General features: G+C 33.3%; 51 protein-coding genes and 1 tRNA gene (1 of these 52 cut by a window edge). 43 read left to right on the top strand and 9 right to left on the bottom strand.

Annotated elements, in window-relative coordinates:
• Positions 1 to 588 carry the 3' portion of a DNA polymerase III subunit alpha gene (gene dnaE, locus B0A58_RS05070; RefSeq protein WP_089080128.1) on the top strand. 3,957 nt of this gene lie to the left of the window's left edge, so only the last 588 of its 4,545 coding nucleotides appear in the window; its start codon lies off the left edge, out of view; its stop codon occupies positions 586 to 588.
• A 57-nt stretch (positions 589 to 645) separates the two neighbouring features.
• Here the strand turns inward: dnaE and B0A58_RS05065 are convergent, their stop codons facing one another.
• Positions 646 to 1,410 carry an alpha/beta fold hydrolase gene (locus tag B0A58_RS05065; protein WP_014083291.1) on the bottom strand — a complete coding sequence of 255 codons (765 nt, stop codon included), beginning with the start codon at positions 1,408 to 1,410 and terminating at the stop codon, positions 646 to 648.
• A gap of 345 nt (positions 1,411 to 1,755) precedes the next feature.
• On the opposite strand from B0A58_RS05065, the gene mraZ reads away from it, so the two are divergent.
• From mraZ to B0A58_RS04990, 15 genes are all read left to right on the top strand, one after another.
• The gene (mraZ, locus tag B0A58_RS05060; RefSeq protein ID WP_014083292.1) at positions 1,756 to 2,211 is read left to right on the top strand and encodes a division/cell wall cluster transcriptional repressor MraZ; all 456 of its coding nucleotides are present in this window, start codon (positions 1,756 to 1,758) and stop codon (positions 2,209 to 2,211) included.
• Positions 2,212 to 2,214: 3 nt separating this feature from the next.
• Positions 2,215 to 3,114: a 16S rRNA (cytosine(1402)-N(4))-methyltransferase RsmH gene (gene rsmH, locus B0A58_RS05055; RefSeq protein WP_089080127.1), complete on the top strand. Its 900-nt coding sequence runs from the start codon at positions 2,215 to 2,217 to the stop codon at positions 3,112 to 3,114.
• 6 nt (positions 3,115 to 3,120) lie between these two features.
• Complete coding sequence (locus B0A58_RS05050) at positions 3,121 to 3,474, top strand: FtsL-like putative cell division protein (protein ID WP_089080126.1); 354 nt, start codon at positions 3,121 to 3,123, stop codon at positions 3,472 to 3,474.
• The gene (locus B0A58_RS05045; protein ID WP_089080125.1) at positions 3,465 to 5,468 is read left to right on the top strand and encodes a penicillin-binding protein; all 2,004 of its coding nucleotides are present in this window, start codon (positions 3,465 to 3,467) and stop codon (positions 5,466 to 5,468) included. The genes B0A58_RS05050 and B0A58_RS05045 overlap by 10 nt, the downstream gene beginning before the upstream one ends.
• Positions 5,465 to 6,916 carry a UDP-N-acetylmuramoyl-L-alanyl-D-glutamate--2,6-diaminopimelate ligase gene (locus tag B0A58_RS05040; protein ID WP_089080124.1) on the top strand — a complete coding sequence of 484 codons (1,452 nt, stop codon included), beginning with the start codon at positions 5,465 to 5,467 and terminating at the stop codon, positions 6,914 to 6,916. The genes B0A58_RS05045 and B0A58_RS05040 overlap by 4 nt, the downstream gene beginning before the upstream one ends.
• 40 nt (positions 6,917 to 6,956) lie before the next feature.
• Complete coding sequence (gene mraY / locus B0A58_RS05035; RefSeq protein WP_089080123.1) at positions 6,957 to 8,186, top strand: phospho-N-acetylmuramoyl-pentapeptide-transferase; 1,230 nt, start codon at positions 6,957 to 6,959, stop codon at positions 8,184 to 8,186.
• A 23-nt stretch (positions 8,187 to 8,209) separates the two neighbouring features.
• Positions 8,210 to 9,544, top strand: coding sequence for a UDP-N-acetylmuramoyl-L-alanine--D-glutamate ligase (murD, locus tag B0A58_RS05030; protein ID WP_089080122.1), 1,335 nt, complete (start codon positions 8,210 to 8,212; stop codon positions 9,542 to 9,544).
• Between the two features lie 101 nt (positions 9,545 to 9,645).
• Complete coding sequence (locus B0A58_RS05025) at positions 9,646 to 10,944, top strand: FtsW/RodA/SpoVE family cell cycle protein (RefSeq protein WP_089080121.1); 1,299 nt, start codon at positions 9,646 to 9,648, stop codon at positions 10,942 to 10,944.
• A gap of 39 nt (positions 10,945 to 10,983) precedes the next feature.
• Positions 10,984 to 12,078, top strand: coding sequence for an undecaprenyldiphospho-muramoylpentapeptide beta-N-acetylglucosaminyltransferase (murG, locus tag B0A58_RS05020; protein ID WP_089080136.1), 1,095 nt, complete (start codon positions 10,984 to 10,986; stop codon positions 12,076 to 12,078).
• A 19-nt stretch (positions 12,079 to 12,097) separates the two neighbouring features.
• A complete protein-coding gene (murC, locus tag B0A58_RS05015; RefSeq protein ID WP_089080120.1) occupies positions 12,098 to 13,483 on the top strand; it encodes a UDP-N-acetylmuramate--L-alanine ligase in 1,386 nt (461 codons plus the stop codon).
• Positions 13,467 to 14,189 (top strand): cell division protein FtsQ/DivIB, encoded by a 723-nt coding sequence (locus B0A58_RS05010; protein ID WP_089080119.1) that lies wholly within the window; start codon positions 13,467 to 13,469, stop codon positions 14,187 to 14,189. The genes murC and B0A58_RS05010 overlap by 17 nt, the downstream gene beginning before the upstream one ends.
• Before the next feature lie 10 nt (positions 14,190 to 14,199).
• Complete coding sequence (ftsA, locus tag B0A58_RS05005; protein ID WP_165766294.1) at positions 14,200 to 15,579, top strand: cell division protein FtsA; 1,380 nt, start codon at positions 14,200 to 14,202, stop codon at positions 15,577 to 15,579.
• A gap of 37 nt (positions 15,580 to 15,616) precedes the next feature.
• A complete protein-coding gene (gene ftsZ, locus B0A58_RS05000) occupies positions 15,617 to 17,527 on the top strand; it encodes a cell division protein FtsZ (RefSeq protein ID WP_089080118.1) in 1,911 nt (636 codons plus the stop codon).
• A 16-nt stretch (positions 17,528 to 17,543) separates the two neighbouring features.
• Complete coding sequence (locus B0A58_RS04995) at positions 17,544 to 17,993, top strand: GatB/YqeY domain-containing protein (RefSeq protein ID WP_089080117.1); 450 nt, start codon at positions 17,544 to 17,546, stop codon at positions 17,991 to 17,993.
• Between the two features lie 32 nt (positions 17,994 to 18,025).
• Positions 18,026 to 18,099, top strand: a tRNA-Arg gene (locus tag B0A58_RS04990).
• Between the two features lie 184 nt (positions 18,100 to 18,283).
• On the opposite strand, the gene rpe is transcribed toward B0A58_RS04990, so the two are convergent.
• From rpe to B0A58_RS04970, 4 genes are all read right to left on the bottom strand, one after another.
• Positions 18,284 to 18,946, bottom strand: coding sequence for a ribulose-phosphate 3-epimerase (gene rpe, locus B0A58_RS04985; protein WP_014083306.1), 663 nt, complete (start codon positions 18,944 to 18,946; stop codon positions 18,284 to 18,286).
• Between the two features lie 365 nt (positions 18,947 to 19,311).
• A complete protein-coding gene (locus B0A58_RS04980; protein ID WP_089080116.1) occupies positions 19,312 to 19,809 on the bottom strand; it encodes a hypothetical protein in 498 nt (165 codons plus the stop codon).
• A gap of 11 nt (positions 19,810 to 19,820) precedes the next feature.
• Positions 19,821 to 20,036, bottom strand: coding sequence for a C10 family peptidase (locus tag B0A58_RS04975; protein WP_089080115.1), 216 nt, complete (start codon positions 20,034 to 20,036; stop codon positions 19,821 to 19,823).
• Complete coding sequence (locus B0A58_RS04970) at positions 19,946 to 20,242, bottom strand: hypothetical protein (RefSeq protein ID WP_089080114.1); 297 nt, start codon at positions 20,240 to 20,242, stop codon at positions 19,946 to 19,948. The genes B0A58_RS04975 and B0A58_RS04970 overlap by 91 nt, the downstream gene beginning before the upstream one ends.
• Positions 20,243 to 20,510: 268 nt before the next feature.
• Here B0A58_RS04970 and B0A58_RS04965 point away from each other — a divergent pair, with 268 nt between their 5' ends.
• Positions 20,511 to 24,173 carry a DEAD/DEAH box helicase gene (locus B0A58_RS04965; protein ID WP_089080113.1) on the top strand — a complete coding sequence of 1,221 codons (3,663 nt, stop codon included), beginning with the start codon at positions 20,511 to 20,513 and terminating at the stop codon, positions 24,171 to 24,173.
• Positions 24,174 to 24,427: 254 nt separating this feature from the next.
• Here the strand turns inward: B0A58_RS04965 and B0A58_RS04960 are convergent, their stop codons facing one another.
• From B0A58_RS04960 to B0A58_RS04945, 4 genes are read right to left on the bottom strand one after another with little or no spacing between them, the layout of a single operon-like run.
• A complete protein-coding gene (locus B0A58_RS04960; RefSeq protein ID WP_089080112.1) occupies positions 24,428 to 25,816 on the bottom strand; it encodes a TolC family protein in 1,389 nt (462 codons plus the stop codon).
• Positions 25,816 to 27,162, bottom strand: a complete 1,347-nt coding sequence (locus tag B0A58_RS04955) for an HlyD family secretion protein (protein ID WP_089080111.1) — start codon at positions 27,160 to 27,162, stop codon at positions 25,816 to 25,818. The genes B0A58_RS04960 and B0A58_RS04955 overlap by 1 nt, the downstream gene beginning before the upstream one ends.
• A gap of 9 nt (positions 27,163 to 27,171) precedes the next feature.
• Positions 27,172 to 28,818 carry a peptidase domain-containing ABC transporter gene (locus tag B0A58_RS04950; protein ID WP_089080110.1) on the bottom strand — a complete coding sequence of 549 codons (1,647 nt, stop codon included), beginning with the start codon at positions 28,816 to 28,818 and terminating at the stop codon, positions 27,172 to 27,174.
• Complete coding sequence (locus B0A58_RS04945) at positions 28,815 to 29,486, bottom strand: TetR/AcrR family transcriptional regulator (RefSeq protein ID WP_089080109.1); 672 nt, start codon at positions 29,484 to 29,486, stop codon at positions 28,815 to 28,817. The genes B0A58_RS04950 and B0A58_RS04945 overlap by 4 nt, the downstream gene beginning before the upstream one ends.
• A 327-nt stretch (positions 29,487 to 29,813) precedes the next feature.
• Between B0A58_RS04945 and B0A58_RS04940 the strand changes: the two genes are divergently transcribed.
• From B0A58_RS04940 to B0A58_RS04815, 26 genes are all read left to right on the top strand, one after another.
• Positions 29,814 to 30,731, top strand: a complete 918-nt coding sequence (locus tag B0A58_RS04940) for a dimethylarginine dimethylaminohydrolase family protein (protein WP_089080108.1) — start codon at positions 29,814 to 29,816, stop codon at positions 30,729 to 30,731.
• 85 nt (positions 30,732 to 30,816) lie between these two features.
• The gene (gene ctlX, locus B0A58_RS04935) at positions 30,817 to 31,752 is read left to right on the top strand and encodes a citrulline utilization hydrolase CtlX (RefSeq protein ID WP_089080107.1); all 936 of its coding nucleotides are present in this window, start codon (positions 30,817 to 30,819) and stop codon (positions 31,750 to 31,752) included.
• Between the two features lie 129 nt (positions 31,753 to 31,881).
• Complete coding sequence (locus B0A58_RS04930; protein WP_089080106.1) at positions 31,882 to 32,247, top strand: CoA-binding protein; 366 nt, start codon at positions 31,882 to 31,884, stop codon at positions 32,245 to 32,247.
• Positions 32,248 to 32,257: 10 nt separating this feature from the next.
• Positions 32,258 to 32,878, top strand: coding sequence for a recombination mediator RecR (recR, locus tag B0A58_RS04925; protein ID WP_089080134.1), 621 nt, complete (start codon positions 32,258 to 32,260; stop codon positions 32,876 to 32,878).
• A gap of 77 nt (positions 32,879 to 32,955) precedes the next feature.
• Positions 32,956 to 33,744 carry a polysaccharide biosynthesis/export family protein gene (locus B0A58_RS04920; RefSeq protein ID WP_089080105.1) on the top strand — a complete coding sequence of 263 codons (789 nt, stop codon included), beginning with the start codon at positions 32,956 to 32,958 and terminating at the stop codon, positions 33,742 to 33,744.
• A 10-nt stretch (positions 33,745 to 33,754) separates the two neighbouring features.
• Complete coding sequence (locus B0A58_RS04915) at positions 33,755 to 36,229, top strand: exopolysaccharide transport family protein (protein ID WP_089080104.1); 2,475 nt, start codon at positions 33,755 to 33,757, stop codon at positions 36,227 to 36,229.
• Positions 36,230 to 36,310: 81 nt separating this feature from the next.
• A complete protein-coding gene (locus B0A58_RS04910; protein WP_089080103.1) occupies positions 36,311 to 37,702 on the top strand; it encodes a UDP-glucose 6-dehydrogenase in 1,392 nt (463 codons plus the stop codon).
• A 99-nt stretch (positions 37,703 to 37,801) separates the two neighbouring features.
• Entirely contained in the window at positions 37,802 to 39,238 is a 1,437-nt protein-coding gene (locus tag B0A58_RS04905) for an MBOAT family O-acyltransferase (protein ID WP_089080102.1), read from the top strand.
• Between the two features lie 12 nt (positions 39,239 to 39,250).
• Complete coding sequence (locus B0A58_RS04900; protein ID WP_089080101.1) at positions 39,251 to 40,189, top strand: hypothetical protein; 939 nt, start codon at positions 39,251 to 39,253, stop codon at positions 40,187 to 40,189.
• Between the two features lie 89 nt (positions 40,190 to 40,278).
• Entirely contained in the window at positions 40,279 to 41,559 is a 1,281-nt protein-coding gene (locus B0A58_RS04895) for a nucleotide sugar dehydrogenase (RefSeq protein WP_165766293.1), read from the top strand.
• A gap of 120 nt (positions 41,560 to 41,679) precedes the next feature.
• A complete protein-coding gene (rfbB, locus tag B0A58_RS04890; RefSeq protein WP_089080100.1) occupies positions 41,680 to 42,729 on the top strand; it encodes a dTDP-glucose 4,6-dehydratase in 1,050 nt (349 codons plus the stop codon).
• A gap of 22 nt (positions 42,730 to 42,751) precedes the next feature.
• Positions 42,752 to 43,516, top strand: coding sequence for a class I SAM-dependent methyltransferase (locus B0A58_RS04885; protein WP_089080099.1), 765 nt, complete (start codon positions 42,752 to 42,754; stop codon positions 43,514 to 43,516).
• 32 nt (positions 43,517 to 43,548) lie between these two features.
• Complete coding sequence (locus tag B0A58_RS04880; protein WP_089080098.1) at positions 43,549 to 44,400, top strand: ABC transporter permease; 852 nt, start codon at positions 43,549 to 43,551, stop codon at positions 44,398 to 44,400.
• 14 nt (positions 44,401 to 44,414) lie between these two features.
• Positions 44,415 to 45,473: a hypothetical protein gene (locus B0A58_RS04875; protein WP_089080097.1), complete on the top strand. Its 1,059-nt coding sequence runs from the start codon at positions 44,415 to 44,417 to the stop codon at positions 45,471 to 45,473.
• 3 nt (positions 45,474 to 45,476) lie between these two features.
• The gene (locus B0A58_RS04870) at positions 45,477 to 46,409 is read left to right on the top strand and encodes a hypothetical protein (RefSeq protein ID WP_089080096.1); all 933 of its coding nucleotides are present in this window, start codon (positions 45,477 to 45,479) and stop codon (positions 46,407 to 46,409) included.
• Between the two features lie 32 nt (positions 46,410 to 46,441).
• Positions 46,442 to 47,743, top strand: a complete 1,302-nt coding sequence (locus B0A58_RS04865) for an ABC transporter ATP-binding protein (RefSeq protein WP_089080095.1) — start codon at positions 46,442 to 46,444, stop codon at positions 47,741 to 47,743.
• A 64-nt stretch (positions 47,744 to 47,807) separates the two neighbouring features.
• Positions 47,808 to 48,584, top strand: coding sequence for a glucose-1-phosphate cytidylyltransferase (gene rfbF / locus B0A58_RS04860; protein ID WP_089080094.1), 777 nt, complete (start codon positions 47,808 to 47,810; stop codon positions 48,582 to 48,584).
• A gap of 11 nt (positions 48,585 to 48,595) precedes the next feature.
• Positions 48,596 to 49,690 (top strand): CDP-glucose 4,6-dehydratase, encoded by a 1,095-nt coding sequence (gene rfbG / locus B0A58_RS04855; protein WP_089080132.1) that lies wholly within the window; start codon positions 48,596 to 48,598, stop codon positions 49,688 to 49,690.
• Between the two features lie 6 nt (positions 49,691 to 49,696).
• Entirely contained in the window at positions 49,697 to 51,001 is a 1,305-nt protein-coding gene (rfbH, locus tag B0A58_RS04850) for a lipopolysaccharide biosynthesis protein RfbH (RefSeq protein ID WP_089080093.1), read from the top strand.
• A complete protein-coding gene (locus B0A58_RS04845; RefSeq protein WP_089080092.1) occupies positions 50,998 to 51,900 on the top strand; it encodes an NAD-dependent epimerase/dehydratase family protein in 903 nt (300 codons plus the stop codon). The genes rfbH and B0A58_RS04845 overlap by 4 nt, the downstream gene beginning before the upstream one ends.
• Before the next feature lie 2 nt (positions 51,901 to 51,902).
• Complete coding sequence (locus tag B0A58_RS04840; RefSeq protein WP_089080091.1) at positions 51,903 to 53,612, top strand: thiamine pyrophosphate-binding protein; 1,710 nt, start codon at positions 51,903 to 51,905, stop codon at positions 53,610 to 53,612.
• Between the two features lie 3 nt (positions 53,613 to 53,615).
• Positions 53,616 to 54,587, top strand: coding sequence for a glycosyltransferase family 2 protein (locus tag B0A58_RS04835; RefSeq protein WP_089080090.1), 972 nt, complete (start codon positions 53,616 to 53,618; stop codon positions 54,585 to 54,587).
• Positions 54,588 to 54,720: 133 nt separating this feature from the next.
• Positions 54,721 to 54,942 carry a glycosyltransferase gene (locus B0A58_RS04830; RefSeq protein ID WP_089080089.1) on the top strand — a complete coding sequence of 74 codons (222 nt, stop codon included), beginning with the start codon at positions 54,721 to 54,723 and terminating at the stop codon, positions 54,940 to 54,942.
• 13 nt (positions 54,943 to 54,955) lie between these two features.
• Entirely contained in the window at positions 54,956 to 55,837 is an 882-nt protein-coding gene (locus B0A58_RS04825) for a glycosyltransferase family 2 protein (protein ID WP_089080088.1), read from the top strand.
• A gap of 117 nt (positions 55,838 to 55,954) precedes the next feature.
• Positions 55,955 to 56,491: a hypothetical protein gene (locus tag B0A58_RS04820; protein ID WP_089080087.1), complete on the top strand. Its 537-nt coding sequence runs from the start codon at positions 55,955 to 55,957 to the stop codon at positions 56,489 to 56,491.
• Between the two features lie 441 nt (positions 56,492 to 56,932).
• A partial coding sequence (locus B0A58_RS04815; protein WP_089080086.1) for an Rpn family recombination-promoting nuclease/putative transposase occupies positions 56,933 to 57,671 on the top strand: 739 nt, incomplete at its 3' end.

The following is a 57,671-nucleotide window of genomic DNA, read 5'->3' as shown; positions in this document are numbered from 1 at the left end:
TCGTTAGAAGGGTATGACGACAGTTACGAGTTTAAAATTTTTGGCGAAGAATATCTAAAATTCAGACATTTTTTTATTCCAAACAATTTTACATTTATCAAAATTTCAGTAAAAGAAGGTTGGACCAACAAAGAAACAGGTGCAAAAGCCGAACCTCGAATCCAGTTTTTGGCCGTTCAATACCTTCAAGATGTATTGTCGAGTTTTGCAAAAAAAATCATTATATATTTGAATATCAAAGAATTAAACGAAAAAATTATTCAAAGTTTGTGGCAAATCATTCAAAATAATCAAGGCGACAATACGATTGCTTTTGAAGTATTAGAAATGGAAACCGTCAAAACTATAGTAGAAGTAGCTTCAGATAATTTAGATACCACAGATGATGACGAGGTGGTTGTAGAAGACGAAGCAGCAGATGACGATGATGTTATATTGATTCCTACAAAAACTACTACAACCAAAGAAGTAGAAGAGGTTAAAGTAATAACAAAATTAGACATGAATAGCCGCAAAATAAAAATCAATATTTCGAGCAACTTATTGAGTGAGTTAGAAAAACTACAAGTCAATTTCAAACTAAATTAATAAAAAATCCCTTTCTGATATTGAAAGGGATTTTTTATATTGATATGTTGATATTTTTTACAAATGATTTTCAATCAACCATTTTTCTACAATTTCGTTAAACTCTTGTGGGTGTTCCATCATGGCTGCATGTCCACATTTGTCTATCCAATACAAAGAGGCGTTTGGCATTAGTTTATGAAACTCTTCGGCTACACTTGGTGGTGTAACGGCATCATTTTTGCCCCAAATCAAGCAGGTTTTTACGTGCATTTTTGGCAAGTCTTTTGCCATATTGTGTCTGATGGCACTTTTGGCAATCGTAAGGGTTTTGATCACTTTGATACGATCGTTTACAACGGCAAATACTTCATCTACAATTTCTTTGGTGGCTATTTTTGGGTCATAAAAAACAGCTTCGGCCTTTTTTTGAATATACTCATAGTCGCCACGTTTTGGATAACTATCGCCCATAGCACTTTCATAAAGTCCTGAACTTCCTGTAATGACAAGCCCAGCCACTTTTTCGGGATACATTTTTGTATGATACAAAGCAATATGCCCTCCTAAAGAATTTCCTAATAAAATTACCCGATCTAATTTTTTGAAAGTGATAAAGTCTTTCACATATTTTGCAAACGCTTTTACATTTGTTTTCAACAAATTTTGAGTATATAAAGGCAATTCTGGAATAATGACACGATAGCCTTTGGCTGAAAAATGCTGGGCTACTTGATCAAAATTACTCAAACCGCCCATCAAACCATGCAAAATAACAATTGGTGCTCCTTCACCCGCTTCATAAAAACGGTACCTTCCTTCTTTTTTAAAGTGTTCTTCCATTCAAAAGTGCTTTATTTTCAATTTTCACAAATATAAGACTTTATTAAGAAATAAAAATTTTCAAATTATTTTTTTTCTATTTTTTATTCACAATTTCAAAATGCAAAGCACTGTTTTAAGTATAATTTTATAATATTTTAATATGTAAAGTTTTGATTTATGTTTTTTAATGGTGTTTAAAAAGAGCCAGCCTCAATTCAAACCCACGTAATGCAATGTTAAAATACCATATTTTGTTGCAAAAGTGGCGTTACGGGTCAAAACTTATTAACAAAGTGTATTTATGTGGTGGTTTGTGGATTTTATTTTATTAATTTTGCTGAATATCTTTAATTTGCAAAAAAAGTGGAGTCCATTATCGGAACGTATGAGTGTAAAATCGACAACAAAGGTCGTATTATTTTGCCCAATGCCCTAAAAAAGCAATTGGCAAGCACTCTTGCAGATGGATTTGTACTCAAACGGTCGGTATTTCAAACGTGTTTAGAGTTGTATCCTATGGCAGAATTTAACAAAATGATGCAAAAAATCAACAAATTAAACAAGTTTAGTGCCGATAACAATAACTTTATTCGCCGTTTTTCGGCAGGTGTCAAAATGATTGACATCGATGGATTGGGCAGGTTGCTTATTCCAAAGGATTTATTGGTTTTTGGTCAATTTTCAAAAGAGATTGTACTGTCTTCTGCTGTAAATATTATAGAGATATGGGATAAAGATTTGTACGAAAAAGCAATAGACGATTCGGTGTCTGATTTTGCAAAACTAGCACAAGAAGTAATGAGCAATTTAAACGAATAATCAATGGAATATCATAACCCTGTTTTACTTCATCCATCAATAGACGGACTCAACATAAAGCCCAACGGCATTTATGTGGACATCACTTTTGGCGGTGGCGGTCATTCCAAAGAAATTTTAAATAGGCTAGGCCCAAACGGGAAATTGTTTGCTTTTGATCAAGATCAAGATGCGTTGGCCAATGCCATTGATGATGAACGTTTGACATTGATACCCGAAAATTTTAAATTTATAAAAAGATTTTTACGCTTTTATGGTGTCAAGGAAGTAGATGGGATTTTAGGCGATTTAGGGGTTTCGTCTCATCAATTTGATGTGCCAGAAAGAGGGTTTTCTACTCGTTTTGATGCCACTTTGGACATGAGAATGAATCAAAAAAGCGACTTAACTGCATATACAATTGTAAATGAATATACCGAAAATGCTTTGAAACAGCTTTTTGCTACTTATGGAGAGCTAACGAATGCGGGTATATTAGCCAAAACGATTGTAGAAGCTCGAGCCATTGAACCCATAAAAAACACAGAGCAATTGAAAAAGGTATTAAGTAAATTTTTGCCAAGTCATAAAAGTCATAAGATTTTGGCACAAATATACCAAGCCATTCGAATTGAAGTCAATCAAGAAATTGAAGTTTTAAAAGAATTTTTAGAACAATCACTTGAAATCTTAAAACCCCAAACGGGTCGATTGAGCATCATTTCGTATCATTCGTTGGAAGACAGACTGGTTAAACGATTTATGAAAAATGGCATATTTGAGGGCGAACCCGAAAAAGATTTTTTTGGAAATAGCAGTATGCCGTTTAAAAGTATTGGCAAATTAATTGTTCCAGATTATTTGGAAATCAAACAAAATAATAGGGCCAGAAGTGCCAAATTGAGAATAGCAGAAAAAAAATAAAACAACATGAACGAAGGAATTTATAGCATATTAAAAGCACGATTTTTAATTAATGAAGATGCCAATGCTACAAAAAATTGGCGTTTTATTGCATTTTTAATTGTATTGGCCTTAATTATGATTGCCAATACACAACGATTTGAACAAAAAGTTTTTAAAATTATTGATTTGTCAAACGAGGTAAAAGAGTTGCGTTCGGAGTTTGTAGATAGACGTTCGGAGTTGATGAAACTCAAAATGGAATCGACCATTTCTAAAAAAATGGAGCAGAAACAAATTTTTCCAGCAACGGTGCCACCCGTAAAAATTCAAGTAGAAGAGCAAGAAGATAAAGGTTTTTTTTCTAAATTATGGAATTAGAAGGTAAAAATATTAGAAATAGAATGTACATAGTTGCTTTATTGGTCGTGATGATATCAATAGGCATTGTGTACAAAATTTTCTATATCCAATGGATCAAAGGCAGCTACTATAGAGAATTGGCCAAGGAAAGAACCGTAAAATTGTTTGTAATTCCTGCCAATAAAGGCAATATTTACTCGGCAGATGGCAGTTTGTTAGCCACGTCTATCCCTAATTATACCATTCGTTTTGATGCATTGGCTCCAAAAGCTACTGTTTTTGAGGCCAATGTCAAAGGACTTGCAGATGCTTTGGCTCGATTGCTCAACAAAAATGGCAACGATGTAGAAACCATGCTTCGCAATGCTCGAACAGATAAAAACAGGTATTTGTTGGTGGCTTCAAATTTGAGTTTTTCTGATTATATGAAGGTTAAAAAATTTCCATTATTTGAATTGGGAGCTTATAAAGGAGGTATCATTGTAGAACAAAAAACAGTAAGAGAACACCCCATTGGCGAAATTGCAGAACGAACCATTGGATACCAACGATTTGACCATGATGGTGAACTGTTGAAAGTGGGTATTGAAGGGGCTTTTGGGAATTATTTGAACGGGAAAGACGGTAAAATTTTAAAACAAAAAATAGCAAAAGGTCAATGGAAACCTATTAGAGATGTCAATGAAATAGACCCTGTAGATGGCTATGATGTCATTTCGACTATAGATGTTTATATTCAGGATATTGCCCACCATGCCTTGCTCAAGCAATTGGAATTATATGAAGCAGACCACGGGTGTGTAGTGGTTATGGAAACCCAAACGGGACATGTAAAAGCCATTTCAAATTTAGGTAGAGCCTCGGACGGCAGTTATTTTGAAAGCATCAATTATGCTATTGCCGAATCGCACGAGCCAGGTTCTACATATAAATTAGCTGATATGATGACGCTTTTGGAAGATAAAAAAGTAGATACGAGTAAAATTTTTGACACACATGGAGGCGAAATTAGTTTTAGAGGAAAAAAAGTAAGAGATTCTCATGAGGGCGGGTACGGTAAAATTAGTCTGGCAGAGGGTTTTGAATTGTCGTCCAATACGGTAATGGTACAAGCGGTTTATAGTAATTATAAGAACAATCCTTGGCAATATATAGACCATTTGTTGGCCTACGGATTGAACAAAAAATTGAACTTACCTTTTCAAGGCGAAGGCAAACCCTATTTGCCACAACCCAACGAAAAAAGTTGGTCACATTTGTCTTTGCCTTGGATGGCTTTTGGATATGGCGTGTCTATTACACCTTTGCAAACCTTAACTTATTATAATGCAGTGGCAAACAATGGTGTAATGATCAAGCCAATGTTTGTGTCAGAAATTAAAGAATGGGATAACTCAATTAAAAAATTTGATACGGAAATTATCAATCCTAAAATATGTTCAGACGAAACATTAAAAATTTTAAAAGTATTATTGCAAAACGTTGTAAAAAAAGGGACTGCTGCTGCCTTATATTCCAAGGATTTTTCGATGGCTGGCAAAACAGGAACGGCTCAAGTTAATTATTCTAAAAACGGTGGTCAAAATAAATATTATGCTTCGTCGTTTGTGGGCTATTTTCCTGCCGAAAACCCAAAGTATTCTTGTATAGTGGTTATTCATAAACCCAATACAAAAGGCAATAATTATTATGGAGCTGATGTAGCGGGGCCTGTTTTTAAAAGAATTGCTCAAAAAATATTTACAGATGCACCAATAACCAATACTGTAAAAACAATTGACAAACCTATTGAAAAACAAAACAATAGCTACGAAAAATATTTTAAAAAATTAGAAAATAAACCTAAAAAAATCCCAAATTTAGCAGGAATGCCTGGTATGGATGCCGTTGCATTGTTGGGCAATTTGGGGCTTAAAGTTCGAATAGTAGGAGTAGGAAAAGTCAAACATCAATCGATAGCACCAGGAGCAGCAATTGTAAAAAATACCACAATAACACTTGAATTGTCATGAAATTGTTAAATAAAATATTAGAAAATGTAAAAATCGACAGTTTAATTGGTGTTGATGAGGTGTCAATTGAACAAATAGAATTTGATTCAAGAAAAATAGCCGCAAACGATTTGTTTGTAGCCATAAGAGGGAGTTTGTCAAACGGGCATTCGTTTATTGACAAAGCCATTCAAATGGGGGCTATTGCTATTGTATGCGATGTTTTTCCTGATCAATTAGTTTCAAATATTACTTATATCAAAGTGCCTGATACTAATGAGGCCATGGCCATAATGGCGGCTAATTATTATGAAAAACCTTCAGAAAAATTAAAATTAGTTGGTATTACGGGCACAAATGGCAAAACCACTATCGCAACTTTATTATACCAATTGTTTCAAAAGGCTGGTTATAAGGTAGGTTTGCTTTCAACAGTAAAAATTATGGTCGATCAGCAGGAGTACAAAGCCACACACACCACGCCAGATTCTATTACGATCAATAAGTATTTACATGAAATGGTTTCTCGGGGTGTTACCCACTGTTTTATGGAGGTAAGTTCGCACGGTATCCATCAAAAACGTACAGAGGGCCTGTGCTTTGAAGGGGGTGTTTTTACCAATTTGACCCATGATCATTTGGATTACCATCAAACATTTGCAGAATATAGAGATGTTAAGAAAGCCTTTTTTGACCATTTGCCTCAAAAAGCATTTGCATTAACGAATATCGATGACAAAAATGGTGCTGTAATGTTGCAAAACACCAAAGCCCAAAAACGCAGTTATTCTCTTAAAACTTTGGCTGATTATAAAGCTCAAATACTTGAAAATCAATTAGCTGGATTGTTACTTACTATTAATGATAATGAAGTATGGGTACGCTTGATAGGTACTTTTAATGCTTATAATGTGTTAGCCATTTTTGGTACTGCTAGCGCTTTGGGCTTAGACAAAATGGAAACATTAAGAATCCTGTCTGAATTAGAAAGTGTTTCGGGACGATTTCAATATATGATTTCGGCAAATCAAATAACGGCCATTGTAGATTATGCTCACACGCCCGATGCCTTGGAAAATGTATTGAAAACCATTAACGATATTCGTACAAAAAACGAAAAATTATTTACAATTGTAGGTTGTGGAGGCGACAGGGATACTACCAAACGCCCGTTGATGGCCCAAATAGCTACAGCAATGAGCGATACCGTTTTTATAACTTCTGATAATCCAAGAACAGAAGACCCTCAAAGCATCATCGAAGCCATGGAAAAAGGGGTGGCTCCACAGCATTTTAATAAATTCATGTCTATTTTAGACAGAAAACAAGCCATCAAAACTGCTTGTAATTTTGCAAAACCTGGCGATATTATACTTATTGCAGGCAAAGGACACGAAACATATCAAGAAATTATGGGTGTTAAATACGATTTTGACGATATGAAAATAGTCTCAGAATTTTTAAAATAAATGAAGAATTTAAACTAAAAACCAATTAAACTACAAAACTATGCTTTATTATTTATTTGAATATTTAGATAAAACACTCAACGTACCAGGAACGGGAGTATTTCAGTATATTACTTTTCGATCGGCTTTGGCCTTTATTGTGTCATTGGTATTTTCTACAATTTATGGCAAGAGAATTATTACTTTTTTGAGAAATCAACAAGTAGGCGAAACGGTTAGAGAATTAGGCTTGGAAGGTCAAACACAAAAAGCAGGAACACCTACTATGGGCGGGCTGATTATCATTTTAGCTACATTAATCCCCGTGTTATTATTCACAAAACTTAATAATATATATATAGTTTTATTAATTGTTACAACATTGTGGATGGGAACTATTGGTTTTGTAGATGATTATATCAAAATATTTAAAAAAGATAAAGAAGGGTTGAAAGGTAAATTCAAGGTTTTAGGACAAGTAGGACTAGGTCTTATTGTGGGGTCAGTATTGTATTTTCATCCTAATGTAACCATTAGAAATGATTTTAAAAGTCCCAAAATTAGTTATTCCACAACACAAAGCGACGTTAGAACTGCGGCTGTTTATGAAAAATCAACTGCAACTACTATACCGTTTTTCAAAAACAACGAATTTGATTATGCAGAAATCCTTTCTTTTTTAGGAGACGGATATCAAAAATGGGCTTGGCTCATATTTATTCCTGTGGTGATATTTATCATAACAGCCGTTTCAAATGGAGCCAATCTTACAGATGGAATTGATGGGTTGGCAGCAGGCACCTCGGCCATTTCGGTTACTGCTTTAGGCTTGTTTACATTCGTATCTGGAAACATTATTTTTTCTAATTATTTGAATATCATGTACATACCAGAATCTGGGGAAATGACCGTTTTTATAGCCGCTTTTGCGGGGGCATTAATTGGTTTTTTATGGTACAATTCCTATCCAGCTTCGGTGTTTATGGGCGACACGGGTAGTTTAACTATTGGTGGTATTATTGCAGTTTTAGCAATCGCAGTAAGAAAAGAGATGTTAATTCCGTTGTTGTGCGGTATATTTTTAGCCGAAAATTTTTCTGTAGTCTTACAGGTTGGTTATTTTAAATATACCAAAAAACGTTTTGGCGAAGGGCGTAGAATTTTTTTAATGTCGCCATTGCATCACCATTATCAGAAAAAAGGATATCATGAAAGTAAAATTGTAACTCGATTTTGGGTTGTAGCCATCATTTTAGCTACTTTGTCGATTGTTACTCTAAAATTAAGGTAAATTTATATAAAAAAATATAAATCATGAAAAAATTAGTAATTTTAGGAGGCGGTGAAAGCGGTGTTGGTACAGCTATATTAGGAAAGCAAAAAGGGTTTGATGTTTTTTTGTCTGATTTTGGTAAAATCAAAGAAAATTACAAAGAAATACTTATAATAAATAAAATTCCTTTTGAAGATGGCGGACATACAGAAAGCAAGGTACTACAGGCCGACGTGGTGATGAAGAGTCCTGGAATACCAGATAAAGCCCCAATTATTAAGGCTTTAAAAGAAAAAAATGTTTTGATTGTTTCTGAAATAGAATTTGCAATTGGTTATACAAATGCGAAAACAATTGGAATTACAGGCTCTAACGGTAAAACCACCACCACATTACTAACCTACCATATTTTGAAAAAAGCAGGTTTAAATGTGGGATTGGCAGGCAATATTGGAAAAAGTTTTGCTTGGCAAGTTGCAGAAAATCAGTTCGATTATTATGTATTGGAGTTAAGTAGCTTTCAGTTAGATGGCATTGTAAATTATCGACCAGATATTGCCATTATTACGAATATAAGTCCTGATCATTTGGACCGATATGATTATAATTATGATAATTATATTGCTTCAAAATTTAGAATAACCAAAAATCAAACGAAAACCGATTGCTTGATATTTGATGCCGATGATTTGGCCATTCAAAACTGGCTTTCAAAACATACAACCAAAGCACAATTAATACCTTTTTCGCTAACCAAAACATTTGAAAACGGTGCATTTATAAAAGACAATATGATGAACATAAATTTAGATAACGATCATTTTTCGTTGAGTATTGAAGAAATTTCTTTGCAAGGAAACCACAATTTAAAAAATGCTATGGGAGCATCTGCTGTGGCTAATATGTTGAATATCAGAAAGAAAACTATTAGAGAAAGCATGTTTGACTTTGAAGGGGTAGAACATCGATTGGAACCCGTAAAAAAAGTGGATCAAGTTCAATACATCAACGACAGCAAGGCCACCAATGTCAATTCGGTATTTTTTGCGCTTCAAAGCATCAAAAATCCTATCATTTGGCTTGTGGGCGGCGAAGATAAAGGCAATGATTATGCCGAATTGATGCCACTTGTAAGAGAAAAAGTGAAAGCCATTGTTTGTATTGGAAAAGACAATCGGAAAATTATCGATTTTTTTGGCGATGTAGTAGATGATATTGTTGAAACCAATAAAATGTCTGATGCAGTAAAACTAGCACAACAATTTTCAGAAAAAGGCGATGTGGTTTTATTAGCTCCAGCTTGTGCTAGTTTTGATTTGTTTATAAATTATGAAGACAGAGGAAAACAATTTAAAGAAGCCGTACACCAATTATAATTTTTTAATTTATAAATAAAAACAAGCAAATTTTTAAAAATTGTATATTGTAGTCTGATTAATTGTTGAGAATATTATTACCTAATTAAAATTAAAGTAAAATGAAAAAATTAATATCCAAGTTAAAAGGCGATAAAGGCATTTGGTCGTTTGTAGCACTTTTGGGCATTTTTTCATTTATGCCTGTTTTTAGTGCAAGTAGCAATTTGGCCTATATGAATCACGGAACAGGAAGTACTATTGGATATTTAATATCGCATTTAGTCCATATATTTTTAGGGTTTATCATTATTTTTTGGGTTCAAAAAGTGCCTTATCATTATTATAGGGGCTTGTCAAAATTTGCATTGATCATCGTATGGTTTTTGTTGGTATATACCTTGCTCAATGGTACAGTTATTGCTGGTGCTAATGCCAGCCGATGGATCAAAATTCCATTTGTAGGCATTACATTTCAAACATCCACTTTGGCTTCGATAGTTTTGATGGTATTTGTTGCCCGTTATTTAGCCAAAAACAAGGATGTAGCTTTTACTTTTAGAGATTCATTTATAGATTTGTGGATTCCTGTTGGTATTACCTTAATGCTTATTTTGCCAGCCAATTTATCTACTGCGGCACTTATTTTTGCAATGGTTTTGATGCTGACTTACGTAGGACATTATCCTTTAAAATATTTAGGAATCATTTTAGGAAGCGGTTTTTTGTTTCTTGTGTCATTTATGGTTTTGGCAAAAACTTTTCCAAATGCATTTCCCAATAGGGTAGATACTTGGATCTCTAGGATAGAAAATTTTACTACCGACAAGCCTGGCGAAGATGATTATCAAATAGAAAAAGCTAAAATAGCTATAGCCTCAGGAACAATTTATGGTTTAGGACCAGGAAAAAGTGTGCAAAAACATTTTTTACCACAATCATCCTCAGATTTTATTTATGCCATTATTGTAGAAGAGTATGGCATGATTGGCGGACTTGGAATATTGTTTATTTACATGCTTTTGTTTTTTAGGTTTATTGTTGCTGCTCAAAAAGCCAATTCTTTTTTTGGAAAATTGTTAGTCATTGGACTTGGTTTTCCCATGATTTTTCAGGCCATTATCAATATGGGCGTGGCCGTAGAATTATTTCCAGTAACAGGTCAGCCGTTACCGCTTGTTAGCAGTGGTGGAAGCTCTATTTGGATGACTTGTATTGCATTAGGGATTATTTTGAGTGTTACCAAAAAAGAAGAAGAAATTATAGAAGAATTAAAAGAAAAAGAAAGGCGAGAAGCCAGCCTTAAACGATTGATAGACGAACAAATTGTAAAAGAAAATGAAGATCAATTGACGGATTATGACATTGTAGATACTTCGGAAAACCCAATGAACCCCATTTTGAATCCAAAAAAAATATAAACCATGACTACACCAACTACACCAATGCAAACACATGAAATAGCGTCGCCCCGTTTTATTTTGAGCGGTGGCGGAACAGGTGGTCACATTTATCCTGCAATTGCAATTGCAAACGAATTAAAACGTGTTTTTCCAAAAGCCACTTTTTTATTTGTTGGTGCAAATGACAAAATGGAAATGCAAAAAGTACCTCAAGCGGGTTATGACATAGAGGGCTTGTGGATTGCTGGTTTGCAAAGACGGCTCACATTTCAAAACTTGCTGTTTCCTTTCAAATTGCTAAAAAGCCTTTGGAAGGCTAAACAAATTATCAAAAAATTCAAGCCAGATGTTGTCATTGGAACAGGAGGTTTTGCAAGTGGTCCGTTGTTACAAATGGCCAACCAAGCTGGAATACCAACTTTAATTCAAGAGCAAAATTCATTTCCGGGTATTACCAATAAATTATTAAGCAAAAAAGCCCATGTTATTTGTGTGGCTTACAATCAATTAGAACGTTTTTTCCCAAAAGAAAAAATGGTTTTAACAGGCAACCCAGTACGTCAGGATTTGTTGCAGGTGGATAATAAAAAACAAGAAGCCTTGACACATTTCAATTTAGATCCCAATAAAAAAACGTTATTGGTATTGGGTGGTAGTTTGGGGGCTAAGCGTATTAATGATTTGATAGCCAAAGAGTTGGATTTTATTACTAACCAAAACATACAAATATTTTGGCAGTGTGGTAAAGTAAATTTTGATACTTATACAAAATACAACAATGGTAAAAACGTTCAAGTAGTAGCTTTTATAGATCAAATGGATTTGATTTATGCTGCTGCTGATTTTGTGATTTCAAGGGCTGGTGCCTCGTCTGTATCAGAGTTATGCTTGGTTGGAAAACCTGTTATTTTTATTCCTTCGCCACACGTTGCCGAAGACCATCAAACCAAAAATGCTCAAGCTATTGTGCAACAGCATGGGGCTATTTTGTTGAAAGAACAGGAATTGAACGACCAATTTGAAGCTGTTTTTAAAGACTTGGTTAGCAACTATCAACTACAAAAAACATTAAGCGACAATATAAAAAAATTAGCCAAACCTCATGCTACTAAAGATATTGTTTCTGAAATAATAAAATTAATAAAAAAATAATTACTAAATATTATAATTCATGGATTTGAATCAAATTAAAAACGTTTATTTTATTGGTATAGGAGGCATCGGTATGAGTGCCTTAGCTCGTTATTTTCAAAACATTGGAAAAAAAGTTTGTGGTTATGATAAAACCCCAACCATGCTTACTAATGAGTTGATAGACAATGGAATAAACATTCATTTTGAAGATGATATTGATGCAATTCCTACCGATTTTTATCCTGAAAACACTTTAGTTATCGTTACGCCTGCTGTTCCTATTTCTCATGCTGAATGGAATTATTTTATAGAACGTAATTTTAACGTCAAAAAAAGAGCCGAAGTTTTAGGAATTATTACAAAAGACACTTATTGTTTTGCAGTAGCGGGCACTCATGGCAAAACAACCACTTCAAGTATTTTGGGACATATTTTATTTGAAAGTGGTGTAGATGTTACCGCTTTTTTAGGCGGCATTGTAGAAAATTATAATTCCAATTTGATTGGCAATGGGGCAACCGTTACCGTAGTAGAAGCTGATGAATTTGACAGGTCTTTCTTGCATTTGCATCCCAACGTGGCTTGTGTAACGTCTATGGATGCCGATCATTTGGATATTTATGGAGATAAAAACGCAATTGAAGCTACTTTTAGAGAATTTGCTGATAAAATTACGGATAAAAATAATTTATTTATCCCAAGTGGCGTTCCACTAGCTGGTGTGTCGTTACATTTAGAATATTCAAATCAAGTTTCGCATAGTGGTTATACAGCTTGTAATATTAGAATTGAAAACGAACATTATGTATTTGATGTTCAAACGCCAACCGAATTTATTACAAATTTGAAATTTGCTTTGCCTGGTCAGCATAATTTGATGAACGCCCTAACAGCACTTGCAATGGCTAAAACGTATGGGATTTCTAACGATAAAATTACCCAAGCCTTAGCTAGTTTTAAAGGCATAAGAAGAAGGTTTTCATATCAAATCAAACATGAAAAACGAGTATATATAGACGATTATGCCCACCATCCAACAGAAATAAATGCGGTGCATCAAGCTGTTAGAGAGTTGTATCCAAATGATCAAGTTTTGGCTATTTTTCAGCCTCATTTGTTTAGTAGAACACATGACTTTGTAGATGAATTTGCAAAAAGTTTAGATGCTTTTGACGAAGTATTGTTGTTAGATATATATCCTGCCCGTGAATTGCCTATGGAAGGGGTAACGTCTGCATGGTTATTAGGCAAAATGACTTCTAAAAATGCCCGATTAATAGATAAAAAACATTTAATTTCGGAAATTTTAGCTACAAAAAACAGAATTATTGTTACCATAGGAGCAGGCGACATTGGAGAGTTGGTGCCTGAAATTAAATCACAATTAAGTATAAACAAACTAACAAATGAAGATCAGAAATAATGAAAATATCAGATTGGTATTGGCGGTTTTAGCTTTGATTTCTTTATATTCATTTACAGTGATTAAAAATAATAAAAGAAAAATTGAGGAAACGGAAATAGAGTTTGTGGGAGAAAACAATGTTTTTATTAAGAAAAAAACTATAAAAAATTTGTTGAAAGAAAAATGCGAAAATACTAGCGAGATTCAAAAAATTAGATTAATTTTGGGCGATTTGGAATCTGAATTGAATAAGAATGCTATTATAGAGAAAGCAGATGTTTTTGTAAGTATCGATGGAAAGTTGAAAGCCAAAGTAAAACAAAAAATTCCTGTTGTAAGGGTTTTTGATGATAACGGCTCATTTTACATTGATTATCAAGGAACTAAAATGCCTTTGACAAGTACTTATACCGCTAGGGTTCCTATATTTTTAGGTAATTTAGATTGGAAAAAAAATCCAGAAATTGTAAGTGTTTTAAAATACATCTATGATGATGATTTTTTGAAAAAAAACATTACCAGCATCAAATTGATGCCTAAAAATGGATTGATAATGACAAATCGAAATTATAATTTTGATATTGAATTTGGGAATGCGATCAATATTGAGCGTAAATTTAAAAATTATAAAGCTTTTTTTCAAAAAGCAATTTCGGATAGCACTATAAAAAAATATAATAAAATAAATTTAAAATTTACGCAACAAGTTGTGTGTACTAAATAAAATGTTGAATATGAAAACAGAAAACATTGCAGTTGGTCTAGATATTGGTACAACAAAAATAGTAGCCATGATTGGCAAAAAAAATGAATATGGTAAACTAGAAATACTAGGTATTGGCAAGGCTAAAAGTTTGGGAGTAGCCAGAGGAGTTGTAAATAATATTACACAAACTATCAAGTCAATACAAGAAGCTATAAGTGAGGCGGAAACAAAATCTGGTTACAAAATTTTAGATGTAGTTGTAGGAATTGCGGGACAGCACATACGTAGTATTCAACATAGCGACTATATAATCAGACCCGATTTTGAAGAAGTTATTAGCAATAAAGACATTCAATTACTTATCAATCAAGTAAATAAATTGGCCTTGCTACCAGGCGAAGAAATCATTCATGTATTGCCACAAGAGTATATTGTAGATGGTCAAAGTGGTATCAAAGAACCTATTGGCATGTCTGGAGGCAGGTTGGAAGCTACCTTTCATGTGGTGGTAGGACAAGCTGCATCTATCAGAAATGTAGGTAGATGTATACAAAGTACTGGTATTCAATTGTCTGGGCTTACATTGGAACCGCTTGCTTCGTCCGATGCCGTTTTGAGCCAGGACGAAAAAGAAGCCGGAGTTGCCTTAATAGATATTGGTGGCGGTACTACCGATTTGGCTATTTTTAAAGATGGAATTATCAGACATACTGCCGTAATCCCTTTTGGAGGCAATATTATTACGGAAGATATTAAAGCGGGTTGTTCTATCGTAGAAAAACAAGCAGAATTGTTGAAAGTAAAATTTGGATCGGCTTGGCCTGGCGAAAATAGAGAAAATGAAATCGTTTCGATTCCTGGTTTAAGAGGAAAAGAACCTAAAGAAATTTCAAAAAAACATCTTTCTAAAATTATCAATTCAAGAGTTGACGAAATAATTAATTTGGTTTTTAATGAAATAAAAGCTTATGGTTATGAAGAGCCTAGAAAAAAATTAATAGAAGGCATTGTTTTAACGGGTGGCGGTGCTCAATTAGAACATATCAAACAATTGGTAGAATATATTACGGGTATGCACACCCGAATTGGTTATCCAAACGAGCATTTGTCTGGAAATTCGCCAGAACAAATTTCTTCGCCTTTGTTTGCCACATCAGTAGGACTTGTATTAAACAGTGTGGAAAACAATACGGTTAGTGCGGTTAAATTAGAAGATTTGGCAGCTGCTAAAAAAGCTGCAGAATTTGTAAAAATAGCCCCAGAAAAACCAGCACCAATAGTAGAAGAAGTGCCTGAAAAAATATTAGAAAAACCAGTGGCTGAGGTAGAAACAACAGAAAGAAAAATAAGAAAATCTTTTAGGGATTACGTAGAAAAAATAAAAGAATTTCTAGAAAATGCTGAATAATTTAAAATTTGTATTAAAAAAATAAAAACCAAATATTATGACAAGCAACTCAGAATTTGGAAATATAGCATTTGATTTGCCAAAAAATCAATCCAATGTCATTAAGGTGATTGGGGTAGGGGGCGGTGGCAGTAATGCCATCAACCACATGTTTAAACAAGGTATCAATGGCGTTGATTTTATTGTTTGTAATACAGATTCACAAGCATTACAAAACAGCCCAGTGCCAAACAAAATTCAATTAGGTGTGAGCCTTACTGAAGGTCTTGGTGCTGGTTCAAATCCAGATGTTGGACAGCAATCGGCAATCGAAAGTATTAGCGACATCGAAAAAATGCTAGATACCAATACCAAAATGATTTTTATTACCGCTGGAATGGGCGGTGGTACGGGTACTGGTGCAGCACCAATTATTGCTCAATTGGCCAAAGAAAGAGATATTCTTACGGTTGGAATTGTTACAATTCCTTTTCTTTTTGAAGGAAAAGTAAGAATTGAGCAAGCTAATATTGGAGTCGAAAAATTAAGAAGAGAAGTAGATTCTTTAATTGTTATCAATAATAACAAATTAAGAGAAGTATATGGAAATCTTGGTTTTAAAGCTGGTTTTTCAAAAGCAGACGAAGTTTTGGCTACAGCTTCAAAAGGTATTGCGGAAGTAATTACACACCATTATACCCAAAACATCGATTTGAAAGATGCTAAAACCGTGTTGTCTAATAGTGGCACGGCCATCATGGGTTCGGCTACTGCAACAGGCGACAACAGAGCTAAAGAAGCCATAACGACTGCTTTAGATTCTCCTTTGCTTAATGACAATAAAATTACAGGGGCTAAAAACGTTTTGTTGCTTATCGTTTCTGGAACAACCGAAATAACTATTGACGAAATTGGCGAAATAAACGACCACATACAGGAAGAAGCAGGCCATAATGCCAACATCATTATGGGAGTTGGCGAAGACGAAAACTTGGGCGATGCCATTGCGGTAACTATTATTGCTACTGGTTTTGACATCGAACAGCAGCACGAAATTGTAAACACCGAACCTAAAAAAATCATTCATGCTTTGGAAGGCGATCAGGTTTTGATTCAAGATTTATCTCAAAAAAAAACGGTGGTCATGTTTGACACCAATAATCCTCTTGAAAACCCTATTGTTTCCAAAAAAGAGGAATTTATTAATCAAGATTTGAATAAAAAATTTATTGAAAACGATAATCTTCTTTCAAAAATAGTTGATATTTCAGATAATAATATTAATTTTGCAAATATAAATCATGATTCAAATTCGGTTGCTCCTATTGAAAAACAAGAGTCGAATCGAATAGTTGTAAATGAAGAGGAACAAATTACTTTTTTGTTTGACAATGTTGCTCCTAATTCAATGGAACATTTGAACGAGCCCATTGCCATTAAAAAGTATGATTTATCTGAAAACACAACAAAATCAACGGACAAATTGCCTACTCTCGATACAATTGGTAGCGCAACTCCAAAAGACGGTATTGTAAGGTATTCTTTGGAAGAATATATGGAATTGGAAAATGAGTTGAACAATTCTAAACCAGTTGAAAAAGAAGTTAAAACACCCGTTGAAGAAGGATTGAATTTTACCTTGAAAAAGGTGGTTTTGGATGAAGAATTTGAAAAGCTCGACCTGTCTAAAGATAGCGTTTCGCCAACAGATTTGTCTATAGCCGATGCGATGAAGTTGAAATATTCTGATGAACATCGCAAAAAATTAAAAGAATTTAATTATAAATTCAATAATAATGTAACAAAAATTGAAGATTTGGAAAAAGAACCTGCTTACAAAAGGTATGATGTAGATTTGACAAATAAAAACACAAACAATCAAATATCAAGAACTTCTTTTGGAACAGACAGCAACAACGATATTCAAATCAGAAAAAATAATTCATATCTACATGATATTGTAGATTAAAATAAAAAATACAATAATGAGTTTATCAAATTTAATCATGGACGAAATAAAAACCGCCATGAGAGCCAAAGATACCGTTTCGCTTGAAGCTTTGAGAGCTGTAAAATCGGCACTTTTATTAGCTCAAACCGAAAGTGGAGCCAAACAAGAAATTACAGAAGAAGAAGAAATTAAATTATTACAACGATTAGTCAAACAACGCAAAGACAGTGCCGCTATTTATACCCAACAAGGAAGAGCTGATTTGGCAGATCCAGAGTTGGCTCAAGCAGTAGTTATTGAAAAATTCTTACCAGCACAGCTTTCTGAAACTGAAATAGAAGCAGTGGTAAAACAATTAATGACAGCAAACAATTTGTCTGGAATGCCAGCCATGGGGCAGTTGATGGGTTTAGCATCAAAAGCACTTGCTGGACAGGCAGATGGCAAAACAATTTCAACCATTGTAAAACAATTGTTGGCATAAACAAATAATTTGAATTTTTATTCAAATCAAATGGCTACGTAGTTCAACTGGATAGAATATCAGATTTCGGCTCTGAGGGTTGGGGGTTCGAATCCCTTCGTGGTCACAAAAAAACTGCATTATCAAAAAGATAATGCAGTTTTTTTATTTTTTGGATGCTAATTTCTAAACAATACAACCAATAATTAATATTTTTTGGACGTTCCTCAAGGGTTGGGCTATTCGTATCAAACAACGTACATTGAACTCCAAAAGAAATATAATATAACGCAATTACGGTAAATAACAGATTACAATTGGGTCTGTTTTTTCAAATCGGCAATAGTAGTTGATGGATCATGGGATTTAAACACAAAACTGCCAGCAACCAATACATCTGCACCTGCGGCAACAAGCAAATGAGCGTTTGAACTCGTTACTCCTCCGTCGATTTCGATGATGGTTTTAGCGTTTTTTCTTTCAATTAGCGCTTTGAGTTTGGATACTTTTTCGTAAGTGTTTTCTATAAAACTTTGTCCTCCAAAACCTGGATTGACACTCATTATACACACCATATCTATGTCAGCAATAACATCTTCTAACAAATCGGTGTTGGTGTGTGGGTTTAGAGCCACTCCTGCCTTCATGCCCTCTTGCTTGATGGCTTGCAAGGTGCGGTGCAAATGGGGGCAAGCTTCATAATGAACCGTCAAAATGTTTGCTCCCAAACCAGCAAAAGTCTTAATGTATCGGTCAGGATCGATAATCATCAAATGGACATCGATTGTTTTTTTGGCATGGCAAACGATGGCTTCCAAAACAGGCATGCCAAATGAAATGTTGGGTACAAAAACGCCGTCCATAATATCAATATGAAACCAATCGGCTTCACTCTGATTGATCATTTCAATGTCTCGTTGCAAGTTTGCAAAATCGGCCGCCAAAACCGAAGGTGCTATTAAAGTTTGTTTCATTTGATTTAATTTAGATAATCCATATAAAATGGCTTTTGAGGATACAAATGTAGTCCGAAATATCTAAAAACCAAGTTGTTCCTTAAAAAAAATGTTGTGTTATTTTGATCCAGTATTTTATAAAACCATCCGCAACTCGTATTATTTCATAAATGATAAGTTAATTATCAACTATTTTTATAAAACTTGATTCTTTTCTTTGCGACTGCATTTTTGCAATATCCATTTTACGCAAAACTCCTGAAACGCAAAGTAATTGAAATACTTTGACTGTTTGTTATGAGTTACGGACAGTTTAAATTATTTTTAATAGCATTACGGCTACTTTAATAGTATTTTTAAATTAAATAAAGTTTTATAAAATCTTATTTTATTAATGAAATAAACCTGCCTGTATTTCGATTTTCTGCTGTGGGATATACCAATTTATTATTGTACCAAACTTTATCGCAAAAAATAATAGCACCATCATTGCCAACTCCTCTATTAAAATGACATTTTATAGTATCGGTGTCTGTATTGTTCCATTTCAAATATGCTATTGGATACTCCTCAGTACTTTGGTCGTTTAGGAAAACACTAATTGCTTTTGTGTTAATATAATCATAAATTAAATAATTTCTTGGGTTGTTTAAGTTTGCGTTATATACTTCTTGTACTTGTCCATTAATCAAATAATACAATTTGATGTCGTTGGAATTTAAAGTGTTTGGTGTTAAGGTAGATAATAAGTCCTGACCTAAATTATTTTTGATAATTAAATCAATGTTTGAACTTATACTCATTGCTTCATTCGTAGGTTGGTCATTTGGATTACAAGACAACAAACACAACGTTATTACTAAAAAAAATAATGTTTTCATAATTTATAATTTTAAGGTTTTCTTATTCCTACTACTGCTCCTGATTTATAATTAAAAGTATAAGTACTTGGGTTGAAATTATTGAAAGCATATAAACCATTATAATTACCGCTCCATCCCCAATTCATATATAATGCTAGCATTGAAACTGAGCAATCACTCCAATGAACATATCCGTCGCATACCCACGCATGACCATCTGTATAATAGTTCCATGGCCAAGTAATACCACTTCTTTTTTAATGTTATTTCCTTGTAAATCGTTATATAGAAGGTTGTTTGCAAATTTTACAGCATCGGTTTTACTAATAAAATTTAATTTTTTTTCATCACTCGAATTTGTGATAATCTCATTCTTTTCACATGAAGTCAAAATTATTATTCCAAAACAGAATAGTAATAATTTTTTAACAAAATAATTAAAAATTCTCATATTTAATAAAAATTAGTTTTTTGACTATTCTATTTGGTTTTCGACTTCCTCATTATTGATTACAAAAAATTATAAATTAAAGAAAAAAATATATTGCTTAATTATAAGGATATAAATTTAGATACAAATATAATTATTATTTTTACTATTTCATGTTTTTTTACTGACTATTTTTAATAGCATCCATATTTTTTAAACTTGTAGTCTCAAGTTTTTTTTAAACGATAAATAAACATTAAATTTGTAGCCTATTTTTATAAAACTGACTATGGATTTTAATTACATTGACGATTACATTGATGAAAATTGTGAGTTTACCATCGAAAATCGAGCCAAAAAAATCAATACTTTTTTGATTGAACAATCTAAGCATGGATTTGTTTTTAAATGTAAAGGAAGTGCGGATAATTTATATGAAATTCATATTGACATAACCCCACAATTGGTTAGTGATACTACTTGCAATTGTCCGTATGATTATGACGGAATTTGTAAGCACATTGTAGCATCATTGATGTCGTTGAAAAAAATGTTAATTAGTGGCGTAGTAACTTTTTATCAACCAGACATGGAGTATGAAAATACCGACAGTATGAGCAAACCCAAGTTGAAGGGTCATGAAATTTTATTGATCAACGACTTGATACCAATAATAGAATTGGATAGAAGAATTAGTAAAAGTTATTATGCCAACAAAGAGTATCTGATAGAGCAAGTTACTAGAACATCCATAAAAACCCGATCGAATAATTGGAACAGCATTGGTCAAACATTTACTTTTAATCCTGAAAATCAAATATTAAGCTCTTCTTGTAGCTGCACATCTGCCCAAAAATGGTGTGAACACCGCTTATATGCTTTAGAAAAATTTGTGTCTGTGTATGATGTGGCTTTTTTTAGTGCTGAATATATCAACAATAGCATTGAGGAACATTTGAAAGTATTTGGATTTTCGATTCACGAGCCGTATGAAGAATTTTTTGATGTGGTTTTTACACCAAAAGGACTTCGAGTGGTATCTAAATTCCAAAATGTTTTGCCAAGCGAACAAGTAGTTAGCATTACAAAACCCGAACAGGCAATTTTAGCTCAACTGCCTACCAATACAGCCGCCGCTTCGTTGCAAAAAGGTATTGGTTTGTGTTTTGAAAAAAACAATTCAAATTTTTTTAGTTTATTTCCTGTTTTGGGCAAATACAACAAAGCTAAAACCGATTTTTCATCAGGCATTGAAGAATTACAATATTTTAATTTAGAATATAATATTGACGATTTAATAACTACTGAAGACCAATTTTTTGTATTGAACGTGCTTAAATTATCAAATTTAATTCAAAAAAACAAAGAGATTACTTTTGAATTTATCGTTAAATTGATGACAGTATTTACAAAAATTATACCAGAATTGCCCCAACGGTTTTTGTATAGCAACAGACCAAATGATTCGTATGCTCGAAAAAATTTATCCCCATTGGTGTTTAAACAACCTGAAATCAAACTCTTTTTTGTACTTACAGAAACAGACATGTTTTATAATTTAAAAGCCAAAATTCGGATTGATGACAATAATTTTAATATAAATGCTCAGAAATTGGTGCTTTCGCCCCTTTTTATTTTTGAAGGCCAAAATATTTATCCTATAACTAATGCTGATTTGTCATATCATATTTTGACTTATGCAGACACACCCGAAACGAATTATTTCAAAAGAGATTTTGAACGTTTTAATGAGAATATTTTGATTCCATTGTCTAAAAAGTTTGAAATACAACAAAAAATTTTCAAAAAAAACAAACAGATTAAACCCAACAATCCACTCGAAAAACATGTTTATATCAAGGATTTAGACGGTGCGTATATTCTTTTTGATGCATTTGTTCAGTACGATAAGCAATTGGTTCCTTTGTTTTCAAACGAAATGTTGTTGCACAAGAATCAAGAAAACATCACCTATTTGGAACGTGATGAGTCTTTTGAAGACCAATTTTTGGAGGAAATTAAAAGTCTTCATCCCGATTTTGAAAATCAAAATCAGCTGTTTTATTTGACACCCGAACAATTGTTTGACAATTATTGGATGCTTCAAGCTACTGAAAAAATGAAATTGATGGGATTTAAAGTTTTTGGAGCCAACGATTTGAAATCTTTCAAATATAATATGAACAAACCTGTCATCTGTATTGGATTAAAATCGGATATTGATTGGTTTGATTTGGAATTGCAAATTAGTTTTGGAAACCAAAAAGTAGATTTGAAAGAATTGCAAAAATCGTATATCAAAAAGTCTAATTTTGTTGCCTTGAGCGATGGCACTGTTGGAATATTGCCCGAAGATTGGCTTCAAAAATTTGGAAATTATTTCAAAGCGGGCGAAATCAAAAAAAATAGTATTCAAATATCCAATTATCAATTTGGCATTATCGACGAATTGTATCATGAAGTGGAAAGTAAACCCTCGTTTTTAAAAGAATTGTATGAAAAGAAGCAGCGTTTGCAACACCTTTCAGAAATTGCCAATGTGGCCTCGCCAAAAGGATTGCAAGTAAAACTTCGTGATTATCAGCAACATGGACTCAATTGGCTCGTTTTTTTACATCAAAACCAGTTGGGTGGTTGTTTGGCAGACGATATGGGGCTTGGCAAAACATTGCAAACTATTGCTTTTTTGCAATACCTCAAAACTACTCAAAAAGCCAAAACTCCCTCGTTGATAATTGCTCCCACTTCGTTGATTTTTAATTGGATTAATGAAATAGAAAAATTTTGCCCAACACTCAAAGTTTTGCCGTTTGTAGGGTCGGGTAGGGCTACATCTACAGCAGAATTTAAAAAGTATAACATTGTTATATCTACTTATGGTTCTTTGCTTAATGATATAGAATTTCTGAAAGATTATGTGTTTAATTATATTATTTTAGATGAAAGTCAGGCCATTAAAAACCCTAATTCCAAAAGATATAAAGCCGTTCGATTGCTACAATCGTTTAACAAACTTACCCTAACGGGTACACCAATAGAAAACAATACATTTGATTTGTATGCCCAATTGAATTTTTTAAATCCAGGATTATTGGGAAGCATGAGCCATTTTAAGAGTCAATTTTCAGACACTATCGACAAAGAAAAGGACGTTGAAAGCTCTGTATTGTTGAGCAAAATTATTGCACCTTTTGTATTGAGAAGGACCAAAGAACAAGTGGCCAAAGAACTGCCAGACAAAACAGAAAGCGTTATTTACTGTGATATGAGCAAAGAGCAACGCAAAGTATATGAGGCATTTAAGGATAAATACAAAGATTATTTGTTAAATAAAATAGACGAAAACGGTGTAGCCAAATCGCAAATGTACATCCTAGAAGGTTTAACAAAGTTACGTCAAATATGCAATTCGACCGAACTCATCAACGACGATGTTGATTATGGAAACTATTCTGCAAAACTCGAAATATTAATAGAAACTATTAAAGAGAAAACAGGAAATCATAAAATATTGGTTTTTTCGCAATTTGTAAAAATGCTTCAAATAGTTCGTAAAAGGTTAGACGACGAGCAAATTACATACGAATATTTGGATGGTCAGACCCAAAACCGACAACAAAATGTAAATAATTTTCAAACCAACTCCTCCGTTAGGGTGTTTTTGATTAGCTTGAAAGCTGGCGGCACAGGACTTAATTTGACCGAAGCGGATTATGTTTTTATCATCGATCCATGGTGGAATCCTGCATTAGAAAACCAAGCTATAGACCGTTGTTATAGAATTGGACAAACCAAACAAGTTATGGCCTATCGCATGATTTGCAGAGATACTATCGAAGAAAAAATAGTAAGCTTGCAAACTAAGAAAAAAGCTGTAGCCTCCAGCATCATCAGTATCGACGACGAAAAAAAATCGTTTAACATAGACGAAGTCAAAGAATTATTTGGTTAAACCCAAGTTTCGCATGAGACTTCGTTATGAAATCTAAACACACAACTGCGAAGCACTTCACGGAACTCCGCTAAAAAATAACTCCGCATCTTTGGTCTATTTTATAAATATATTTGGTGTTAATTTTGAAGTATTTTTAGATTGTAATAGAACGCTAATGCTTCATTTGGTTTAAATATAGTTGAACATGTTGAAATGCAATAAAACCCATCAAAAAAATATCCTTTATTATTTGATGGGTTTTATGATTGACATTATTCAGGATTTGCCAGTGTTTTATACAAACTGATTACACTATTCAAATATTTATTTTCTATAGATATTTCATTGATTTGTGCCGTTACCAATGCATTTTCTCGCGAGTTGATAATAAATAATGAACTTTCGCCCATGGCAAATAAACGATCTTCTGCTGTTAATAAGGTAGCATAATCACGAGCAAGTTTTGTAATGTAGTCATATTGTTTGTCTAACGATTGGATTTCTTGTTGTTGGTATTTTATTTTATTATCGATGTTTTTTCTTTCAAATTGCAAACTTAATTCCGAATCCTGAATTTTTAACTGAGCAAGTTTTAGGCTGGCCCTTTCTTTTCTTAAAAATATTGGCATACTAAACTGTACTCCAATTTTATAATCATGTAATCGAAAATTGTCCCAATATTTTGGTTCAGAAAGATAATTGTATTGCAAATCGATCTTGGGTAATAATGCATTGGCTTTTAGTTTTTTGTCTTCTATAAGCATTGCAATTTTTGCATCTAACGCTTTGATTTTAGGATGATTATCCATATCAAATCCGCCAAGATCATTTAATTGAAGGGTCGTTTTGATCGTATTTTTTAATTGCGATTCTGGCTGCAATTCGTCTTTCAGTTCCAATGGAATATTTCCTTCAAGCCACAAATAATTAGAAAGCTCAAGTTTGGCTTTTGTCAATTTCAGTTGGGCTTCTTCCATGTTTAATTGTCTTGTTTTTACTGCAATTCCAGCCTCAATACTATCAATTGCGGGTTTATCTCCCTGCTCTATCAATTGCAAAACACCTTTGTATCTAATTTGAGTATTATTCAAATAATTCTGATAACGCTGTACTTCGTCAAAACACTTTTTCCAATTAACATAACTTACGGCTGCTTCATAAATAACATCTACGGCTTTCAAGTTACGTTCGGCAACATTCAATTTTTGGGCAATTTTAGCTTTTCGAATATCGGTCATACGCTGATTAACCAATAAGCCTTGTCCTAAAGGAATGCTAATACCTAAAGTAGTTAATCCGCTAATTGGCGCTGTGTTTTCGGGGTTAAGGTACAAGCCTTCCGCTTGGTTAAAACCAGCTTTTAACTCTATTCCATACCAAGTGGGAATTTTAAAACTGCTGTTCAAAATACTATAATATGTTTTGTCTTTAAACATTTTATCATTGAAATCGACTTCAATTTTTGGGTCAAATGCACCTCTTGCCAGCATAAGGTTGGCTTGGGCCTCGTTGAGTTTCAAATCGGCTTGTTTGACAAGTGGATGGTATTTTTTTACATAGCCTAAAAATTCATTAAAACCAAAAGTCGTTTGGATATTTTGGCTTTGTACCTGAAAAAATACGATAATCAAAAGCACGGTATAAACAAATTTTTTAGTCATTATTTTTTGGGTTTTTCAGTTTTGGTTTTTTTATAAAAATTTGGAGGAAATCCATTTAATGTTCTCCATATTTCGTACCAAATTGGAACATTTTGAAGCAAAGCCAAACTTTGTGTTCCAGCACCAATACTCAATTGGTTTGGCCATTTTTTGTCGCTAGGATCTGGAGCTATCAGCACTCGGTATTTGCCATTATCACTAATAAAATTTTCTTTGGCTACAATAATCCCGCCAAATGTGCCATAGGATACATCTGGCCACCCGCTAAATACAATTGTTGGCCATCCGTCAAACCACACCCTTACTTTTTCGCCTTTATTTACTAATGGGAAATCCATAGGTTCTATAAAAGTTTCAACTGCAATATCATAAGTTGCAGGCATAATGCTTACTATGGGGCTACCTTCCTTTAAGGTTTCGCCAATTCCTGATTGTAAGGCTCTGTTTATATAGCCGTCTTGTGGTGCTGTAATGTAATACAATCCATTTCTGATTTGATAATTCTTGTATTGATTTTTGAGTTTGTTTACTTGGGCTTCTGTATCAAATTGGGCACTCAAAGCACTTTGTTTGTCGCTGCTGGCTTTAGCATTTTTTTCGGCATATTCTGCACTAATTCGATTCAGTTCCATGCTGGCATTCAATATGTCATTTTTGCTGGCAATATATTTGTTTTCCTGAGTTATAATTTTGGCTTCAACATCTTGCAATTTCATTCTTTTTTCTTCTACATCGGTCATGGGTTTTAATCCTTCTTTATTCAAATTTTGCGACCGATTGAATTGTGTTTTAGCAATTTTCAATTGTGTTTTTGTTGCTTCAAAATCGATACTATCACTTTGCACTTTCAAGTATGCCTGTTTGAGTTTGTTTTGGGCTTGTTTGTATTTAAGCAACCGCTCATTTGCAATGGCATCTATTTGATTATCAAGGGCTTTCACTTTATCTGAATAGGAAATTACGGCACTTTCTTTGGATTGTACTTGTTGGCCAGTATTACGAACCAAATTGGGGTCCAAATAATCTTCTTTTATTTCTGAAATATATAATATCGTATCGCCTTTTTTTACAAAATCGCCTTCCTGTACATACCATTTTTCTATCCTTCCTGCAATTGCGGTGTGGATTGTTTGAGGGCGTTGATTGGGTTTCAACGTAGTTACATTGCCAGCGCCACTAATATTTTGTGTCCAAGGCAAAAATAACAATACGATTAAGGCCAACACAAAACCCCATACGATTTTTCGGATCATTAGATAATGCTTTTGTTGTTTGAAAATAGCGGTCGATTTGAATTGGTCTAATTTTATAAATTGATCTATTCTATTATTTGATATGTTTAACATGGCTTGAATTTATTTAATAACTCCTTTTTCTAAAACAATAGTTTGATTGCAAATTTGTTTCCAATAGTTGTTTTTGCTTACAACAACTAATGTCCATGGGTGGTGTTTTAAACTTAAAAAATCGATAATACTTTTAGTACTTTTCTCGTCTGATTTGTCTAATGGATTTTTTAAAAACAAAATACTTGGCTTTTGAATGATACTTCGTGCCAAAACAATTTTTTGAATGGCCGATGAACTAATTTGTTTGCCTTCGGATGAAATGTGAGTTTCCAAACCTTTTGGCAATGCTTTTATAGTTTCTGTTAATTTGAGGTGCTCCAATAGTTCAAAAACCGACTCTATGCTGATGTCTGTATTGTTGCAAGTAATGTTTTCTAAAATAGTACCCTCAAATGGCATGTCTTGTGCCGTTACATACCCAATATTAGACCGATAGTCGTCTGCAGTATATTTTTTATAATTATTATTATTTATAAATATTTGACCCGAAGTTGGCTCTACTAATCTGGCCAATAATCGCATCAAGGTTGTTTTTCCCGATCCGTTTTCGCCTTCTATCAAGGTGTGTTGCTTGTGAGCTATGGCTATGTTTATCGATTTCAAAATAGACTCCTCATCATCGGGGTAGTGAAATGAAACATTTTGTGTTTCTATCGTAGTAATTTTTTTGTTGATGTTATAATTGGCATCAAACACATCATTTTCAATCTCCAAATCTACTACCGAGCCCAATTTTTCTAATGAAGTTAATACATCATAAAACAATTCTAAACCCGAAAACAATTTTTCTACTGCCGCAATAATGCTCAAAATAATAATTTCTGCTGCTACAAACTGACCAATATTCATTTGTTGATTGATGACTAATAAACCTCCAATAATCAACAAACCAGCAGTTATCATCACTTTAAAGCCTGTTAGTTGTATGAATTGCTTTAATAAAACTTTAAAATGATTCTCGCGTTGTTTTAAATATTCTGTAACTAGAAGATCATTTTTTTGTAATGAAAAATTGAAAACGGCATTACTCTTAAAACTCAAATGATTTCTGGCTATTTCCTGAAGCCAATGGGCTATTTTGTATTTGTATTTGGATTCTTTTAAGCTTGTTTGCAGCCCAGAATTAAAATTCATTCTAAAAATTAAATACAAAAGCAACAACAAAATGATGCCAAAAAAGATAAAAAAAGAATGATAAAATGATAAAAGTAATATCCCAAAAACTATTTGTAATGCCGCCCCCGAACTGTCTAATAATAGTTTTGAAACTCCTTTTTGAACTGTTAGGGTATCAAAAAATCTATTGGCTAATTCAGGCGGAAATTGATCGTGGATTTGACTAAATTTTATTTTTGGAAAACGATAGGCAAATTCAAACGACGATCGAACAAATATTTTTTGTTGTAAATTTTCTGTAATTCTAAATTGCATGATTTTTAATAACCCAACAAAGGCAACCCCCAAAACAACTATAAAAACCAATACAATCCAAGAAGTGCTTACTTTGCCCGCTTGTATAAAATTGATAATAGATTGAATACCCAATGGCAAAGACAAACTAATAAGCCCTGCAATTATGGAATACAGAAAAATTTGATAAATATCTTGTTTGTCAATTAGAACCAGGTTCTTAAAACGTTTTAATGGTGTCATGATAAGGTTTTTTTTACTAATTCGATAAAAAATAATGATGGGCAATCTTGTTCAGAAATGTCTGTTATGGTTTTTAAATGTTGTTTCAAAAATTGTTGGTGCAAAGCACTTTCAACTACCGTCGAAGCCAAACTTTTGGGATATTTATAAGCAGGATTAATTTCAGATATTATGGCTATCAATCGATTAATTACCCGCTTGTAAACTAAAAAAAAGCCAGCCTTATTCTCGTCTTCTATATTTTTTGTTCTAATGGTTTTAGTAAATTCTTCAATAATAATTTGGTTCAATAGCTGCTCATTGATGTGTGGCGTTGTTTCGTCATCAAAAACATTTTCCGTTACCAATTGTATGGCTTTTTCTAACTTTTCTATTGGATTTGACAAGTTGGTTGTTGCAAATACCATTCGATATTCCATCCAAGACCAATACCATGAAGACAAGTACATCAATAATTTGTGTTTGTTTTCAAAATAGCGGTAAATAGAACTTTCGTTAGATTGAATTCGCTCTCCTAATTTTTTAAAGGTAAAGGATTCAAAACCAATGTCGTGAATCAATTCTATACTGTTTTTCAATATATTACGACCCAATTCAGATGTTTCGGGGTCCTTAACATACAGTTTTTCGTTTATAGTAATTTTCAAACTGGATAATAAATGCTGCATCTTGTATTGAAATTTAATCGTTATTTTTTATTCAAATAAAATTGTATCTATATTGTATTGCGATTAACATTTTTAAATAGAATAATGCTAATACATTTGATTTTTAAAAGTTTATGATGCAAATATAATAGTATTACTATCAATACACAACTCTTTAACATTTATTTAATACCTTTCGAATCAAAAAAGGTAAAACCATTTGTATTTATAAATTGCTTTCAAATGATATAAATTTTTTAAAATTCGTATTTTTAATCTAAAAAAATAATTAATTAATAAAAATCAATTCGTTTTTTTATATTTGCACCAACTGTCAAAACCCTTTTTATGTTACCAATACATATACAAAACGAAACTTCAAAACTCAAAGCAGTCCTTTTGGGCACGGCTCAAAGCAATGGCAAAACCCCAACAGCCGAAGAGGCTTATGACCCCAAATCGTTGGAACATATTTTAGCGGGAACCTATCCTCTCGAGGCCGATATGATTCGTGAGATGGATGCCTTTGAAGCTGTTTTCTTAAAATATGGTGTTCAGGTTTTTAGGCCTACTTTAATAGAAAATTACAATCAAATTTTTGCTAGAGATATAGGATTTGTCATTGAAAATACCTTTATAAAATCCAATATTTTACCCGATAGAGAAAGAGAATTAGAGGCTATACAATATATTATAGATCAAATCAATCCATCGCAAGTTGTAAGGCCACCAGAGGCTGTACATATAGAAGGAGGCGATGTCATGCCTTGGAATGATTATATTTTTATTGGCACTTATAAAGGATCTGATTATAAGGATTATATTACAGCACGTACCAATCTTGAAGGTGTAGCGTACATAACAGAACTGTTTCCTCACAAAAAAGTAAAGGCTTTCGATTTGGTTAAATCTAAAATTGAAGCCCGAGATAATGCCCTTCATTTAGATTGTTGTTTTCAACCTGTAGGCACAAATAAAGGTATTATTTACAAAAGAGGCTTCAGAGAAGAAGCAGACTATTTGTTTTTGGTCGATTTATTTGGCAAAGACAATTTATTTCACATTACAAGAGACGAAATGTACCACATGAATTCTAATGTTTTTTCGATAGCTCCAAATGTAGTTGTATCTGAAAAAAACTTTACTCGATTAAATAATTGGCTCAGAGAACAGGGTTTTACAGTAGAAGAAATTCCTTATGCTGAAATTGCCAAGCAAGAAGGCCTTTTAAGATGTTCTACCTTGCCTTTGATTAGAGAAGCGTAGCATTTTTAGTTTTTGATGATTAAAAATATTGAAAAATAAATCATATAAAAATATAAATATAATTTTAATAAAAATATAAAAAATAATGAAACAAACCACTAATGCCATATTAATGATTAGGCCAGTTGCTTTTCGTATGAATGAACAAACGGCAGTTAATAATTATTATCAAAAAGTAATCGATGGGCTATTGCCAGCTACCGTAAATGCCAAGGCACAACAAGAGTTTGATGATTTTGTTGCCAAATTAACAGCTGTAGGTGTAGAGGTAATTGTAGTTTCAGACACCTTAGAACCAGATACACCCGATAGTATTTTTCCTAATAATTGGGTTTCATTTCACGAAAATGGCGATGTAGTTTTGTATCCCATGTTTGCCGAAAACAGACGTTTAGAACGTCGTGAAGACATCATTGAGATATTGGAAGCCAAAGGTTTTGGAGTGTCTGAATATATGGATTATACAGCTGCCGAAGACGATCAAATTTTTTTGGAAGGAACAGGCAGTTTGCTTTTAGACAGGGCCAATGGCAAGGCCTATTGTGCGTTGTCGCCCCGAGCAGATGAAGAGCTTTTTATAGAATTTTGTGAAGATTATGAATTTTCGCCCATCATTTTTGAAGCGTTTCAAACCGTAAACGGACAACGCAAACTGATTTACCACACCAATGTCATGATGTGTTTAGGCGAAACATTTGCCGTAATATGTGCCGATGCCATAGACGACAAAAAAGAACGAAAAATGGTGTTGGATGCTTTAAAATCTGACAACAAAGAAATTATTTTGATAACAGAAGAACAAGTAAATAATTTTGCTGGAAATATGCTCGAAGTAAGAGGCAAAAATGATAAAAGATACCTTGTTATGAGTGCTGCGGCCCATCAATGCTTGACACCAAATCAAATCATGCAATTAGAAAAACATGCTGAAATACTTAGTTCGAGCCTCGATACTATTGAAGCTTGTGGCGGCGGAAGTGCCCGATGTATGATGGCCGAAATATTTTTGCCAAAAAAATAATAAAAAACTTCTAATTATTGGAATCACCATCAGTTATTGGCATGTCTGATGGTGATTTTTTTTGTGTTTTGCTTCACAATAAAAATGTTGTATCTTTGTATTTTTAAATCCAATTTTTTGACAATAATTATGAAAAACAAAAAAACATTAGTACTTGGTGCATCATCAAATCCAGCCCGATATGCCTACAAAGCCATCGAAAAACTAGTCGAAAAAGGGCATAGTGTTTTGGCTTTAGGTCAAAATAAAGCTGAAGTTTCTGGCATTGCTATCCGTACAAAAATGATTCCATTGTCAAATGTACATACCGTAACTTTGTATCTGAACCCTGCTCGACAAAGAGATTATTATAATTATATTATTGAAAACCAACCCAAAAGAGTGATTTTCAATCCAGGATCCGAAAATCCAGAATTTGAACAATTGCTAACATTAAATCAAATCAAAGTAGAAAATGCTTGTACTTTGGTATTGTTGGCAACAAATCAATATTAATTCTTTTGAAATGGAATTTTCATCAAAATTATTAGAAAAAGCAGTTTCAGAGGTGTCTCAATTGCCTGGAATTGGCAAACGTTCGGCGTTAAGATTGGTTTTGCATTTACTAAAACAACCCAAAGAGCAAACCCAATTGCTAAGCGATGCTTTATTAAAAATGCGACATGACATCAAGCTTTGTAGCCATTGCTTTAATATTTCCGATATAGATGTTTGCGAAATTTGTTCCAATCCCAAACGAAATTCCAAACTCATTTGTGTGGTAGAAGATGTAAGAGATGTAATGGCAATTGAAAATACAGGACAATTTAAAGGGGTTTATCACGTGTTGGGTGGCAAAATTTCGCCTATTGATGGTATTGGTCCTAATCAGTTGAATATCAAACCATTAATAGAAAAAGTGAAGTTAGGATTGGTTTCGGAACTTATTTTTGCTCTTAGTGCTACTATGGAAGGCGATACCACCAATTTTTATATATACAAACAAGTTCAAAACCAACAAGTTGTGCTATCGACAATAGCCAGAGGCATTGCCGTTGGCGACGAATTGGAGTTTGCAGACGAAGTTACGTTAGGAAGAAGCATCTTGCACAGAATACCATTTGAAAACGCATTGAAAAATGTATAAAATGTAGATAAAAAACTAGGTATATTTTTATTTTCAAGACAAAACCACTATATTTGCCGATGTAAAACACTTTTATTATGAACCGTATCCTTTATTTTTGCATCTTATGCATCAGTTTTTTGCTTTTTTCGTGTGTTTCTACCAAAAAACTCATCTACTTGCAGCCCAACAACCCAACAGAAAACAGTTCAATTGTTGCTCCTGTCAATTCCAAACCTTACCGCATTCAGGCCAATGATATTTTGAGTATCAATATAAAAACGGTCGATCCCAAATTATCGGCACTTTTTACTGCAACCAGTGCGGAAAATATCGTAAAATCAGAACAATTGGTTTATTATGATGGGTACACCGTGTCGGATGTGGGTACAATCAGAATGCCCATTTTGGGAGAAATTAAAGTAATAGGAATGACAACATCCGAAATACGAATACTGATTGAAGAAAAATTGTTGAAAGACTATTTGAATAAAGAATCGAACCTATTTGTAAACGTAAAATTGTCGGGATTTAGATATACTATAAATGGCGAAGTTGGAGCAACGGGGTCTAAAATCCTTTATCAGGAAAAAGTCAATATCATGGAAGCCATAGCCAATGCAGGCGATATTAGTGTAACTGGCGACAGAAAAAACGTACTAGTTATCCGACAAAACCCACAAGGGGCAACCATGCAATCCATTGATTTGACAGACGTAAATGCAATGAACTCTCCCGTATATAATTTGCAACCCAACGATTATATTTACGTAAAACCACTTAAACAAAAAACGTGGGGAACAGGTAAAACAGGTATAGAATCATTAAGTACTATCATTACCTTGTTGTCTTTAGCTACAACAACTTATTTATTATTAAAAAAATAATTCAATAAAAATGTTAGATATTAAAGATTTTACTAATTCTGATAGTCAGACAAATTTCGATTTTAAAGGTTTTTTGATAAAAATTATTAGCAATTGGCAATGGTTCTTACTGAGCTTGGTTTTGTCATTTATCATTGCCTATCAAGTCAATATCAGACAACAAAAAATATATGGCATTGGCACCACTGTTTCGCTAAAAGAAGAATCAAATCCTTTTTTCAATTCAAACACCAGCTTGGTATTCAATTGGGGAGGAAGCTCTGATCAAATTAAAACCATAATGACCATTTTAAAATCCAGAACGCACAACGAAATTGTGGTGGATAAATTGAATTTTTTTATTGATTACATCAAAAAAGAAGATTATTTTAAACGAGATGCTTATGGCGAAGTGCCTTTTTATGTAACAATAGACCGAACCAAAAATCAGGTATTAGAACAAGACATTATTATAAAATTTATTGATAAAAATCATTATTCTATAAAAATTGATGGGGCTGAAGAAACCATAAATGTAATTAATTATTATAAAAATATTTCTGAAGTTCAACGTATCTCAAAATTGGAAACACCTACTTTCAAAATCGGAGAAATGATTCATTTACCTTATTTAAATTGGCATTTGCAATTGAAAGATCATTTTAAAGCAGAAGACATTGGACAGGAATTTATAGTAAAATTTAATAGATTTGATCAAGTAGTAGCCCATTATCAAGAAATTAAAGTGTCCAACGACGAAAAAGCAGGCTCTATTTTGAATTTATCTTTGGAAGGAACCAACAAAGCCCGCCTCGTAGATTATTTAAATGTAACTGTTAATGTGTTGATAAAGAGTGAGTTGGATAGAAAAAATCAATTTGCTACCAATACAATTCGATTTATAGACAGCACTTTGGCTGCTACAGACAAAGAATTAAAGAAAACCAATTCTGAGTTAGAAGGCTTTCAAAATGGTAAAAATATTTATGAAATTGAAGACGGAGGTAAGTTATTTTCAGATAAATTACAAAAAATTGAAATAGAAAAAGATGAAATTACCAGAAAGGTAGCTTATGTCAATTCACTTAAAAATTATTTGCGAACCAATGATGATTTTTCAAGACTTCCCGCCCCATCTGTAGCAGGAATTGCCGAGCCCAATATTGTAGTAAATGTATCAAAACTGATTACTTTGTCTATTTCTCGTTCGCAAATGGCATATACTGTAAAGAGTGATAAGCTGTACAAGGATTTTGAAAATGAAATGGAATCTGTAAAAGGAGTATTGTTGGAAAATATTAATTCTTATAAAAATACTTTAAATTATGACTTGGCAGTAGTTCAAAAAAAGGCTCAAGAAGCAGAGGCCTCATTAAAAGAAATCCCATTACAGGAGCAAGGATTGGCCAAAATCAAGCGCAAATTTGCCTTAAATGAAAATATTTATAATACTTTTTTGGCCAAAAAAAGCGAAGCCGAAATTGTTAAAGCAGCCAACTTGTCCGACATCAAATTTGTTGATGCTGCAAAAGATATTGGTGGTGGATTATTAGGCCCAAAAACAGAGGTAAACTATGTAATAGCTATTTTTTTAGGTATATTATTGCCGTTTTTGATTTTGATGATTGTCTATATTATAAATAACAAAATCCAATCTGTAGAAGATATTGAACGCTTAACCAAAATTCCAATAATTGGAGTCATTGGCAAAAAACAAATGAATTCTAATTTAGCTGTTTTTGAACGCCCACGTTCGGCTTTGGCAGAAGGTTTTAGAAGTATTAGGTCTTCATTACAATTTATTTATAAGAAAAAAGGAAATGATGACGGTGCAAAAGTGTTGATGATTACATCCTCTATTGGTGGCGAAGGAAAAACTTTTTGTTCTATGAATATTGCAACTATTTTTGCATTAAGCGAAAAAAAGACTATTATTATTGGAATGGATTTACGAAAACCAAAAATATTTGAAGATTTTGAAATCGAAAATAAAGTTGGTGTTGTAAACTATTTGATTGGACAAAAAAACATTAATGAAATTGTTCAAAAATCTCACATCCCTTATTTGGACATCATTACCTCTGGCCCAATACCTCCAAATCCTTCCGAATTGATTTTGGGCAATCCAATGAAAGAGTTGATACAATCGCTTAAAACCCAATATGACTATATTATATTGGACACTCCGCCCGTAGGATTGGTTACAGATGCTTTAGAATTGGATCAATTTTGTGATGCTGCTTTGTATGATGTAAGACAAAATTATACCAAAAAAGACATGATAACCGTATTGAACAACAGGAACCAACGAGGAGAGTTGAATAATTTGAGTGTCATTTTGAATGGTTTTGAAAACAAAGCCAAATATGGTTATGCTTATGGTTATGGTTTTGATTATGGCTATGGCTATGGTAATTCGAGCGGATACCATGACGATGAAAATGCTCATCAATCCATTTTTCAAAAGATTCTTTTGTTTTTTAAAAATAAAAAGGGTGGGATTTAATAGTTTTTTTTAATTGAAAAAAACTTGTAAATTTGCACTCTCAAAAAAATAAATAATAAGCCTCAAATAAAATAATTGAAAATGAAAATAACAAATATTTGCTGTATAGGAGCAGGATATGTGGGTGGCCCAACGATGACCGTAATTGCACAAAAATGTCCACATATAAAAGTAACAGTAGTAGATTTGAATGAAGAGCGTATTGCCGCTTGGAATGATCCAAATATTGAGAATATACCTATTTATGAACCAGGACTGAGCAATATTGTTGGCGAAGCTCGAGGTAGAAATTTGTTTTTTTCAACAGCTGTAGATGCTGCTATTGATGAAGCCCAATTGATATTTATATCAGTAAATACTCCTACAAAAACATACGGAACCGGAAGAGGTATGGCGGCCGATTTAAAATATATAGAACTGTGTGCCAGACAAATAGCACGTGTTGCAAAAGATGATAAAATTATTGTAGAAAAATCAACCTTGCCCGTTCGTACAGCCGAAGCACTAAAAAGTATATTAGACAATACCGGAAATGGCGTTCAGTTTCAAGTATTATCTAATCCAGAATTTTTGGCCGAAGGTACTGCCGTAGAAGACTTGTTGGCTCCAGACAGAGTACTTATTGGTGGCGATACAACCGCCGAAGGGCAACAAGCCATTCAAGCGCTTGTAGATGTATATGCACATTGGGTGCCGCAAGATAGAATTCTTACTACAAATGTTTGGTCTTCAGAGTTGTCTAAACTTACTGCCAATGCTTTTTTAGCACAAAGGGTTTCCTCTATTAATGCACTTTCTGAATTGTGCGAAAAAACAGGGGCAGACGTTAATGAAGTAGCAAGAGCCATTGGAACAGATAGTCGCATTGGGTCTAAATTTTTGAAATCGTCTGTTGGTTTTGGAGGGTCTTGTTTTCAAAAAGACATTTTAAACTTGGTTTATATTTCAAAATCGTTTGGACTTCAGGAAGTTGCCGATTATTGGGAACAAGTCATTATAATGAACGATCATCAAAAAAGACGTTTTGCGAAAAATATAGTAAAAACTTTATATAATACAGTTTCAGATAAAAAAATAGCCTTTTTAGGTTGGGCTTTCAAAAAAGATACCAACGACACTCGCGAATCTGCTGCAATATACGTTGCCAATGATTTAATTTATGAGCAAGCCAATATTGCCGTTTTTGACCCAAAAGTTTCTCAAAAACAAATGAGATTTGACTTAAATTATTTAGAAAGTCGATCGGAGTTAGAAAATCAAAAACGATTAAAAGCATTTGAAAATCCTTATGACGCCTGCAAAGATGCTCACGCTATTGCAATTTTAACAGAATGGGAAGAGTTTAAAAACTATGATTGGCAACTAATTTATGATAATATGCAAAAACCCGCTTTTGTGTTTGATGGTCGTAATTTGCTAGACAAAAAGGTTTTAGAAAAAATCGGATTTGTATATCAGGCCATTGGATCGTAATTTTTTGTAATCTATTCTTTTCAAATAACATTTTGATTGGAATCAATTTTTTTGTATAATTTTTTTTGAAATCAACATCAAATCCATCAGTTTCAGCTTATGTTTTTCAATTCAATCCATTTTGCTATATTTTTACCTATTGTTTTCTTACTGTATTGGTTTGTAGCAAAAGGTAATTCAAGATTTCAAAACATATTATTATTGGTTTCAAGTTATTATTTTTATGCTTGTTGGGATTACCATTTTTTATTTTTATTGATTTTTTCAACCTTATTAGATTATTATACAGGGCTAAAAATGGCCGAATCACAAACTATTTCAACAAAAAAGTTTTGGTTTTGGCTTAGTATTAGTGTCAATTTGGGTTTTTTAGGCGTTTTCAAATATTATAATTTTTTTGTCGAAAGTTTTGCTCAAGCCCTAGCACAAATAGGGTATCATGTTCAACCTTGGACATTAAAAGTCATCTTGCCTGTTGGAATTTCGTTTTACACTTTTCATGGATTATCTTATGTAATTGATATTTATAAAAATAGAATTAAACCAGAGAAAGATTTTATAGATTACTCTGTTTTTGTTAGTTTTTTTCCGCTTTTAGTAGCAGGGCCAATAGAGCGGGCTACTCATTTGTTGCCTCAAATACAAAAAGAAAGGGTTTTTGATTATCAAAAAGCTGTTGATGGTTTGCGCCAAATACTATGGGGTTTGTTCAAAAAAATTGTAATAGCAGATCAATGTGCATTGATAGCCAACACTATTTTTAACCAAGCCGATGCTTATTCAGGAAGTTCGCACGTATTTGCTGCAATATTATTTGCTATTCAAATATATGGCGATTTTTCGGGTTATTCTGATATAGCTTTAGGAACTGCCCGTTTATTTGGGGTAGAGTTGTTAAGAAATTTTGCATTCCCCTATTTTTCCAGAGATATAGCAGAATTTTGGAGACGTTGGCACATATCACTTTCTACATGGTTTAGAGATTATTTGTATATTCCATTAGGAGGTAGTAAAGGGGGGACTTGGATGAAGGTCCGTAATACATTTATTATATTTTTAGTAAGTGGTTTTTGGCATGGAGCCAATTGGACATTTATTATTTGGGGTTTTTTAAATGCACTGTACATCATGCCGTCTATATTATTTCAATCCAATAGAAATCATTTAGATATAGTAGCTCAAGGCAAATGGATTCCTTCTTTTCGTGAAATGATTTCGATGATGGTTACCTTTGTTTTAACCACTTTTGCTTGGATATTTTTTAGAGCGGAAACCGTTACAAAAGCTTTGTCGTTTATCAAAGTTATTTTTTCAAAATCATTGTTTACATTTCCTGATTTGTTTGGAAAAACTGTTGTGGCCTTGTGTTTGGTGTTTTTTGTTTTGGAATGGTTTGGGAGAGAACAGCGTTATGCCATAGAAAAACTGGGATTACGGTGGCCCAAAATTTTCAGAATTGCCTTTTATTATGCTTTGGTAGCTGCAATATTTTATTTTTCAGGTGCAGAACAACAATTTATATATTTTCAATTTTAAACCCAAAAAAGAATGAATATATTTTTACGGAAAACCATTTTTTTCCTGCTTCCAATCCTACTTTTGGGTGTATTTGCAGAAATTAAAGTTAGGAATGTACGGTCTATTTTGGGCGAAAAAAGCCATGAAATAGAACAATACCGTTTTGAAATTGAAACATTAATTTTAGGTACTTCCCATGAATATGAAGGCATTAGCCCCCAATACATGAATACTAGTGCCTACAATTTGGCCTGTGGCGACCAATCATTGTTATATGATAAAGCACTCCTCGAACAATATCAAGGCAAATTAAATAACCTCAAATTTGTAATAATCGGCTTAGATTATCCGTCGCTTTATTGGGGTTATAGAGACGACAGGGCTTTTTTTTACTATCATAATTATGGTATCAATTTGAGAAATAAAAATTTTTGGAAAGAAGATATGTCGCATTTGTTGTATGTTTATTCGCCAAAAAATGCCTTTAAATTGATTACCGAAAAAACAAACAAGGAAAATGTTATTGCATTTAAAGGATGGGAAACGGCTACTACTCAACAGCCACAAGTACTTACAGATGCAGCAGGTTTGGAAAGAGTACAATTTTTTAGAGAAAATTATTTTACAGCAAGTATAAAATCAAGAGAACATTTTATGGTTTGTAAAAAATTAGAAGAAATGATAATGTTTTGTAAGCAAAAAAAAATCACTCCAATTTTAGTAACAACTCCTTGCGATGAAACGTTTACTAAACATTTGGAGCAACGAATTGTTCAAAAAGATGCTGCATTTATTTCAAAATTAATTGAAAAATACCAATTGATTCATCTTAATTATTTGACAGACAAAAGGTTTCAAAAAACAGACTATATCGATATTGATCATTTGAATCAATTTGGAGCAAAGAAATTGTCTGTTTCTATAGATAGCGTGATTCAAAAGTTGAAAAATAAAAAAAATAGTTTTTAAGTTTTAAAAAAAAACAAGAAACGGGGTTTTATCAAAAATTAATATTAATTTTGCAAGATAATTTATATAATAAATAATTTTAATATCAAATGAGCATCAAAATAGCAGTTATCGGATTGGGTTATGTGGGATTACCTTTGGCAAGGCTTTTTGCAAAGCAATATCCGGTTGTAGGATTCGACATCAATAAAAAAAGAATCAATGAGTTAAATTCAGGACATGACAGTACTTTAGAAATAAGTAATGAATTATTACAATCAGTATTAGTAACTACTTTTTCAAGCCCAACGGGTTTGTTATGTTCTAGTGATTTAGATGATATAAAAGATTGTAATTATTATATAATTACTGTTCCAACTCCAGTAGATAAAAATAACCGTCCCGATTTAACACCACTTTACAAATCGAGTGAAACAGTTGGAAAAGTTTTGAAAAAAGGCGATATTGTAATTTATGAATCCACAGTATATCCTGGCGTAACAGAGGAAGAGTGTGTGCCTGTTTTGGAAAAAATAAGTGGTTTGAAATTCAATCAAGATTTTCATGCTGGATATTCTCCAGAAAGAATAAATCCTGGTGATAAAGAGCATACTGTTGAAAAAATACTTAAAGTTACTTCAGGATCTACACCAGAAATTGGTTTAAAAGTAGATGCACTGTACCGCTCTGTTATTGTTGCGGGGACACATTTAGCCCCTTCAATAAAAGTAGCCGAAGCAGCAAAAGTAATAGAAAATTCACAACGTGATATCAATATTGCATTTGTAAACGAGTTGGCCAAAATATTCAATATGATGGAAATAGACACCCACTCTGTATTAGAAGCAGCAGGTACAAAATGGAATTTCTTACCATTCAAACCAGGTTTGGTTGGGGGGCATTGCATAGGGGTTGATCCTTATTATTTGGCCCAAAAATCTCAAGAATCGGGCTACCATCCAGAGATTATTTTAGCTGGTAGAAGACTCAATGACGGAATGGGAGAATTTATTGCAACAGTTGTTGTAAAACTCATGATTAAAAAAGGAATATTTGTAAAAAATGCCAAACTTTTAATGTTAGGTTTTACTTTCAAAGAAAATTGTCCAGATGTAAGAAATACCAAAATCATTGATGTTGTTAGAGCATTAGAAGATTTTGAAATAGACATAACGATACACGACCCATGGGCAAATCCTGATGAGGTTAAACATGAATATAATTTGGAAACGACCAAAGACTTACCAAATGAAAAATTTGATGCGATCATTTTAGGGGTTTCACATAAAGAATTTGCTGATATAGATTATAATTCATTAAAAAAAGATAATGCTATTTTGTTTGATGTTAAAGGAATTTTGCCTTTAAATATTATTGACGGAAGGTTGTAATTATTCCTGAAAAGTGATTATATTAGCCAACCAAAATCTATTTTTTTAAACCTAAATTTTCGATTAATTTTGCATTAAAATTGTCGTAATTTTGTTTAAAATAAACATAAATATCTACTTATGAAAAAAATTGTTATTACAGGAGGTGCCGGTTTTATAGGCTCTCATGTCGTGAGACGTTTTGTAAAAAAATATCCAAATTATCAAATATATAATTTGGACGTATTGACTTATGCTGGCAACTTAGAAAATATTCAAGATATTGAAAATGAACCCAATTATACTTTTGTAAAAGGGGATATTGTTGATGCAGATTTTATAAATGAATTGTTTGAAAAGCATCAATTTGATGGGGTTTTGCATCTTGCCGCAGAGTCTCACGTTGATCGTTCTATTACAGATCCGCTTTCGTTTGTAAAAACCAACGTTATTGGTACGATGAATTTGTTAAATGCTGCCAAAAACATTTGGAAAAACAACTTCGATGGTAAACGATTTTACCACATTAGTACAGATGAGGTTTATGGTACATTAGGTGCCGAAGGTTTGTTTACAGAGCAAACAGCTTATGACCCAAATTCACCTTATTCTGCTTCAAAAGCCAGTTCAGATCATTTTGTAAGAGCTTATGGCGAAACTTATGGGTTGCCTTATGTGCTTACTAATTGTTCAAACAACTATGGCCCAAACCATTTTCCAGAAAAATTGATACCGTTATTTATCAATAACATCATACAAAACAAACCATTACCCGTATATGGAGACGGAAAATATACACGTGATTGGCTTTTTGTTGAAGACCATGCCGTGGCAATTGATTTGGTTTTTCATGAAGGAAAAAACCACGAAACTTATAATATAGGAGGTTTTAATGAATGGCAAAATATTGATTTGGTAAAATTATTGTGCCAAATTATGGACAAAAAATTGAACAGAGTAGAAGGTACTTCAGAACAATTAATTTCTTATGTAACAGACAGACCTGGACACGATTTGCGATATGCTATTGATGCAACCAAAATCAATAAAGAATTAGGCTGGAAACCATCGGTAACATTTGAACAAGGATTAGAAAAAACAGTCAATTGGTTCTTAGAAAATCAAGTATGGCTTGAAAGTGTAACCTCTGGCGAATATGCCAAATATTATGAAAAACAATATTCTAATTAATTCATTTTTAATACAATAAGCCATGTCGTTAAGAAGTTTTGCTCGAAATATACGTACACAATACCGCATTTTTAAACATAAAGGAAATACCTATACTTGCCCTTATTGTGAATACCATGCCAGTGGATTTTATCAAATTGGTTTACCACATCAGGCCAATATTGATCATCAAATTATTGGTGCGGGTTTAAGAAATGGAGGTTGTTACAAATGCGACTCAATGGATAGAGAGCGTGCATTATATGCTTTTTTTAATAATGAGTTAGACATTTTCAAAAATAAAAGCAATTATAGTATTCTTCATTTAGCTCCAGAGTGGCGATTGACAGATTTATTTTTGAAATACCAATACAAAGAATACATCTGTACAGATAAATTTATGGAAGGATATTCTTACCCAAGTCATGTAATAGATATGGATATTATGAATATTCCTTATGAAGATAATCGATTTGATTTGATTATTTGTAACCATATTTTAGAGCATATTCCAGATGATATTGCGGCTATGAAAGAATTATTTAGAGTGTTAAAACCTAATGGAACTGCTGTACTTCAAGTACCTATTTCGGCAACTTTGCAAGACACTTATGAAAACCCTGCGGTTACTACCAATGAAGACAGAGAAAAGCATTACGGACAATATGATCATGTACGTATATATGGTCAGGATTATGTGGCAAGACTGCAATCTGTTGGTTTTAAAGTTAATAGAATCAATATTTCAAACAAATACAAACAATACGGATTAATTCCAAATGAAGATTTGTTTATTTGCTCTAAATAATTGCTGAAATAAATTAAATATTAAAATAAAAAATGAGTAATTCAAATCAAGCCTGGACAGAAGAAATAAAGGCACAAGATTCTTTGTTTTCTGTCAATTTAAAAGAAGTTTGGCATTATAGAGATTTGTTGATGATGCTTGTAAAACGTGATTATGTTACGTTTTACAAGCAAACTATTTTAGGCCCAATTTGGTTTTTTGTACAACCCATACTTACAACTTTGATGTATGTACTGCTTTTTGGTCAGATAGCAAAAATTTCTACAGACGGTACACCACAATTAGCATTTTATTTGTCAGGTATCACAATTTGGAATTATTTTTCAGAATCCTTAACTAAAACATCAACAGTATTTAGAGATAATGCTGCAGTAATGGGCAAAGTTTATTTCCCTAGATTGATAATGCCTTTGTCCATCGTTGTATCAGGGTTGATGAAATTTGGTATTCAATTTGGACTTTTTGTGGTGGTTGTTTTATATTACACTTTTATTCAACAATCCATACAACCCAATATATGGGTTTTGGCAACACCTTTTTTGTTATTAATCATGGCATTATTTTCGTTAGGGTTAGGAATGATTTTTTCATCTTTGACAACAAAATACAAAGATTTGGTTTTTTTACTTACCTTTGGTATTCAATTGCTTATGTATGCTACACCAGTAGTTTATCCTGTTACAGCCATACCCGAACATTATAGATGGGTTGTCAATTTAAATCCATTAACGGGGGTGTTTGAATGTTTTAGATATGCTTTTTTGGGTTCAGGAAGTTTTGATCCAACGAGTTTGTGGGTAAGTATTATTTCTACTATACTATTGATGGTTGTAGGTGTAGTAATTTTTAATAAAGTAGAAAAAAGTTTTATGGACACTGTTTAATTTTTTTTTAAAAAATGATTATAGCCAATCCAATATACGATGTAGTATTTAAACGGATGATGGAGAATGAGCGGGTAGCAAAATTCTTCATAGGAACGTTATTGGATCAAACGATAGAAAGTATCGAGGTAAAACAACAGGAGTTTACCTTTATGAAACATTTGGATTTAGACGATCCAAAGGTTCAGGAATTTGTGGCCAAAAAAATCAACGAACGGCTACTGATTAATGTCATGCGATTGGATTTTGTAGCAACAATAAAAACAGACACGGGCGAATATAAAAAAATATTGATAGAAATACAAAAAGCCAAACACCAAATCGATTTGATGCGGTTTCGGAATTATTTGGCAGAGCAATACAAGCGAGAGGACAAAATATTAGAAACCGCTGCACCGTTGCCTATTACTACAATTTATGTATTAGGATTCAATTTGAGCGAAATAACCTCGCCATGTATCAAGGTAGAACGACAATATAAAGATTTGATCGAACAAAAAGTCATCAATGAGAAGAGCGATTTTGTAGAAAAATTGACCCACGACAGTTATGTAGTACAAGTAAACCGAATAACCAATAGGTTTCAAACCCGATTGGACAAAATGTTGAGTGTTTTTGAGCAAAATCATTTTACGGACGAAAAAGAAATAGTAAAAGTATTTGAACATCAAATAGATAGCGAAGATTTGAAACTCACCACATCGATATTGCACCACGCAGGCACCGACCCAAAGGACCGCAAAGAACTAGAAGACGAACAAGAAGCATGGCGAACAATAGATGCCCTAACGGGAAATATTCGACACAAAACAGATCAATTATTGCAAATCATTTCCGAGAAAGAGCAAGCCTTATTGGAAAATGAAAAAATCATTTCCGAGAAAGAGCAGGCCTTATTGGAAAATGAAAAAATCATTTCCGAGAAAGAACAAGCTTTATTGGAAAATGAAAAAATCATTTCCGAGAAAGAGCAGGCTTTGTCCGAGAAAGAGCAAGCCTTGAAAGACAAAGACAAGGAAAACGAAGCTTTGAAACAGCAAATTGCCCTATTAATGAATAAAAAAGACAAGTAAAAAATGATTATAGCCAATCCAATATACGATGTAGTATTTAAACGGATGATGGAGAATGAGCGGGTAGCAAAATTCTTCATAGGAACGTTATTGGATCAAACGATAGAAAGTATCGAGGTAAAACAACAAGAATTTACCTTTATGAAACATTTGGATTTAGACGATCCAAAGGTTCAGGAATTTGTGGCCAAAAAAATCAACGAACGGCTACTGATTAATGTCATGCGATTGGATTTTGTAGCAACAATAAAAACAGACACGGGCGAATATAAAAAAATATTGATAGAAATACAAAAAGCCAAACACCAAATCGATTTGATGCGGTTTCGGAATTATTTGGCAGAGCAATACAAGCGAGAGGACAAAATATTAGAAACCGCTGCACCGTTGCCTATTACTACAATTTATGTATTAGGATTCAATTTGAACGAAATAACCTCGCCATGTATCAAGGTAGAACGACAATATAAAGATTTGATCGAACAAAAAGTCATCAATGAAAAGAGCGATTTTGTAGAAAAATTGACTCACGACAGTTATGTAGTACAAGTAAACCGAATAACCAATAGGTTTCAAACCCGATTGGACAAAATGTTGAGTGTTTTTGAACAAAATCATTTTACGGACGAAAAAGAAATAGTAAAAGTATTTGAACATCAAATAGATAGCGAAGATTTGAAACTCACCACATCGATATTGCACCACGCAGGCACCGACCCAAAGGACCGCAAAGAACTAGAAGACGAACAAGAAGCATGGCGAACAATAGATGCCCTAACGGGAAATATTCGACACAAAACAGATCAATTATTGCAAATCATTTCCGAGAAAGAGCAGGCTTTGTCCGAGAAAGAGCAGGCCTTGAAAGACAAAGACAAGGAAAACGAAGCTTTGAAACAGCAAATTGCCCTATTAATGAATAAAAAAGACAAGTAAAAATCAGGATTTAATCTGAAATATATTAAACAATGAAGTTAGCCATTAAAGCAGAAAATATTTCCAAACAATACCGACTAGGAGAAGTAGGTACTGGAACATTATCGCATGATTTGAACCGATTTTGGAGTAAAATCAGAGGTAAAGAAGACCCTTATTTGAAAATTGGCGACAGTAACGATCGTACGAGCAAGGGTTCTAGTGATTATGTTTGGTCGTTGAGAGATATTAATTTTGAAATAGAACAAGGCGATGCGGTTGGAATTATAGGACGAAATGGTGCTGGAAAAAGCACATTGCTCAAACTATTAAGTAAAGTTACCAAACCTACAACGGGGAGTTTCAAAATAAATGGTCGAATTGCCTCGTTGCTCGAAGTGGGCACGGGTTTTAATCCCGAAATGACAGGACGAGAAAACATTTATTTGAATGGTGCCATATTAGGCATGCGAAAATTTGAAATCGACAGAAAACTCGACGAAATTATTGCTTTTTCGGGTGTAGAACGCTATATTGACACACCCGTAAAACGCTATTCCTCTGGTATGTATGTGCGGTTGGCATTTGCGGTAGCCGCACATTTAGAATCTGAAATTCTTATAGTAGATGAAGTATTGGCTGTGGGCGATGCCGAATTTCAAAAAAAATGCCTCGGAAAAATGGGCGACGTGTCCAAAGGCGAAGGCAGAACGGTGCTTTTTGTGAGCCATAATATGGCGGCGGTTTCTACGCTTTGTAATAAGGGGATTTATCTCAAAAACGGGCTTGTGGAATCTGTAGGAGGGATAGAAGGAATTATTAATCAATACATTACAAATGGACAAGAGAGTGCTCCTTTTGTATTGCATAAAGATATAAAATATCAAAATACTTGTCCTCATGCACATTTTGAATGTATCAGTATATTTTCTGAAGGCGAAAATAAAAACTCGGTTAGAATAGATAGAGAAGTTCAAATTGAAATTGAATACAGGGTTTTGACAGATGATGCTATAATATGGCCAAGCATTCATTTACTTGACGCTATGGGAACTTGCATTTTGGCAACATTTAATAGTCCAGCTGCATCATTTGTAGCCGATCCTTTTTTTGGAAAACCGCTAAAAAAAGGCGTTTATAAAACGGTTTGTACCATACCAGCTAATTTCTTGAATGAATCTTCATACCAAATTTCTGCTTTTTTAGTACCACAAGATACTACACAAATTGTTGTAGCTCAAGAAGTATTGTCTTTTAATGTAAACGAAACAGGCGAAATGACCAAAGACTATGTTGGGACATGGATTGGTTTGATAAGACCAAAATTAAATTGGAACACCACATTTATTAGTTAAAGTTTATTACTTTTGAACCATACTAACAAAAGGAATATTATAGCATCAAATTGAATAAATTAATATGAAAGTAGTTATTTTTGCAGGCGGAAAAGGAACAAGGATTTCCGAAGAATCGCATTTAAAGCCAAAACCCATGATAGAAATAGGAGGAAAACCTATTTTATGGCACATTATGAAAATTTATGAAAAACATGGTTTTACAGAATTTATTTTATGTTTGGGCTACAAAGGGAATGCAATTAAGGAATATTTTGTAAATTATTTCTCGTACAATGCTGATATTACAATTGAACTACAAAACAATACGATTGAAGTTCATCATACAAAAGCAGAAAATTTTAAAGTTACATTGGTCGATACGGGATTAGATACCATGACTGCAGGAAGGTTGCAGCGAGTAGAAAAATATATTCAAGAAGACACTTTTATGCTAACTTATGGAGATGGTGTAGCAGATGTAAATATTTCAGAATTAGTAGATTACCATCATTCGCACGGTAAGTTAGCTACCATGACGGCTATTATTCCTGAAGGAAGATTTGGTACTATGGATATTGCAGATGATGGAATTGTAAATAATTTCAAAGAAAAACCCAAAAATGACAACCATTGGATTAATGGCGGTTTTTTTGTTTTGAACAAAGAAGTATTCAAATATTTGAATCAAGACATGACAGACATCATGTGGGAAGAACAACCTTTGATTCAATTAACGGCAGATAAACAATTGATGACTTTCAAACACCACGGTTTTTGGAAATGTATGGATGCCATGAGAGACAAAGAAGAATTAGAAAAAATGTGGGACAAAGGTAATGCACCTTGGAAAATTTGGTAAATACAATACAAATGAATTTATTTTCAGACATTTATAGAAACAAAAAAGTTTTAGTAACTGGGCATACAGGCTTCAAAGGGGCTTGGCTTTCCTATTGGTTGATACAATTAGGGGCAGATGTATATGGTATTTCGGATAAAATTACTACACAGCCTTCCCATTTTGAGTTATTACAACTTGACATGCAAAGTTATTTTATTGATATTCGAGACAATGAATTGCTCGATGCTCAAATAAAAAACATTAATCCAGATATTATTTTTCATTTGGCAGCACAGCCTCTTGTTAGGTATTCTTATAAAGAACCCGTAGAAACTTTTGCTACAAATGTCATGGGAACGGTTCATATACTCAACACCTGTTTGTCTTTGTCCAATATCAAAGGGATTGTAAACATTACAAGCGACAAATGTTACGAAAATTTTGAAGACGACAGACCTTATAACGAAGCCGATAGAATGGGAGGATATGATCCGTATAGTGCCTCAAAAGGTGCAGCGGAACTGGTAGTAGCGTCGTTTAGAAATTCCTTTTTTAATGTCAAAGATTTTGGTACAAAACACCATTTTATACTTGCTTCTGCTCGGGCAGGAAATGTTATTGGCGGGGGCGATTGGTCTGAAGATAGATTGATTCCCGATTTGGTAAAAAATGCGGTTACAAACACCGTTACCACCATTCGGTCTCCTTATGCAACAAGACCTTGGCAACATGTTCTGGAACCTCTTTCGGGCTATCTAGTATTGGGACAAAAGGTATTAGAACAAGACATAACCGTGTCTGATGGATGGAATTTTGGACCAGAAAACAACGAAACACTTGCTGTAAAAGAAGTACTCGAAATCGCATCTAAAGTTTGGAATCAATTGCAATTTGATTTTCCAAAACTCGAAAACCAGCCTCACGAAGCCAACCTGTTGCGTTTGGATTGTACTAAAGCCAACCAGCAATTGCAGTGGTTTCCTGTTTGGAACATCAACGAATCGATACAAAAAACCATCAATTGGTACCAACAATATTATACCACAAATACAATAATAACCCCAAACGATTTGTTGGATTATATCCAACAAGCCAAAAATAAAAACTTACATTGGACTAAATAAAATATTATGGAATTTAAACATTTAAACGAAGACTTGTTACAAAGTTTAACAGCTATTGCAACTAAAAATACAACCCAAATCATTGTACCGGGCGAAAATTACATTCCCGTTACGGGCAAAGTATTAGACGCTCAGGATTTGTTGTATGGCGTAGAATCTGTTTTAGATGGATGGCTTACAACGGGCAGATATGGCGAAGCTTTTGAAAAAGATTTTGCCAAATGGTTTGGTTCTCGAACCTCGTTGTTGGTCAATTCAGGATCTTCGGCCAACTTGGTGGCTTTTTATACCCTAACATCGCCAAAATTGAAAGCCAAACAAATTTTGCCTGGAGACGAAATTATTACAGTAGCCGCTGGATTTCCAACAACTATAAATCCAATGGTTCAATATGGTTGTGTTCCTGTTTTCATTGATGTAGATATTCCAACATACAATATCAAAGTAGAACGTATTGAAGAGGCCATCACTCCAAAAACCAAAGCCATTATGATAGCTCATGCTTTAGGCAATCCATTCAACCTGAAAGTGGTTATGGAAATAGCCAAAAAGCACAATCTTTGGGTTATCGAAGACGATTGCGACTCGCTAGGGGCTACTTACGAAGGAAAAAAAACAGGTACTTTTGGCGATTTAGCTACGGTATCTTTTTATCCAGCACACCATATTACCATGGGCGAAGGCGGTGCAGTATTGGTTAATAATCCACGAATTGGAGCTATTGCCAAAAGTTTTAGAGACTGGGGCAGAGACTGTTATTGCGAGCCAGGGTGCGATGATACATGTGGCAAAAGATTCGATTGGAGTTTAGGCGATTTGCCTCATGGCTACGATCACAAATACACCTACTCTCACATCGGGTTTAACCTAAAAGTTACCGATATGCAGGCTGCTATTGGATTGAGTCAATTGAAAAAAGCCGAAACTTTTGTGCAACGCCGTCAAGAAAACCATGCCCTTTTGTATAACAAACTCAAACCTTTTGAAGACCATTTTATACTACCAGAAGCCACCCCAAACAGTGTGCCAAGTTGGTTTGGGTTTATGATTACCCTACGAGATTCTAGCCCCGTAAACAGAGAAGAATTGGTACAGTTTTTAGAAAAAAATAAAATTGGAACCCGATTGTTTTTTGCAGGAAACATTGTAAAACAACCCGCTTACAAAGACATGAATTACAGAGTTGTAGGCGATTTGACCAATACAGATACCATCATGAACCGTTCGTTTTGGTTGGGTGTTTGGCCTGGTTTGCAAGAACAACATTATGATTATATAGTTGCAAAAATTAATGAATTTTTGAGAATATGAAAATTTTAGTTTCTGGTTCAGGAGGGTTTTTAGGCGGTGCTTTTGTGAATTTTTGCAAAAGCAAAGGTTATTCTGTATTAGAAATTAAAAGAAAAAGCAATCATAATAAAGACGAAAGTTCAGGAAAAGTATTTTATCAAAATTCTTTATTAGAAGAAAAGGTAGTAAGTGATATTTGCGATTTTGAACCTCAGTTTTTTTTTCATTTTGCATGGAAAGGCGTTAGCAATACCAACAGAAATGAAGATCAATACCGCTATAATATCAATTTGACTTTAGAAAGTATTGAGTTGGCACATCTAGTTGGGTGTACAAAATGGATTGGTTTTGGTTCGCAAGCTGAATATGGTATTAAAAATAATAAAATTGCCGAAGATGAAGGGTGCAAACCTATTACCAATTACGGAAAATCCAAATTATCTTTATCCATTTCAAGTTTAGGTTTGTGTGAATCTTTAGGAATACAAGGTGCTTGGATTAGAGTTTTTTCTGTTTTTGGACAAAACGATCATGAAACCGCATTAATACCAATGGTTATTCAAAAAATGCTCAAAAATGAGGAAATTCATCTTTCTGCCTGCACTCAAACTTGGGATTATTTATATATCGATGATGCTTTAGAGGCATTAAACAGTTTGATGTTACATTTCAAATCGGGAATATATAATTTGGGTAGCGGACAGGAAATTATTCTTAAAGATGTTATCAATTTAATACAAAAAATAACAAATTCTCAATCTAATTTACAATTTGGTAGTGTTCCGTTTAATCAAAATTCTATTCGTTACCTCGTAGCAAATATAACCAAGCTAACACAACTAACCAATTGGAAACCAAGTTTTTCGTTAGACGATGGATTGAAAAATACAGTAATGTATTATAAAAATAAAAATTACTAACTATGAATGTAGTCGATTTTATATCAAAATTTCTCCATGCTCAAGGGGTAACTCACGTTTTTGAGTTGTCTGGAGGCATGATAACTCAAATTATAGACTCGCTGTACCGAGAAGGAAATATCAATATTGTGTCTGTAAAACACGAGCAAGGAGCAGGTTTTGCTGCCGAGGGTTATGCCCGTGAAAAAAACATTCCAGGAATTGCGTTGGCAACTAGCGGACCTGGTGCTACTAATTTGCTTACAGCAATTGGAAGTTGTTATTTTGATGCTGTTCCTGCCGTATTTATTACAGGGCAAGTCAATACACACGAACTCAAAAAAGAAAGTGGTGTTAGACAATTGGGTTTTCAGGAAACGGACATAGTTGCCATGGCAAAACCAGTTTGTAAAAAAGCAATTCAATTGCATAATGGATCAGATATTGTTGCGGTTTTAGAAGAAGCCTTTACATTGGCATTAAGTGGCAGAATGGGGCCTGTACTTATTGATATTCCTATGAATGTACAAAGAGAGTTTGCAATTGAAACATATCATTTTCAAAAATTAAATACACAAACAGCTCCTAACTTTTTAGCAGATTCGATATGGGACGATATCAACCAGCATTTGCAAAAAGCCAAAAGACCCATCATGTTAGTTGGGCGAGGTGTATTGCAAGACAAAGAGGCATTACATTCATTTGTAGCACATACAAATATACCTGTTGTTACCTCGCTTTTGGCTGTTGATGCACTAGCAACGCATCATCCTCAAAAAGTTGGAATGATTGGCAGTTATGGAAACCGATGGGCTAATAAAGCTATTGGAAATGCCGATTTTTTATTGGTTGTAGGAAGCCGATTAGACATTAGACAAACAGGTGCTGATGTTGCTGGATTTGCCAATAATAAAATCATTTTTCAAGTTGATATAGATATAAACGAAATCAATAATAGAGTAAAAAATACGGTAGCAATTCATACTACTGTAAATGATTTTTTGACCCAAGCTATTGAAAAAATCCAAAAAGTTGAAGTTTTAGATTGGTATCAAAACATTGAAAACGACCGAAAACAATTTCCAGACACCGAAGAAATTAAAGGTATTTTGGGTATCAATCCAAACGTATTTATCAAAAAAATGTCCGAGCTTTCGCCTTTGGCAAAAAGTTATACTGCCGATGTGGGTAGCCATCAAATGTGGGCGGCACAATCGCTTGTTTTACAAAACCATCAAACATTTCATTCTTCGGGTGGCATGGGTGCCATGGGATTTTCTTTGCCAGCTGCCATTGGTGTTGCCTTGGCTGCAAATGCCCCTGTCGTTTCTATTTCTGGAGATGGTGGTATTCAATTGAATATTCAAGAATTGCAAACCATTTTTCATCATCAAATTCCTGTAAAAATAGTGATTATCAACAACCAAAGTTTGGGAATGATCAGACAATTTCAGGACAGTTATTTTGAAGGCAGACATCAAAGCACCGTTTGGGGATACAGTGCTCCTGATTTTCAAAAAATTGCGGGTGCTTATGGCATCAAAGCACTAACTATTACCGAGACAGAACAAATAGAACAAGCTGTTGCTCAAATGTGGCAACATCCTAACGAGCCTTTTTTGTTGCAAGTAATGATTGACAAAAACAATAATGTGTATCCGAAAATAGCCTTTGGAAAACCCATAACCGAAATGGAACCAGATGTATTGCCAACCGAAATAGAAAGCACTTAAATTATGCTAGAAATATTTTTAATAACATACAACAGGTCGTCTTTTTTGATAAAAACCCTTCATTATTTGAAAGGGTCTGTTTTGAAAAATTATAAAATTACGGTTCAAAACAACCGTTCTACAGACGATACCGTGGCTCAATTTGAACAGTTTTATAGCACTTTTCAAAATGAGTTTTTGGATTTAAAATTAGTAACAAATGCTTATAATGTTGGAGGTAGTGTGAATTTTATGAAAGCTATTGAGTCAAGTAAGTCTGAATATACTTGGGTTTTGTGTGATGATGACTTTATTGACGCATCAGACATGGAAGATGTATTTGAAGTTTTAAAAGCAGGACAAGTCGATTTGGTACACGTTGGTGCTCATCCCGAAAAGGAGCGAACCATTTTTGCCCAAACCACAACGCCAAAACAACTATTGGAACAAGGCTATCCTTATTTTGCTTATAGTAGTTTTATGCCTTGCAACATTTTTAGAACACAACTTTTTTTGAACGACTATTTGATTCAAGCTTATGATAATGTAGGTAATGCTTATCCGCATATGCCTTATCTTTTTGGGATATATACAACAAATAAAATAATGTATGTGTCTAAAAATCAAATTGTTACAGCTGGTATGGAAGGGCAAAGTTATAGCCAAAACAAATGGGCTAGATGGTGGATCAATACCTCAAAATTATTGACAACAAAAGAAGATGTTCGAGCGGCTTTTTTTGACCAATTTAAAATTATGGGCAACAGCCAAAAGAAAAAATACATCAAAGCCGTGTATGCTTTTTTTAATAGAATTATAAATGAAAATAATAGAGAAACAAATATAATAATAGAAAATTTTATAATAGAAAATTTTATTTTTTCAGAAAAAATAAAATTTAAAATTTATTTATTTAAAAAAAATAATTTTTTTATATTACTTTTCTTAAAAATTAAAAAAAAATTAAATTTTAAGGAAAGATTTTTAAAAGTATAAATTAAGAACAGTTAGCATGTATCCATTATTAACAATTGCCATTCCAACTTACAATAGGGCTACTTATTTAGAAATCAATTTGAAGCAATTGTTTCAAAATAAGCAAGAATTGTAACAGAGTCAAAGTTTAGAAATTCTTATTTCAAATAATGCTTCGACAGATGAAACAGAAGCTGTTATAAAAAAATATGAGGCAATGGGTATGCCAATACAATATTATAAAAATGAACAAAATATTGGAGCTGACGGCAATTTTGAAAAGTGTTTTTCAAAGGCATTAGGCAAATATGTTTGGATTTTTGGCGATGATGAATTATTATTTAATCATTCCAAAGTAATTAAAACAATGGTTTAACTAAAAAATTAAAATGAATCAAAACACTCCACTTGTTTCGGTATGTTTGCCCATATATAACGGGGCCGCTTTTTTGGAAGAAGCCCTAGCAAGTTTGGCTGCTCAAACCTATCCAAACCTAGAATTGATAGTAAGCGACGACCAATCGACAGATCATTCGCTACAAATAGTAGCCGCTTTTCAGGCCAAAGTCGGTTTTCCTATTCGTGTTTTTTCGCATGAGCCTGCGGGTATTGGTGCCAATTGGAACCATTGTGTGCAACATGCCCAAGGCGAATACATCAAGTTTTTGTTTCAAGACGATGTGTTTTATCCCGAGTGTATCTCGCTAATGGTAGCACAAGCCCTTCGAAGCCCAAAAATAGGGATGGTGTATTGCAAGCGTGATTTTTTGTATGAAAAAACAGAAGAAAATTCAAATTGGATAGCAAGATATGGGGTTTTACATCAAAGATGGGATGGTTTTATTGTAAAAGACCAAGAGATTGTTCGTGGCACACAAATGTTAAAAGACAAGAAATTGCTTAAATTTCCAACTAATAAAATAGGCGAACCCACAGCGGTACTGCTTCACAGACGGGTTTTTGATAAAGTGGGGCTATTTTCGCCACATTTGAAACAAATTTTAGATGTTGAGTATTGGCTTCGGCTCATGAAACATTTTGATGTAGTTTATATCGACCAACCTTTGATTTATTTCAGAATCCACGAGCAACAAGCCAGTGCCATTAATGCCAAAAACCGTCATGAACTGGAGGATTATTATTTTTATGGCTTGTTAATTCAAAATGTATTTTGGCAGTTGCATTTTGAAGTTCAAAAGGGATTATTTTTCAACTATACTAAATTTGGAAATCAACTCAAAAAAATTTTAAAACTAAATTTTTTGAGATAAAATTTCAAGTTTGAGGTTTCAATTTTTAAGTGCATACAAAGTAGCTGGGCTATGATGTTACCTATTTTATATGTATATTTAGTATAAATTTATAAATGCATAAAAAAATAATTTCAAATGAAAGCAAAATTATTATTTTTATTAAGTTGGATAACCCTATTGGGCTATTCACAAGAAAAAAAACAGTTATTTAACACACCACATGTTTCTAGGGTCGTAAAAAATATACCTTTCGATTTAGACGCAAATAAAGGAATGTTGGTGTATGGCGGTGGGAGATCATTGCGTAAAGCATTAGAAAAAATAAACTATTTTGATTTGTTAGTTCCTTTCGAAAAATTTGCAAAAGACATCAATCAAGAACATTTACAGGAAAAATTAAAAACTGCAAAAAATTTAGAAGAAACATACGAAATTATTGACAAAGAATACAAGCAATTTATGATTTTATATTTTGAATCTGACTCAAACGATGTGGTTAGATACAGATTATATAAGCCAGGAGTTGGTAATATTTTTATAGTAGAAGACGTGTATTCTGTGCAACTTATTGGTATAACAGCGGGTAAAAGGTATTTATATACAAACGTAGAGGAAGCAATGTATAATGAAATTGTAAATTATATAAGGCAAAATTCAAAAATGTATCAGTAAATTTATTTTATTTTATTTTATTTTATATGTTTAATTTATAAGCAACATGAAAAGTTATAGGATTACAAAGATTTTATAGTTTCTTTGAAACCTGAAACCTGAAACTTCTTAATAGCGTTATATATAATTGTTTAATGTAAATATTAAGCAATCAATCATAANNAATAGAAGGAAAAATAGAAATTGCTATAAACCTTATTATCGAAAATGCTACAAATGAATTTATTTCGAAAATAACAGGATTAGCTATAGAGCAAGTTGAAAAATTACGAATTGAAATTAAAAAATTGCCTACCAAAGATTAAGCAATCAATCATAAAAAATAAAAATCCATTTTATTGTCAAAATAAGCATAATTTGCAGCCAAAAAAAGTTGGCTAAAATATTTTTCACTTTAGCAAAAATTTGTTGTAAATTTGTATTTTAATTAAAATCAAATTAATGAAGGCAAAATATATTAATCCATTTACGGATTATGGATTTAAAAAAATATTTGGAGAAGAAGCCAGCAAGCTTTTGCTGATTGATTTTTTGAACGCCCTTTTGCCGGAACGAAACCATATTATTGATTTATCATTTAAAAACACAGAGCAGCTTGGACAAACAGAAGCCGATAGAAAAGCGATTTATGATATTTATTGCGAAAATGAAAATGGCGAAAAATTTATAGTAGAATTGCAGAAAGCAAAGCAGAATTATTTCAAGGAGCGAACCATCTATTATGCTACTTTTCCAATAAAAGAACAAGCAGAAAAAGGAGAATGGAACTACAATCTGAAAGCCGTTTATTGTGTAGGAATTCTTGATTTTACCTTTGATGATTATGAAAATGAGCCTGAAAAAAGCGAAGTAGTGCACACAATTAAATTAAAAAATCAGAACGGAAAAATTTTTTACGATAAACTGACCTATATTTATCTTGAAATGCCCAATTTCAAAAAAGAGGAAAATAATTTAGAAACTCGTTTAGATAAGTGGTTGTATTTCATCAAAAATTTAGAAGACTTTCAAAGCATTCCAACCATTTTTAAAGACGAAGTATTTGCTCAAGCCTTTGAGAAAGCAGAGTTAGCAAAATTTGATACAACAGAATTAGACAATTATGAATCGAGTTTAAAAAGCTACAGAGATTTAAAAGGAGTTATCGACACTGCCTTTGATGAAGGAAAAATAGAAGGAA

The organism is Flavobacterium branchiophilum NBRC 15030 = ATCC 35035, assembly GCF_002217205.1.
GTDB lineage: Bacteria > Bacteroidota > Bacteroidia > Flavobacteriales > Flavobacteriaceae > Flavobacterium > Flavobacterium branchiophilum.
Note: the sequence above shows the minus strand (reverse complement) of the source record. Positions and strands in the feature narration are given on the sequence as shown.

Excerpts from the sequence above, each read along its gene's own strand:
- B0A58_RS05065 (WP_014083291.1), bottom strand. The coding sequence starts at position 1,410 with ATGGAAGAACACTTTAAAAAAGAAGGAAGGTACCGTTTTTATGAAGCG.
- rsmH (WP_089080127.1), top strand. The coding sequence starts at position 2,215 with ATGGAATATCATAACCCTGTTTTACTTCATCCATCAATAGACGGACTC.
- B0A58_RS05050 (WP_089080126.1), top strand. The coding sequence starts at position 3,121 with ATGAACGAAGGAATTTATAGCATATTAAAAGCACGATTTTTAATTAAT.
- B0A58_RS05045 (WP_089080125.1), top strand. The coding sequence starts at position 3,465 with ATGGAATTAGAAGGTAAAAATATTAGAAATAGAATGTACATAGTTGCT.
- B0A58_RS05040 (WP_089080124.1), top strand. The coding sequence starts at position 5,465 with ATGAAATTGTTAAATAAAATATTAGAAAATGTAAAAATCGACAGTTTA.
- mraY (WP_089080123.1), top strand. The coding sequence starts at position 6,957 with ATGCTTTATTATTTATTTGAATATTTAGATAAAACACTCAACGTACCA.
- murD (WP_089080122.1), top strand. The coding sequence starts at position 8,210 with ATGAAAAAATTAGTAATTTTAGGAGGCGGTGAAAGCGGTGTTGGTACA.
- B0A58_RS05025 (WP_089080121.1), top strand. The coding sequence starts at position 9,646 with ATGAAAAAATTAATATCCAAGTTAAAAGGCGATAAAGGCATTTGGTCG.
- murC (WP_089080120.1), top strand. The coding sequence starts at position 12,098 with ATGGATTTGAATCAAATTAAAAACGTTTATTTTATTGGTATAGGAGGC.
- B0A58_RS05010 (WP_089080119.1), top strand. The coding sequence starts at position 13,467 with ATGAAGATCAGAAATAATGAAAATATCAGATTGGTATTGGCGGTTTTA.
- ftsA (WP_165766294.1), top strand. The coding sequence starts at position 14,200 with ATGAAAACAGAAAACATTGCAGTTGGTCTAGATATTGGTACAACAAAA.
- ftsZ (WP_089080118.1), top strand. The coding sequence starts at position 15,617 with ATGACAAGCAACTCAGAATTTGGAAATATAGCATTTGATTTGCCAAAA.
- B0A58_RS04995 (WP_089080117.1), top strand. The coding sequence starts at position 17,544 with ATGAGTTTATCAAATTTAATCATGGACGAAATAAAAACCGCCATGAGA.
- rpe (WP_014083306.1), bottom strand. The coding sequence starts at position 18,946 with ATGAAACAAACTTTAATAGCACCTTCGGTTTTGGCGGCCGATTTTGCA.
- B0A58_RS04980 (WP_089080116.1), bottom strand. The coding sequence starts at position 19,809 with ATGAAAACATTATTTTTTTTAGTAATAACGTTGTGTTTGTTGTCTTGT.
- B0A58_RS04970 (WP_089080114.1), bottom strand. The coding sequence starts at position 20,242 with ATGAGAATTTTTAATTATTTTGTTAAAAAATTATTACTATTCTGTTTT.
- B0A58_RS04965 (WP_089080113.1), top strand. The coding sequence starts at position 20,511 with ATGGATTTTAATTACATTGACGATTACATTGATGAAAATTGTGAGTTT.
- B0A58_RS04960 (WP_089080112.1), bottom strand. The coding sequence starts at position 25,816 with ATGACTAAAAAATTTGTTTATACCGTGCTTTTGATTATCGTATTTTTT.
- B0A58_RS04955 (WP_089080111.1), bottom strand. The coding sequence starts at position 27,162 with ATGTTAAACATATCAAATAATAGAATAGATCAATTTATAAAATTAGAC.
- B0A58_RS04950 (WP_089080110.1), bottom strand. The coding sequence starts at position 28,818 with ATGACACCATTAAAACGTTTTAAGAACCTGGTTCTAATTGACAAACAA.
- B0A58_RS04945 (WP_089080109.1), bottom strand. The coding sequence starts at position 29,486 with ATGCAGCATTTATTATCCAGTTTGAAAATTACTATAAACGAAAAACTG.
- B0A58_RS04940 (WP_089080108.1), top strand. The coding sequence starts at position 29,814 with ATGTTACCAATACATATACAAAACGAAACTTCAAAACTCAAAGCAGTC.
- ctlX (WP_089080107.1), top strand. The coding sequence starts at position 30,817 with ATGAAACAAACCACTAATGCCATATTAATGATTAGGCCAGTTGCTTTT.
- B0A58_RS04930 (WP_089080106.1), top strand. The coding sequence starts at position 31,882 with ATGAAAAACAAAAAAACATTAGTACTTGGTGCATCATCAAATCCAGCC.
- recR (WP_089080134.1), top strand. The coding sequence starts at position 32,258 with ATGGAATTTTCATCAAAATTATTAGAAAAAGCAGTTTCAGAGGTGTCT.
- B0A58_RS04920 (WP_089080105.1), top strand. The coding sequence starts at position 32,956 with ATGAACCGTATCCTTTATTTTTGCATCTTATGCATCAGTTTTTTGCTT.
- B0A58_RS04915 (WP_089080104.1), top strand. The coding sequence starts at position 33,755 with ATGTTAGATATTAAAGATTTTACTAATTCTGATAGTCAGACAAATTTC.
- B0A58_RS04910 (WP_089080103.1), top strand. The coding sequence starts at position 36,311 with ATGAAAATAACAAATATTTGCTGTATAGGAGCAGGATATGTGGGTGGC.
- B0A58_RS04905 (WP_089080102.1), top strand. The coding sequence starts at position 37,802 with ATGTTTTTCAATTCAATCCATTTTGCTATATTTTTACCTATTGTTTTC.
- B0A58_RS04900 (WP_089080101.1), top strand. The coding sequence starts at position 39,251 with ATGAATATATTTTTACGGAAAACCATTTTTTTCCTGCTTCCAATCCTA.
- B0A58_RS04895 (WP_165766293.1), top strand. The coding sequence starts at position 40,279 with ATGAGCATCAAAATAGCAGTTATCGGATTGGGTTATGTGGGATTACCT.
- rfbB (WP_089080100.1), top strand. The coding sequence starts at position 41,680 with ATGAAAAAAATTGTTATTACAGGAGGTGCCGGTTTTATAGGCTCTCAT.
- B0A58_RS04885 (WP_089080099.1), top strand. The coding sequence starts at position 42,752 with ATGTCGTTAAGAAGTTTTGCTCGAAATATACGTACACAATACCGCATT.
- B0A58_RS04880 (WP_089080098.1), top strand. The coding sequence starts at position 43,549 with ATGAGTAATTCAAATCAAGCCTGGACAGAAGAAATAAAGGCACAAGAT.
- B0A58_RS04875 (WP_089080097.1), top strand. The coding sequence starts at position 44,415 with ATGATTATAGCCAATCCAATATACGATGTAGTATTTAAACGGATGATG.
- B0A58_RS04870 (WP_089080096.1), top strand. The coding sequence starts at position 45,477 with ATGATTATAGCCAATCCAATATACGATGTAGTATTTAAACGGATGATG.
- B0A58_RS04865 (WP_089080095.1), top strand. The coding sequence starts at position 46,442 with ATGAAGTTAGCCATTAAAGCAGAAAATATTTCCAAACAATACCGACTA.
- rfbF (WP_089080094.1), top strand. The coding sequence starts at position 47,808 with ATGAAAGTAGTTATTTTTGCAGGCGGAAAAGGAACAAGGATTTCCGAA.
- rfbG (WP_089080132.1), top strand. The coding sequence starts at position 48,596 with ATGAATTTATTTTCAGACATTTATAGAAACAAAAAAGTTTTAGTAACT.
- rfbH (WP_089080093.1), top strand. The coding sequence starts at position 49,697 with ATGGAATTTAAACATTTAAACGAAGACTTGTTACAAAGTTTAACAGCT.
- B0A58_RS04845 (WP_089080092.1), top strand. The coding sequence starts at position 50,998 with ATGAAAATTTTAGTTTCTGGTTCAGGAGGGTTTTTAGGCGGTGCTTTT.
- B0A58_RS04840 (WP_089080091.1), top strand. The coding sequence starts at position 51,903 with ATGAATGTAGTCGATTTTATATCAAAATTTCTCCATGCTCAAGGGGTA.
- B0A58_RS04835 (WP_089080090.1), top strand. The coding sequence starts at position 53,616 with ATGCTAGAAATATTTTTAATAACATACAACAGGTCGTCTTTTTTGATA.
- B0A58_RS04825 (WP_089080088.1), top strand. The coding sequence starts at position 54,956 with ATGAATCAAAACACTCCACTTGTTTCGGTATGTTTGCCCATATATAAC.
- B0A58_RS04820 (WP_089080087.1), top strand. The coding sequence starts at position 55,955 with ATGAAAGCAAAATTATTATTTTTATTAAGTTGGATAACCCTATTGGGC.